Below are 57,671 nucleotides of genomic sequence, written 5' to 3'. Positions count from 1 at the left end.
GCCACGCTGGGGCCATCGACCTCTTATGGTGCCACACTTGATGAGGTCAAAAGCCGTGGCCAACTGCGCTGCGGGGTCAGTGATGGGCTGGCCGGTTTTTCCTCCCCCAATGCCCAGGGGCAGTGGCAGGGTATTGATGTGGACTTCTGCCGAGCCGTGGCCGCCGCCGTGTTCGGCGACCCTGACAAGGTCAGCTTTGCATCGCTGACGGCCAAGGAGCGCTTTACTGCCCTGCAGTCCGGCGAGGTCGATCTGCTGTCGCGCAACACCACCTGGACGGCCTCGCGCGACAATTCAATGGGCCTGACCTTTGCCGGTGTCACGTTTTATGACGGCCAGGGCATGATGGTGCGCAAGGATCTGGGCATCTCGAGTGCCAAGGAGCTTGATGGGGCCTCGGTCTGTGTCTCCGCCGGCACCACCACAGAGCTCAACCTGGCCGACTACTTCCGTGCCAATGACATGACCTACAAGGCGGTCAGTTTCGATGAGGCCGATCAGACTGCGGCCGGTTTCGACAGCGGACGCTGTGACGTATTGACCTCGGATTCCTCCCAACTGGCCGCCCTGAGGCTACAGCTTTCTGATCCGGACAGCGCCGTGATTCTGCCCGAGCGCATTTCCAAGGAGCCGTTGGGCCCGGTGGTGCGCCAGGGCGATGAGCAGTGGATGAAAGTGGTGCGCTGGACCCTTTATGCCATGCTCAATGCCGAGGAGTCCGGTATCAACAGCGGCAACATCGACGAGATGCGCGACAGCCCCAAAACCCCTGACGATGCACGTCTGCTGGGCAAGGACGGCAATTTTGGCGAGCAACTGGGGCTGTCCGGGGACTGGGCCTACAACATCATCAAGAGGGTCGGCAACTACAGCGAAATCTTTGAGCGCAATGTTGGCATGGATTCGCCACTGACCCTGGAGCGGGGCGAAAACGCGCTATGGACCGATGGCGGGCTTCAATACGGCATGCCGGTGCGATAGAGCATTAGTCACGCGCGCCAATCGGCGCGTGCTGCTCTTTGACGCGGGGCCGGTTACAGAGCCGGCCATCATGCCTTCGGAGAATACTGTTCATGTTGCGTCCCTCCATTTCCATTCCCCGTCGCGCTCGCGGGCCGCTGTGGCGCGACCCGACGGCGCGGGCCCTGTTTTTTCAGGGACTTTTGCTGGCAGCGGTACTGGGCATTATCGGTTTTCTGGTCCACAACACCATGGCGAATCTGGACGCCCGGGGCATTCGCACCGGGTTTGATTTTCTTGACCGTCGGGCCGGATTTTCGATCGCTCAGACCCTGATCGACTACTCCAGCAACGCCAGCACCTACGGGCGTACCTTTCTGGTCGGGCTTGCCAATACGCTGCTGGTGTCTGCACTTGGTATTGTCGCCGCCACCCTCATCGGCTTTCTGGTCGGTCTGGCGCGGCTCTCCCCCAACTGGTTGCTGGCACGGCTGGCCGGGGCCTATGTCGAGATCTTTCGCAATATTCCCTTGCTGTTGCAGATTCTGTTTTGGTACTTCGCCGTACTGCGCGCGCTTCCTTCGCCGCGCCAGAGTATCTCGCTGTTTGACAGCTTTTTTCTCAATGTTCGCGGGCTGATCATGCCGGCGCCGGAGGCGCAGGTCGGTTTCATGGCGACACCGCTGGCGCTGGCGGCCGCGATGGTGGGTGTGATGGCCCTGGTGATCATCGCGCGTCGGCGTCAGGCGGCAACAGGGGCACAGTGGCCGGTGCTGCCGTTGAGCCTTGCGATGCTGATTGGTCTGCCGCTGCTGGTGTTCTGGGTTTCCGGTGCCCCGCTTGAGTGGTCGGTGCCCGAACTTTCAGGCTTCAATTTTCGCGGCGGCATGCAGGTGCTGCCGGAGCTGGTGGCGCTGTGGGTGGCGCTGTCGATCTATACCGCGGCCTTTATCGCCGAGATCGTGCGCTCGGGCATTCAGTCGGTACCGCATGGCCAGACCGAGGCGGCGCGCTCGCTGTCGCTGCCCGGAGGCCTGACCCTGCGCCGCATCGTCATTCCCCAGGCCATGCGGGTGATGGTGCCGCAGGTGACCAGTCAGTATCTCAACCTGATCAAGAACTCGTCGCTGGCCACGGCCATCGGCTATCCCGACCTGGTCGCGGTCTTCGCCGGCACCACGCTCAATCAGACCGGTCAGGCCATTGAGGTCATGACCATGACGATGCTGGTGTATTTGAGCATCTCGCTGGTCGTGTCGGCACTGATGAATCTCTACAACGCGCGCATGTCGCTCAAGGAGCGTTGAGATGTCTACCACGGCTTATGATACCGACGAGACGCTCATTGCCTCACGCCCGCCACCCACGCCACAGGGTGGGGTAGTGCACTGGCTGCGCACGCGGCTTTTCTCGGGGCCAGTCAACAGCGTGGTCTCGATCGTGACGCTGCTGGTCGTCGTGCGGCTGGTCTGGCCGGTCATTGACTGGGCACTGATCCAGGCTGACTGGGTGGGCAGCTCGCGTGCCGACTGCACCAGTGACGGCGCCTGCTGGGTCTTCATTTCCACGCGCTGGAGTCAGATTGTCTATGGCTTTTATCCGTCAGCCGAGCGCTGGCGGGTGGACATCGTGCTGGGGCTTTTCTTCGCCCTGATTGCCTGGCTTGTCATACCGCGTCTACCGGGCAAGAAAACGGCGGCGCTGATGGCCCTGATTGGTCTGCCGATCATCGCCTGGGTGCTGCTGCTGGGTGGCATGTTCGGATTGCCTCACGTGCCGACCCGGGCCTGGGGTGGGCTGATGCTGACGCTGACCATCGCGGCGGTGGGCATTGTGGGCTCGCTGCCGCTGGGGGTTGTGCTGGCACTGGGGCGGCGCTCGAAGATGCCGTTTGTGCGCGCCATCTGCGTCATCTTCATCGAGTTCTGGCGCGGGGTGCCCTTGATTACGGTGCTGTTCATGTCGTCGGTGATGCTGCCGCTGTTCGTGCCGGCCAATGTGGAGTTCGACAAGCTGTTGCGGGCGCTGATCGGCATCATGCTGTTCTGGAGCGCCTACATGGCGGAAGTGGTGCGCAGCGGACTGCAGGCCATCGATAAGGGGCAGGGGGAGGCAGGCGCGGCACTGGGGCTGGGCTACTGGCTGCGCATGCGCCTGATCATTCTGCCCCAGGCGCTCAAACTGGTGATCCCGGGCATCGTCAATACGTTCATTGCGCTGTTCAAGGATACCTCGCTGGTACTGATCATCGGCCTGTTTGATGTGCTTTCGATCATTCAGGCGGGGCTGACCGACAGCGACTGGCTGGGCTTTGCCATCGAGGGCTATGTCTTCGCGGCGCTGGTGTTCTGGGTCTTCTGCTTTGGCATGTCACGCTATAGCCAGATCATCGAACGGCGTCTGGATACCGGCCATCAGCACTAATATCCGTACCAACAACAATGACTATCAGCACGGCCCATGAGCGCCGTGTACCGGAGTGTTCATCATGATTGATACCCAGCACAGGCCGGCCGCCACGGAGGAAGCCACCCCCATGGTGACGATATCGCGCCTGAACAAATGGTACGGGGACTTTCACGTCCTGCGTGATATCGATCTGAGCGTGGCCCGCGGCGAGCGCATCGTCATCTGCGGCCCGTCGGGGTCGGGCAAGTCGACCCTGATTCGCTGCATCAACCATCTGGAGGCGCACCAGCAGGGCGAGATCGTGGTCAGTGGCATTCCCATGACCAACGACGTCAAACGTATCGAGCAGATCCGGCGCAATGTCGGCATGGTCTTTCAGCACTTCAATCTCTTTCCGCACCTCACGGTGCTGGAAAACTGCTGTCTCTCGCCCATCTGGGTGCAGAAAAAGCCGCGTCGCGAGGCCGAAAAAAGCGCGATGGAGTATCTGGAACGGGTGCGCATCGCCAACCAGGCGCACAAGTATCCGGGACAGCTCTCCGGTGGGCAGCAGCAGCGTGTGGCGATTGCGCGGGCGCTGTGCATGCACCCGGAGGTGATGCTCTTTGACGAGCCGACCTCGGCACTGGACCCGGAGATGATCAAGGAGGTGCTCGACGTCATGATCGAGCTGGCCCATGAGGGCATGACCATGCTGTGTGTAACCCATGAAATGGGCTTTGCCCGAACGGTGGCGGATCGAGTGATCTTCATGGATGAGGGACAGATTGTGGAATCTGCCCCGCCCGAGACCTTCTTCAACGAGCCGCGCTCGTCGCGTACCCGCGAATTTCTCGGCCAGATTCTGGGGCACTAGCTCCGACTGTCATGGGATTGTCGCTTGTCTGACCGGTCGAGCCCTGTGCCCGGTCGGTTTTTTAATTCCTTTAACCAGCGCGTCTTCAATCTTCTCAAGCCCCGGCCTCCAGGCGTCGTTAATCAGGAACGTTTTCCTGATTCATCATGCAACAAGGGGCCTTTTCCATGCGGCGCCTGGCAACAGCGGCGCCAGACTTTTTCCGAAGCAGTCATATCAGGGCCCTGTCACGGTAACACCGTGTCAGGGCTTTCTCGTTGGCCCGGGTGTGTGGGTCGCCATTGATACGATACCCGTAGTAGTCGCCGGCGGGATTCAAGCCGAAAGCCACTGGCGCCGTTATGACCTGACAGATGTTCTGTCTACATCAACGACAAGAGACGCCCCCCGTGCTGACTTCCATTCGTACCCGAATCCTGGTGTTCTGTCTGGCGATCGTGCTGATGGCACTGACGCTGACCGGCATTGCCACTTACTACGTCACCAGCCAATACAACACCCAGTCCATTACCCACTCCCAGGCCGCCGTGGCTGAAGGCTATACCATGGCCATCAGTGAATGGAGCCATGCCAAAAAGGGCGTGGTGGAAGCGACCGGTCGTCAGGCGCTGACCGAGGATGCCCTGTCGCGGTTTATTCTGGCCGCTGATGCCGGTGACATGATCACGGTCTACGCCGGCTTCAATGACGATCGCTATATTACCAGCGACGTGGCCTGGGAGATCCCGCCGACCTACAGGCCGACCCAGCGCCCCTGGTATCAGCAGGCCGTTGCGGCCGGACACACCATTGCCACGCTGCCCTACCTGGATGCCTCTTCCGGCAAGCTGGTGGTTTCCTTTGCCTCGCCCATCGTACGTGACGGCCAGACGGTTGGCGTGATCAGCTCGGATGTGGCCATGGACAGCGTCATCGAGACCGTCAACGCCGTTGATCCCACGCCGCGCAGCCATGCTTTCATGGTCAACGATGAAGGCGTCATGATTGCGCATGCCGACAAGTCATTGATCCTGAAGCCGGCCACCGAGCTGGATGCCAGCCTGACACCCGCGGCACTGTCTCAGATGACCGGTAGTAACACGCTACGTGATGTCACCCTGCGTGGGCAGAAGGTGATGTTGTCGGCGGTGCCGATCGAAGGCACCAACTGGACGCTGGTCATGGCGCTGGATCGTGGCGAGGCCATGGCCGGCATGGTGAGTCTGGTCAAGACCACGGTGGTGGCCCTGATCGTGGTGGGTATTCTTGCCGCCCTTGTGATCTGGGCACTGCTGACGCCGATTTTCCGCCGCATGCATGAAGTGCGCGATGCGATGCAGGATGTCAGCGCAGGCGAGGGCGATTTGAGCCAGCGGCTGCCGCTGTCGGCCCGCAATGATGAGGTCAACCAGATTGCAGCATCGTTTAACCGGTTCGTTGAGCGCATCGATCATGTCATGAGCGATGTGCGCGACAGCAGCGAGAACGTGCGCATGGCGTCTTCCGAGATCTCGACCGGCAGCATGGACCTGTCACGACGTACCGAGACGACGGCGGCAAGCCTTGAGCAGTCGGCCGCTGCCATGGAGCAGCTGACCAGTACGGTGGCCAACTCTACCGAATCCTCGCGCCACGCCGCCCAGCTGACCGCACAGGCCACAAAGGCGGCCGAAGAGGGCGGGCAGGTGATGACCGAGGTGGTCGGCACCATGAGCGATATCAGCGCCTCATCCAGCGAGATTGCCAATATCATTGGGGTGATTGATTCGATTGCCTTCCAGACCAACCTGCTGGCGCTCAACGCCTCTGTAGAAGCGGCGCGTGCCGGCGAGCAGGGTCGAGGGTTTGCGGTCGTGGCCGCCGAGGTCCGAACCCTGGCCAACCGCAGCACCCAGGCGGCCCGTGACATCAAGCAGCTCATTGATGCCTCGGTGACCAAAACCGTCAACGGCCAGGCGCTGGTGCAAAGGGCCGGCGAACGCATGGAGGATATCGTCAGCCAGATCAAGCGGGTCAACGGCCTGATCAGCGAGGTCACTACCGCTGCCAATGAACAGAATACCGGGATCTCCCAGGTCAATCAGGCGGTGACCCAGCTGGATCAGATGACCCAGGAGAACGCGGCCCTGGTAGAAGAGTCCGCGGCCGCCTCGGATTCGCTCTCCCAGGAAGCGCAGCGTCTGTCGCAGATCATCGGCGTGTTCCGACTCAGCGAGCGTACGCCCGCCTGAGGCCCTCACATGAAACGGCCCTGCGGGGCCGTTTTTTGTCCGTTGAAGTACGTCTGTTGATCAGTGCGTCTTTTGATTAGTGCGTCTGTTGATCAAGTCCAGCGCTGGCGTCGCCGTTATTGCCCTTAACTTCCTGCGTGGCGCCGGCCCGCGTTTGCAACCCATGGTAACGCCTCATGATGCATTTCAAGTCCATTCGTACCTTTGTGACCATTACGGCAGGCGCCTGTCTGCTGGCGGTGGTTGTCGTGCTGGTGCTGTATTCGCTGGTCGCCATGACCCGAGCCCAGCAGCAGACGGCCAGTCGCACCGAAGCGCAGCTCAACGAGTCGATTGAAGCGCGCCTGCAGGCGATGGGCCGAGCGCAGGCCAGCGAGATCAGCGTCCGCCTTGAACAGGCGTTGCAGACCGCCGAAGAACTGGCGCAGACCAACGCCATGATGGCCCAGGGCAGTGACGGCGTGGCGGGGCTCTCCATTGATCGCCGTGACATGTCTCGCATCGTGCGCCAGCGCGTGATCGACAATCCCGAACTGCTTGATGCCTTCATCGGCTGGGAGCCCAACGCCTTCGATAACGACGCCGATCATCAGGGCCAGACTGCGCTGGGCTACGGCGAGAATGGCCGCTTCATGCCCTGGTGGTATCGCACAGAGACCGGCAGCGTTGAGGTGCTGGGGCTTGGAGACACCATGGAGAGCACGAAGGCCCAGGCCAACGGCGTCCGTGAGGGCGAATACTACCTGTGTACGCGTGAAACGAAGCGTGCCTGCGTGATCGACCCGGCCCCCTATGACTACAACGGCAACACCATTCTGGTGACCTCATTCAATGCGCCCATCCTGGTCAATGGCACCTTCCGCGGCAGTGCCGGGGTGGATCTGTCACTGGCCTTCATTCAGGGCATGCTCGTTGAGGCCAATCAAGGCCTCTATAACGGCGCGGGCAGCATCGCGCTGGTCTCGACCAACGGCACTATCGTGGGCTATTCAGGTGACGCGCAAAGCCCCGGCAAGCCGGCGGGTCAGATGTTCGATGACACCACGGCCCGCCAATTGATCGACGGGGTGGATAGCGCCGTCATGACCACCAGCGGGGATGACCTGAGTTTGCAATTGCCCGTCACCATCGGTGATCAGACCCGTTGGCAGCTGCTGCTGCGCGTGCCCAAAAGCGCCGTCTATGCTGATTTCACTGCCCTGCAGGCAGAGATTGCTGATCAGCAGCGGGAGGCATTGATGGCCATGACGCTGGTGGGCATTTTGATCAGCGCACTGGGACTGGCCGCGATCTGGATGGTCGGTCGCCGCATTGCCCGCCCGCTTAAAACCCTGGCCGAGCGCATGCGCCAGATTGCCAACGGTGATGGTGACCTGACCCAGCGACTGCCGGTCATGGGGCGCGACGAGCCGGCGCAATTGGCCGAAGCCTTCAACAGCTTTGTTGATCGCATGGAAACGGTGTTGATCGACATCCGCGACTCGAGCCATTCGGTACAGCTCGCGGCGGCTGAAATCTCCTCGGGCAGCCATGATCTCTCCCGGCGCACCGAGAATACGGCGGCCAATCTGGAAGAATCGGCCGCCGCCATGGAGCAGCTGACCAGTACCGTGGAACATTCGGCCTCCTCCACGAAAGAGGCCAACGGTCTGGCCCATGAGGCGGCGACCATGGCCCGCGGTGGCGGTGAGCAGATGCAGGGCGTGGTGGCCACCATGTCGCGTATTCGCGAGACGTCCGGAAAGATCGAATCGATCGTGGATGTCATCGACGGCATTGCCTTCCAGACCAACCTGCTGGCGTTGAATGCCTCGGTCGAGGCGGCACGTGCCGGCGAGCAGGGGCGCGGTTTCGCGGTGGTGGCACAGGAGGTCAGAAACCTGGCCAACCGCAGTGCCCAGGCCGCCACCGATATCAAAGCGCTTATCACCACCTCAAGTCGCGAAACGACCAGCGGTGCGGAGCTTGTCAGCGTCGCCAGTCAGGCGATGGGCGAGATCGTGGAACGGGTCGGACGGGTCAGCACGGTCATCGAGGAGCTCAGCCGCGCCACCAACGAGCAGTCTACCGGCATCGGCCAGGTCAATCAGGCGATTACCCAGCTGGATGACATGACCCAGCAAAACGCCGCGCTGGTGGAACAGTCGGCAGCCGCCGCTGAATCGCTCAGTCACCAGGCGCAGCGACTGGCCGCCACGGTGGGGGCGTTCCGGCTGAGTCATTAAGTCTCGAGTGTCATTTGGTCAAGAGGCCACACTTCGGTGCGGCCTTTTTGGTTGAGGGCGAGGCATTGGCCTTGAGGAAGGCGCGTGCGTGCAGTGACGCCTGCGGGCGCAATGTCTAGAATAGGCCCACTTACCCATTGCAAATGCGACCCATTGTCAGGGAGTCTCCACCGTGTCCAGCAAGTTTGCTACCACCGAAGTTCTGAGCGTTCATCACTGGAACGATTCGCTGTTCAGCTTTCGCACCACTCGCGAGGACAGCCTGCGCTTTAAAAACGGCCAGTTCGTGATGATCGGGCTCGAGGTCGATGGCAAGCCGCTGACGCGTGCCTACTCGATCGCCAGCCCCAACTGGGAAGAGCATCTGGAGTTTTTCTCGATCAAGGTGCAGGACGGCCCGCTGACCTCAAGGCTTCAGCATCTCAAGGTTGGCGACTCGCTGCTGGTCAGCCGCAAGCCAACCGGCACACTGGTGCTGGATGACCTGAAGGAAGGGCGCCACCTCTACATGCTCTCCACCGGCACGGGCCTTGCGCCGTTTTTGAGTCTGATTCAGGACCCGGAAGCCTACGAGCGCTTTGACAAGGTCATTTTGATTCACGGCGTGCGCACTGTCAGTGAACTGGCCTATCAGGAGTTTATTACCCGGGACCTGCCCAACCACGAGCTGCTCGGCGAAGAGATCAGCGAGAAACTGATCTACTACCCGACCGTGACGCGTGAGGATTTCCATACCATGGGGCGTCTGACCGATCACATCCGCTCCGGCAGGCTGGCCGCCGATATCGGTCTGCCGCAGATGACCCCCGAACATGACCGCGCCATGATCTGTGGCAGCCCGGCCATGCTTGAGGAGAGCAGTCAGGTGCTCAACGAGCTGGGCTTTACCATCTCGCCGCGCATGGGCGAGCCGGGCGACTATGTGATCGAACGCGCTTTTGTCGAGAAGTAGGGCCGAGATCGAGAAAGCGTACCGGGATTGATAAGTCGTGTCGGTTCATGACACCAGAAGGCGCCGGGCTCACGTCCGGCGCTTTTTTGTGTTCTGAAAACCGGCAGGACGAGTCTTTCGGTGAATTCGATAAAAACGAATGGAAAGCGGCAATTATTGCGCTTCACCTTCAATTAAATGGGCGTGTAAAGTGGCGTTATTCCATCATCCTGCATCATCTTCAAGGATAAAGGCATGTCGAAAGCACTGATTCTCAAATCCAGCATTCTTGGTGAACATTCCCAGTCCAGCCAGCTGGCGGACTATCTGGGCGATCGTTTTGAAAGCCGCCACGGTGCCGGCAGCGTCACCGTTCGTGACCTGGCCGACACGCCGGTTGAAGTACTCGATGCCGAGCTGATGGCGGCCCTGCGCGGCAGCGTGGCCGAACCGACGCCGGCTCAGCAGGAAGCCCTGGCCCTGTCGGACACGCTGGTCGAAGAACTGAAAAGCCACGACACCATCGTGGTCACGGCGCCGATGTATAACTTCAACATCTCGACCCAGCTCAAGACCTGGTGTGATTTCGTGGCACGTGCCGGCGTCACTTTTCGCTATACCGAACAGGGCCCCGAAGGCTTCATTACCGGCAAGCGTGTTGTTGTGTTGACCACGCGTGGCGGTCTGCATCGCGATACCGATCACGACCTGGTCACGCCCTATCTGCGTACCTTCTTGGGCTTTCTGGGCATGACCGATATCGAGTTCGTCTATGCCGAGGGTCTGGGGATGGGCGAAGAGGCGGTCAGCACCGCCCAGTCTTCTGCCCGTGCCGAGATTGACGCGCTGTCGCTGTAGAAAGCGACACTGCAACAGAAAAACCCGCCAATCGGCGGGTTTTTTGTGTCCGTAGCGGTGCGAACCGCTGGTTCAGACAGCGTCCTGACCGGTTTCGCCGGTACGGATACGGATGACCTGCTCAAGCGGGGCCACGAAAATCTTGCCGTCACCGATCTTGCCGGTGTTGGCCACCGAGGTGATGGCCTCGATGATCTGATCGACCATGGCATCATCCACGGCCACCTCGATCTTGACCTTGGGCAGGAAGTCGACCACGTATTCGGCGCCACGGTACAGCTCGGTATGGCCTTTCTGACGACCGAATCCCTTGACCTCCGTCACGGTAATCCCCTGAACGCCAACTTCGGAGAGTGACTCGCGTACGTCATCGAGCTTGAAGGGTTTGATGATGGCAGATACCAGTTTCATCTTTCGTGTCCTCACCTGATCGTCATGGAATGGGTAGGGCCGCTGCCCTGTGGTTCAAGCATACAGTGCCGCTTACCGGTTGAAAAAACATGATTGCCATTGAATTTCAGGCGCTGTGTCATGCCGGCATGAATGCTGTGGTAATACATCATGGTCTGGTGCATGAAAAGGGCACCCTGGCCGGGTGCCCGAAACAGTGCGGATCGGACAGGCGAACGCCTAGCGCTTGCCGCCAGTGAATTCAGGATAGGCTTCCAGTCCGCATTCAGCGACATCCACGCCTTCATACTCCTCTTCTGCGCTGACGCGTACCCCCATGACGGCCTTGATCACCAGCCAAACGACAAGGCTTGCTCCGAAGGTCCAGATGAAGATGGATGCCATGCCCAGAAGCTGGGCGCCAAAACCGGCCTCGTTGTCGGTGAGCGGTACGGCCAGAAGGCCCCAGATGCCGACGACACCGTGTACTGAAATGGCGCCGACCGGATCATCGATGCGCAGCTTGTCCAGCGCCACGATGGCAAACACGACCAGCAGACCGCCGACGGCACCAATCAGGGTCGCGGCCAGGATGCCGGGGGCAGAAGGACCGGCCGTAATGGCCACAAGACCTGCCAGCGCGCCGTTAAGCCCCATGGTGAGATCGGCCTTGCGAAACCACAGTCGGGCCAGAATCAGGGCGGCGATCACGCCACCGCAGGCAGCGGCATTGGTGTTGGCAAAGACCTGAGCCACGGCGTTGGCACTGCCGATATCGGAGAGCTTGAGCTCCGAGCCGCCGTTAAAGCCCAGCCAGCCCAGCCACAGGATAAAGGTGCCCAGCGTGGCCATTGGCATGTTGGCACCGGGGATGGCATTGATGGCGCCATTCTTGCCGTACTTGCCCTGACGCGGGCCCAGTACCAGCACGCCGGCCAGTGCCGCGGCCGCGCCGCACAGGTGCACGATGCCGGAACCGGCATAATCACTGAAGCCTGCTTCGTTGAGGAACCCGCCGCCCCAGGACCAGTAGGCCTGAACCGGATAGATCAGACCGGTCATGAATACCGCGAACAACAGAAAGGACCAGAGCTTCATGCGCTCGGCCACGGCGCCGGAAACGATTGACATGGCCGTGGCCACGAACACGACCTGAAAGAAGAAATCCGAGCGGGCGGCGTAATAGGTGTCGCCACCACTTGAAAGCACGTCATTCACGCTGTGCTCAGCGCCGATCAGAAAGCCGAAGTCGGGCAGGAAGCTGCCGCCATTGCCCAGATAGACAATGTGATAGCCGACCAGCATGTACATGGTGCAGGCAATGGCAAACAGCGCCATGTTCTTGGTCAGGATCTCGGCGGTGTTCTTGGCCCGCACGAGGCCGGCCTCCAGCATCGAGAAGCCGGCGGCCATCCATAGCACCAGCGCACCGCAGATCAAAAAATAGAAGGTATCAAGTGCGTACTGCACTTCTACAAGTTCGTTCATGTGATTATATCCTTGCAGCCGGAGTCTGGACGGCGTCAGTGCCACGTTCGCCGGTACGAATGCAGATGACATCGGTTGATGTTACGAAAGGCTTCTCATCCATGATTCGGTGGCCGTTTCCCCGAGCGCTGTGATCGCTCAGAGTGATACGCACGTCACAAGGCACGAAGGACTGGATCATGGTCGTGATGAGTGTCATGTGTTGTCTTCCTTGATCAGGCTGACCGACGCCCTGCCATTACATAGCACGCAATGTGCCATTGTGATGGGAGTGCTTTAAAAATAGATATTTATTGAAAATCCAGCGTTTCGGTAAAATCATGTAAGCACCACAATTGCGCATGAACGGCCCCTGGGTGCACTAAAATGGCGTGGTGAATGCTCGGCAATGCGCGCTTTTGGTGCGTTGCGGTTTTTAGGCGTTCCGGCGTCATGTTGCGTATCCTGTAGGCAGGTACTGTCGGCAGGCATCCCCGGATACGATGCGGCCGACCCTCTCTTTAAGAGAACGCAGACAATCAGAGGAAGGGCAGACATGGCAAAGCACGATATTTTTGGACGACTGGCGCAGCAGGTCGGCGAGCGTCTGCAGGACGTCTCTCGCGGGCCCGAGGAAATCCAGCGCACGGTACAAAGCGCCATGCGCAGCGCCTTTGACCGCATGGAGCTGGTTTCGCGCGAGGATTTCGATGTCATGATGGAGGTGCTCCAGCGCACTCGTTCACGCGTGGAAGCGCTGGAAAAGCAGGTGACCCGTCTGGAAGCCGCCCTTGATGAGCGTGACGGCAAACCGGCTGCCGACGTCACGCCTTCCGAGATGAGTGCCGCCGCCCCCGGTGGTGCCAGCACGACGGCCGAGGCCGAACGCCTCGCCGGTGAACATGATGCCCCCGCCGCGTCGGTTGGCACCGGCAGCGACGTATCGCAGGACAGCGCCTCGGCCGCTGCCGGCAAAACCGGCTCTACAGCCTCCAAATCTGCCGGCAAGACCACCCGGGGCAGCGGCAAGCGCGCTTCCGGCTCTGATGATCAAAGCGGGCAGGGCACTGCAGACTGAATCTGTTCGGTCATCCCCGTCCTTTCAGCACCGCCTGCCTGGCGGTGCTGTCGTTTCAACCGCTGCCGAACGTCGATCCGATGGGGCGTATGGCCACGAAGACTCGACGCTTCGCCTGCAAATGAAGTAAAACCCTCCCTTTGCGATACACCTTAAGGTCCGTCAAAGCTTGTCGGGCATTGTCATGGTGCGTGCCAGCGGTTGCGATGGTTGCCCCGAGGCTGCCCGGCCAGCAGGGCGCGTACGCATCAGGAGTGGTTTACATGTCTCATGCTCACGGGCAGGCGCTGCCCGAACTGACCCTGCGCGGCATCGTGCTGGGGGCACTGATTACCGTGGTTTTTACCGCCTCCAACGTCTATCTCGGTCTCAAGGTCGGGCTGACCTTTGCCTCCTCGATTCCGGCGGCGGTGATCTCCATGGCAGTACTGCGCTACTGCCGCAACGCCAATATTCTCGAAAACAACATGGTGCAGACCCAGGCCTCGGCCGCCGGGACGCTCTCGGCGATCATCTTCGTGCTGCCCGGGCTTTTGATGATCGGCTTCTGGGCGGGCTTTCCGTTCTGGCAGGCATTTTCGATCTGCGCCATCGGCGGCATCCTGGGCGTGCTCTATACCATTCCGCTGCGTCGGGTCATGGTGGTGCAGAGCTCACTGCCCTATCCCGAAGGGGTGGCCGCTGCCGAAATTCTCAAGGTGGGTGAGAGCTCGACCGAGAGCGACGGCGCCAAACGCCAGAGCACCGGCGCCGGAGATATTGCCCTTGGGGGCGTGGTGGCGGCACTCTTTACGCTGCTGGCCAGCGGCTTTCGCCTGCTCGCCGACAGCATCAGTCTGTGGTTCAGCGCCGGCCGCGCCGCCTTTCAGCTCTCCACCGGCTTTTCGCTGGCGCTGGTCGGGGCGGGCTATCTGGTCGGGATCGTCGGCGGCATGGCGCTGCTGATTGGTCTGATAATCGCCTGGGGTGTGGCGGTGCCCTGGCTGACGCTGACTCATGCTCAGGGTCCCGGGCAGTCGCTAAGTGAACTGGGCATGTCACTGTGGTCCAGCGACGTGCGCTTCATGGGCGCCGGTACGATCGCGATTGCCGCGCTCTGGACGCTGGGCACGCTGTCGACATCGCTGGTTCAGGGCATGCGCCACGCGCTGGCCGGCGCTGCCAGACCGGGCAACAGTGTCATCGAGCGTACCGACCGTGACCTGCCGGGGGCATGGATTCTGGGGCTTGCCGGCGTACTGCTGATCGCGCTGCTGGCCGTTTTTGCCGTCTTCATTCAGTCCAATGCGCCGGAGCTTTCATCGCTGGCCTTCTGGTCGCTGGTAATCGGCTGCGTGCTCTTTGCCTTTGTTTTTGGCTTTCTGATCGCCGCGGCCTGCGGCTACATGGCGGGGCTGGTCGGCTCTTCCAGCAGCCCCATTTCGGGGATCGGCATCATCGCGGTCATTCTGGTCTCGCTTTTGATTCTCGCGCTTTCCGGCATCAGCACTGACATTGCCGGTGCCGCCGGCGGGCAGCTGGCGGTGGGGCTGGCACTGTTTACCACTTCGGTGATTCTGGCCATCGCTGCGATCTCCAACGATAACCTGCAGGATCTCAAGACCGGCTACCTGGTGGGCGCCACGCCCTGGCGTCAGCAGCTGGTGCTGATCATTGGCTGTGTGGTGGGCGCGCTGATCATCCCGCCGGTGCTGACGCTTTTATACAACGCCTATGGCTTTACCGGGGCACTGCCGCGCGAGGGCATGGACCCCACTCAGGCGCTGGCCGCACCGCAGGCCACGCTGATGTCGCAGATTGCCAGCGGCATCTTCAATCGCGACCTCAACACGCACATGCTGCTGATCGGCGTGGCGCTGGGCGCGGTGCTCATCGGCATCGATGAGCTGCTGCGCCGCCGCGGTGGCGTGGCACGTCTGCCGGTGCTGGCAGTGGGGCTGGGCATCTACCTGCCACCGAGTGTGAACATGCCGCTGGTGATCGGCGCGCTGCTCTCCTGGTGTGTGGCCCGTCGCCTGAGACATGTCGATGTCTCGACGCGCGAACGCTCGCAACAGCGCGGCGTACTGCTCGCCTCGGGGCTGATCGTGGGTGAAAGTCTGATGGGTGTCCTGATGGCCGGCGTGATCGGCTTGACCGGCAGTGACGCACCGCTGGCGCTGGTCGGCAGCGATTTTGCCACGACCGCCCAGTGGCTGGGCCTTGGGGTCTTTGTCGCCGTGTGTCTGGCCTTTTATCAGCGGGTGACGACAGCGCGCGCATAAAGGCTGCGCTGTTGATGACCGCGCCCCGCCATCGAGCGGGGCGCGGCCGTTTTGAGCGTTGTGTCAGACGCCGCGGCTTATCGCAGCCTTATCAATTCAGGACAGGGGCCTGAGACTTCCGGATCATGCCTGGTTCGTTCGTCCGCTATCCTTTGTGAACCCTGTTTGATCAAACGTCCCTGATCCAGCGTATTCGACCCAAAATGTCATCGATTAAAAGAGTTCTGAACCATGTTCCATCTGGTTGCTGCCCTGCCCTGGGGCATTGTCGTGCTTCGTTATTTATTGCCGCTGACGGCACCGCTCTGGATCAAGCTTGCTCTGGCGCTGGTGCTGCTGGTCGTGGCCGAACAGCATTTGATCAGCCGCTGGCTCACCGGGTCGATCTTTTCCCCTGAAACGCCACGCCCCTTGTCGATGGTATTGAACGCCCTGTTTGGCGCGCTGATTCTGCTGGCGGTCTTCCAGCTGCTGATGGATCTGGTCATGTTCATCACCATGCTGTTTAAACAGCAGCGCCTGTCTGCACCGGACATGGTGCGCTACGCCCTTGCCGGGCTGGCGCTGGGTCTGGGCATGCTGGGCGTGCAGCAGGCCACTCGTGTCCCGCCGGTCAAGGACATCGAGGTGACCATCCAGGGACTTGCCCCGCCGTTTGAGGGCTATCAAATCGTGCAGCTCACTGATCTCCACATCAGCGGGCTTTTTCCAGAGGCTTGGAGCCGAGCGGTGGTCGAGCGCACCAATGCGCTGAATGCCGATGCCATCCTGATCACGGGGGATCTGATGGATGGCACGCTGCAGAACCGCCGTGACGACGTTGCCCCGCTGGCCGGGCTTCGTGCGCCTGATGGCGTGTTCGTCATCCCCGGCAACCACGAATACTATTTTGGCTACGAGCCGTGGATGCAGCACTACGTCTCACTGAACATGCAAAGACTTTCCAACTCGCACGCGCTCATCGAGCGTGACGGCGCGCGCCTGGCCATCGCCGGCGTCACGGACCCGGCCGGCCCGAGCCGCGGCCTGCCGGGCCCGAACGTGGCGGCAGCCGTTGAGGGCATTCCCGCCGAGGTGCCGATCATTCTGCTCGATCATCAGCCCAAAAATGCCCGGGACGCGGCGCGTGAAGGCGTGGCCCTGCAGCTCTCGGGACACACCCATGGCGGCATGATTGTAGGGATGGACCGGATCGTGGCACGTGCCAACAACGGGTTCGTATCGGGACGCTATAACGTGGAAGGCATGACGCTCTACGTCAGCAATGGCACGGCACTATGGATGGGCTTTGCCCTGCGTCTGGGCAAGCCTTCGGAGCTGACCCGCATCACCCTGCGCCGTGAGTGAGGGCTCGCTCTGCCTCGTCAGGGGCGGTGGCGGGCACGCCTGAGTGATCGGTACGGGTCAGCCACTGGTAATAGGGCCGCATCGGTTTCACAATGATGTCCTGATGTAGCGCCGACACCCGCATGACAGGCCCGCGTGCCTCGTCACTCGATGTTTCCATCGCGGTTTGATGGGGTGATGTTCGACCCATGACATGCGGATGCCGACCTGCCGATAGAATACTGATGGTTCAGGCCCGCGAGGCCGCCACTGGCGGCGTCGATGCGGCGACGTTGCGGAGACCTTGATGACGACCTATTGCCAGACCCTTGAAAGACAGCCCGCCGATACCGCCGAGCGTCAACAGTTCATCACCCGGCTGGAGACGATCGTGGGGCGGGACTTCGTGCTCAGCGACGAGGTCAGCACCCGGCGCTATCGCACCGGCTTTCGATTTGGCACCGGCCGGGCGCTGGCGGTGGTGCGCCCTAGCACGATTGTCGAGCAGTGGCAGGTACTGAAAGCCTGCATGGAAAGTGATCGCATCGTGATCACCCAGGCGGCCAACACCGGTCTGACCGGGGGCTCCACGCCGGACGGCGACGACTACGACCGCGAGATCGTGATTGTCAGCACGCTGCGGATGAACATCATCCAGCCCATCGATGACGGCCGTCAGGTGATCTGCCTGCCCGGCGCCACGCTGGATCAGCTCGAAAAGACGCTGGCACCCATGGGGCGCGAGCCACACTCTGTGATCGGCTCCTCATGTATCGGTGCCTCGGTGTTTGGCGGCGTGTGCAACAACTCCGGCGGCTCGCTGATCAAGCGGGGACCTGCCTATACCGAAATGGCGCTCTATGCGCGCATGAGCGAGGCGGGCGAGCTCGAACTGGTCAACCATCTGGGCGTGCGGCTCGGCGACGATCCGGACACCATCCTTGAGCGTCTGCAGCGTGGCGATTACCGCGAATCCGACATCGACAAAAGCGATGCCGCGGCGTCTGATCCGGACTATCACCAACACGTTCGTGACATCGAGGCCGATACCCCGGCGCGTTTCAATGCCGACCCGCGTCGGCTGCACGAGGCCGCCGGTTCGGCCGGTCGGCTGATGGTGTTTGCCCTGCGGCTGGACACCTTCGAGCAGGAGAAACATCCGAAGGTGTTCTACATCGGTACCAACACGCCCGCAGAGCTGACCGAACTGCGCCGGCAGATATTGTCTGATTTCGAGACGCTGCCGATTGCCGGGGAGTACATGCATCGCGACGCCTATGACATCGCCAAACAGTATGGCAAGGACACCTTCCTCACCATTCAGCACCTGGGCACCCATCGGCTCCCGGCGCTGTGGGATCGCAAAAACCGCATTGATGACGTCTGCAATCGGCTGCGCTTTCTGCCCACCTATGTGACCGATCGCGTATTACAAACGCTCGGCCGGTTTTTCCCCGATCATTTGCCGGCACGCATGAACGACTATCGTGATCGCTTCGAACATCACCTGCTGCTCAAGGTCGGTGAGGAGAACGTGGCGCGTACCCGCGCTTTGCTCGACAAGCACTTCGCCACGCGAGAGGGCGAGTATTTCGAGTGCAGTGATGACGAGGGCAAAAAGGCCTTTCTACATCGCTTCGCCGCGGCCGGCGCCGCCGGTCGCTATCGCATCATTCATGGGGAGGAGGTCGAGGACATCGTGGCCCTTGATGTGGCGTTAAAGCGCAACGAGCGTGACTGGCTGGAGGTCCTGCCCGATGACGTCAATGACCTGATGATTCACAAGCTCTACTACGGCCACTTCTTCTGCCACGTGATGCACCAGGACTACATCGTCAAAAAGGGCACTGACTGTCTGGCGCTCGAGCACCGCATGTGGGAACTGCTGGATGCGCGCGGCGCCGAATACCCGGCTGAGCACAACGTGGGCCATCTCTACAAGGCCAAACCGGCCCTGCGCGCGTTCTATCAAAAACTCGACCCCTGCAACTGCTTCAATCCCGGCATCGGCCAGACCAGCAAGAAGCGTCACTGGGGAAAACATGACAAGGAGAGCGCCTCATCGCACTGATGGCCGTTTCGGTTAAAGTCTCGGCAGGGAGCAGCCGATGCTAAAGGGATATCTAATGCACGTCGCGGGAGGCGGCGTGCCGATTCCCTTCTGGAGCCCTGCATGCTTGCGATCATTCCCACCCGGGCCAGCGTTGGCCTGGCCGCGCCTGAAGTCGTGGTCGAGGTGCATCTCTCCAACGGGCTGCCGGGCCTGGCCATCGTGGGCCTGCCCGAGGCGGCCGTGAAGGAAAGCCGCGAACGGGTGCGCAGTGCGCTCATCAATGCCGGCTTTGAGTTCCCCGCCAAACGTATCACCCTCAACCTGGCCCCGGCCGATCTGCCCAAGGAGGGCGGGCGCTTTGACCTGCCGATTGCGCTGGGCATTCTGGTTGCCTCCGGGCAGATCCCGCAGGAAGCGGTCGGCAACCTTGAGTGCGTGGGGGAGCTGGCACTCGATGGTCAGTTGCGCGCTGTGACCGGCGTTCTGCCGGCGGCACTGGCGGTGGCTGATGTCGGGCGTCAACTGTTATTGCCAACGGCCAATGCCGATGAGGCCGCACTGGCCGGCGATCTGGACGTGCTGCCGGTGTCCAGCCTGCTGGAAGTGGTGGCGCATTTGACTGGCGAGCGGCGCATCGCCCCCCACCAGCTGACCGAGCCGCCCGCAGCTACTGTCGCCGCGGCAGATCTGTGTGACGTCCGCGGCCAGCATCAGGCACGTCGCGCGCTGGAAGTCGCCGCCGCCGGTGGGCATAACCTTTTATTTGCCGGCCCGCCAGGCACCGGCAAGACCATGCTGGCGAGCCGGCTTGCCAGCATTCTGCCGCCGTTGACCGAAAGCGAGAGTCTGGAGGTGGCAGCCATTCGCTCGGTGTGCGGGCTCGATATTCTGGAGCGCTGGGGCCAGCGCCCGTTTCGCGCCCCGCATCATGGCGCCAGCCCCGCCGCGCTGGTAGGCGGCGGTTCAAGGCCCCGCCCGGGGGAGATTTCACTGGCCCATCAGGGCGTGCTCTTTCTGGATGAGCTGCCGGAGTTTGATCGCAAGGTACTGGAGGCCATGCGTGAACCGCTGGAATCAGGAAAAGTGCATATCGCCCGTGCCAGCCATCAGCGCGAGTATCCGGCCCGGTTTCAGCTGGTGGCGGCGATGAATCCGTGTCCCTGTGGTCATCTGGGCGACCCGCGCCAGCAGTGTAGCTGTACCCCCAATCAGATTCAGCGTTATCAGGCGCGCCTCTCCGGCCCGCTTTTGGATCGCATTGATCTACAGATCGAAGTGCCGGCGCTGCCCGCCGAACAGCTCACTGCCAAAACGCAGGGCGAGAACTCCGAGACCGTGCGTGCACGCGTGATGGCCGCGCGAAGGATTCAATACGCCCGCGACGGACTCAACGCCCATCTTTCCACCAGTGAGCTGGAAGCCGCCTGCGCGCTGGGCGATGACGAACGCGCCTGGCTCTCCGGCGTACTGGCACGGCTCAATCTCTCGGCGCGGGCCTATCACCGCGTGCTCAAGGTCGCGCGCACCATTGCGGACTTGAACGGTGAAGCGAAGGTCGAGAAGGGCGCCCTGATGGAGGCCATTGGCTATCGCCAGCTTGATCGGATGATGGGGCGGAGCGTGTAGGGTGAACATGATACGGCCTGATGCCCGGTGGTATCAGGCGTTGATGGCGCGCTCCATGCGGGCAAAGACCGGCGCACACTGGCCGTGCCAGTAGCTGTCGAAATCGAAGCGGCCCTGCTCATGTTGATACCAGCGATAGGCATCCGCCTTCAGGTTTTCTGCCTGGCGTCCCTTCATGTTGGCCCCTTTCTGCTGAAAGGCCGATTGCAGGATATCGAACGCTGCGGGTTCAAAACCCTTCTCGGCGCCGGTGACCGCGCAGGTATAGATCGCGACTGCCTGGCTGCCAGGGGTGTTGAATTCGTCGCTGATGTAGCCCTGTGCCATGACGTTGAGCGAAATGCTCAGCAGGATAGTGCCTGCCAATACGGCTTTCATGTTCAAGCGCGTACCTCCGGTGTCGATGGGAATAACGATAATTCGTGGTATTGGCGCTGAGCGGCCCGGGCGATAACGGTCGTCGCCCGTGGTCACGATGACAGCGTCCTGTACCGGCGTTCCTATAGCGTTATCGACCGCCAGGTGCCCCTGCTTTAGAAGAGGAGGGCTCTCGAACAGGTTCCTGCCATGGTCACTCTTATCCTCGTTGCAATCCTCGTTGCATGAGTGGGCGGTAAAAAGATAACGGGATGTCGTTAAGCTAAATTTAGGTTTTCTGTATGATGGCTCCGGGATTGACCCTGACCGTGGATGAGGCACTAAAAGAATGACGAGGAAGAGTGATGGCGAGTGATCCCGATGATATGAAACGGCGCGATTTCATGCGCCGTTCACTGCTGACGATACCGGCTGTCAGCCTGGGCAGCAGCCTGGCGTTCGATGCGTATGCCGACAACGGCGCGCCGGCGCTGAGTGACTATCAGCCGATGTTTTTTGAAGCCCAGGAGTGGCAGTTCATTCTGGCAGCGACTGACCGCCTGATTCCGCGCGATGAGCACGGTCCGGGGGCGCTTGAGGCGCACGTACCGGTGTTTATCGACAAGGAGCTGGCCGGTGGCTATGGCCGCGCCGAGGACTGGTACATGCAGGGGCCCTTTCATGTCGATGCGCCGGCGGCACTGGGCTATCAGCTGCCACATACCCCGGCCGACATCTATCGGCTGGGCATTGCGGCTACCCGGCGCTACTGCCAGCAGCGCTTTAACCGCGATTTCGTCACGCTCTCCCATGAGGATCAGGAAAGTGTGCTGAGCGCGCTTGAGCAGGGCCGTCCCGATTTTGCCCGGCTCGGCGTCGACGACCTGCCCAGCGCCACCTTCTTCTCGTTTTTACTGCAAAACACCAAAGAGGGTTTTCTGGCCGATCCGATCTACGGCGGTAACCGTCACATGGTGGGCTGGAAGATGCTCGGCTTTACCGGTGCGCGTGCCAGTTTCCGCGAGTGGGTTGATCAGTATGATCGGGACTACCCGCTGGGCCCGGTAAGTCTCTCCGGCGAACGTGGTTGATCGTTTCGGCATCGAATGGGATCGATCCCACTTCTGTACCGCGGCAGCAGCAGCGCTTTTTGACAAGGCAGACAGGATACCTGACAGGCATGATCAGAATACTTTCCCGGATGAGCGCTCTGGCGCTTGTGCTGGGCGCCATGACGGCACAGGCCCAGGGGGCAGACGACCACGACCAGGCGCTGATCGAGCGCGGGGCCTATCTGGCGCGTGCCGGCGATTGCGTGGCGTGCCACACGGCGCCCGACGGTGATGACTTTGCCGGCGGACTGGCCATCGAAAGTCCCTTCGGGGCGATCTACTCGACCAATATCACACCGGACCCGGATGCCGGCATCGGCCGCTATAGTGAGGCCGAGTTCGCCGCTGCGCTGCGAAAGGGCAAGCGCGCCGATGGCGCCAATCTCTATCCGGCCATGCCGTACCCTTCCTATGCCCGGCTCACCGATGACGACCTTCATGCGTTGTATGTCTACTTCATGCAGGGCGTAGCACCCAACGATCACCAGCCGCAGCAGACGGATCTGAGTTTCCCCTTCAATCAACGCTGGGGCATCAGTGCCTGGAACTGGCTGTTTGCCGATCAGCAACCCTTTGAACCGAACGAACAGGACAGCGATCGGGTCAACCGCGGACGCTATCTGGTGGAAGGGCTGGGCCACTGCGGCAGCTGCCATACGCCGCGCGGTATCTTCCAGCAGGAGAAGGCGCTGGGGGATGACGATGGCGATGACTATCTGGCCGGGGCCAATCTCAATGGCTGGCTGGCGCCAGGATTGCGCGGCGGGGGCGAGGATCATCTGGGCGTGGCCGGCTGGCAGGCGCAGGACATTGTCGACTATCTCGCTACCGGGCGTAACGCCCACTCGGCAGTCACCGGCGAGATGACCAGCGTGATTGAAAACAGCACCTCGCACATGAGCCGCGAGGACCTGGCGGCGATGGCGGCCTATCTGAAAACGTTGCCGGTCAGTGACAGCACCGATATCGGCAGCGAGCGACGCATCAGCGAGCAGAAAACCGATCAGACCGAGCAGCAGCTGCGCGATGCCACCGCACTTGATGAGGGTGCGCGGCTTTATCTGGATAACTGCAATGCCTGTCACTTTGCGGATGGCAGGGGGGGCAGCGGCGTGTTCCCGGCGCTTGTGGGCAACTCGCAGGTCAATGCCGACAACCCCACCGGACTTTTGCATACCATGCTGGCCGGGGCGCAGCTGCCCTCGACGTCCGAGCGCCCGGAGGCGCTGATGATGCCAGGCTTTGGCTGGCGTCTGTCGGATAAGGAGATGGCTGATCTTGCAACCTTCGTGCGTCAGGGCTGGGGCAATCAGGGCAGTCCGGTGACGCCTGAAGACGTCAAAAAGGTACGCAATTCGATGGACGCGCGCGAAGGCTTCAGCGGCAACCCCGAAGCCACCGGGGCAAACCATCCCGATGATCGCGCCGGCGCTTCGGCGCAGTGACGGACGAACGTAAAGGAATCAAGCCATGAGTATTACCCGACCTGACGTCGACGTCGTCATCATCGGTCTTGGATGGACCGGCTCCATCATGGGAATGGAGCTGACCGATGCCGGTCTCAATGTACTGGCGCTGGAGCGCGGCGGTGAACGTACCAAGGAGGATTTTCTCTATCCGAAGCCTGCCGATGAGCTGAAGTACGGCGTGCGACTCAAGATGATGCAGCGCCCGAAGCAGAACACCGTCACCATTCGTCGCAATGCCGAGGAAACGGCGGTGCCGCAGCGCCACTGGACGACCTTCCATCCGGGTGACGGGGTGGGCGGGGCCGGCTCGCACTGGACCGGTGTGCTCTATCGGGCCACCCCCAATGAACTGGCGCTGAAAAGCTTCGCCGATCGCACCTTCGAGCCGGGCTTTCTGCCCGAGGACATGACGATCCAGGACTACGGTGTCACCTACGAGGAGCTGGAGCCCCACTACGACTTCTTCGAGAAGGTCGCCGGGCTTTCCGGTCAGGCCGGCAACGTGCAGGGCGAGATCGTCGAAGGGGGCAATCCCTTTGAAGGCCCGCGTCAGAACCCCTTCCCGTTGCCGCCCCTGCCGCGCACGCTGACCGATACGCTCTTCACCGAGGCGACCCAAAAGCTCGGCTGGCATCCCTATCCGTATCCATCGGCCAATGTCTCCGGCGCCTGGACCAACCCCTACGGGATGCAGCTCGGGCCGTGCAACTTCTGCGGCTTTTGCAGCAACTATGGCTGTCTGAACTACTCCAAGGCCTCGCCGCAGACGTGTGTACTGGATGCGCTCAAACAGCGTGAGAACTTCAGCTATCGCACGAACTGTGAGGTCACCCGCATCGTCAAGAGCGATGACGGTGAGACAGTGACCGGCGTGCGCTACCGCGATGGTGAAGGCAACGACGTCTATCAACCGGCGAAGATGGTGATTCTGGCCTCCTTTCCGCTCTCCAACGTGCGTCTTCTGCTGCTCTCGCAGATTGGCAGGCCGTATGACCCGGTGGCCAATACCGGTGTGGTGGGCCGCAACTTCTCCTACCAGATCACCGGCTCGATCGACATGTACTTCAAGCGCCACCAGTTCAATCCGTTCATTTCGGCAGGCGGAAGCGGGCAGGTGATCGATGACTTCAGCCCCGACACTTTCGATACCGCAAAACACGGTTTCATCGGTGGCTCCTATATCTATACCACCCAGGGGCCGGGCGGGGCGATCGGCGCGGTGAAGGTACCGCCGAGGACACCTTCCTGGGGCAGCGAGTGGAAGAAAAACGCCAGCGAGCATTACGGACATCACATGATGCTCGGCACCACCGGCACCAACATGTCCTATCGTGATGTATATCTGGATCTTGATCCGACCTACACCGACCCGCACGGCGATCCGCTGTTGCGCATGACCTATGACTGGAAGGACAACGATCTGCGCATGACCCAGTTCATGGCCGAGCGCATGCGTGAGATCGTCGCTGAGCTTAAACCGGACTACCACACCGAGAGCTTCAAGCAGGTAGGTGATCACTTTGACCCGTCGCACTATCAGTCCACCCACCTGACCGGCGGAGCGATCATGGGTACCGACCCGAACACCTCGGTACTCAATCGCTACCTGCAACACTGGGACGCCCATAATCTGTTCGTGATGGGTGCCAGCGCCTTTCCGCAGAACATGCAGCACAATCCCACCGGTACCGTGGCGGCCTTGACCTACTGGTCGGCGAAGCATATTCGCGAGCGCTATCTGGACAATCCCGGACCGCTGATGGCGAAGGAAGACCCGGCGAACGCATAAAGGTTCTGCATCCAATGGCGCATTGCGCCTTGATAGTCGTGCGCTAATATGAAAACGACCCTGCGGGGTCGTTTTTTTGTGCGCCCGAAGGCATCGACGGACTGGCGTTATCAGGGGACAGGGAGGCGGATATGCAGGCAAGGGCATTCAGATACACGCTGCAGCGTGCAGTAACGGGAGTGGCACTGCTTGCGATGCTGGCCGGCTGTGCCGGCAGTGGCGGGGCAGGTGGCGATCCCAAAACCGCCGCGCAATCGCCGGATCGCGCCTGGGGGCCGGTGATGGTAGCCATCGCCGAGGCTGATTTGTATGAAGACGAAAAGTCGGTAGTGGACCTGATTCCCCGGCGTGAACCGAGTTCGATCGTCGCGGACTATCAGGCGCGCACCACCGACGGGCCACTTTCACGGGATGCGCTCAAGGCCTTCGTGCGTGCTAACTTCGACGAGCCACCCGAAAATGAGGCGCGTCTGTCGGAGGAGGCCGGGACGCCGATCGATCAGCACATCAAAAACCTGTGGCCCTATCTGACCCGCGACCCGGCCGCTACCGATGAGGGGCAGTGGAGCAGCCTGGTGGTCCTGCCGCATCGCTACGTGGTACCGGGCGGGCGCTTCAACGAGATGTTCTACTGGGACAGCTTCTTTACCATGCTGGGGCTGGCGCACAGTGATCGGTATGATCTGGTCCGCGACATGGTGGACAATTTCGCCTGGTTGATTGATCAGTACGGTTTCATTCCCAACGGCACTCGCACCTATTTCCTGACCCGCAGTCAGCCGCCGTTCTTTGCCTCGATGGTCGGGCTGCTGGCCGAGCATGATGGTGATGAGGTCTATCAGCGTTATTTGCCCGAGCTTGAGCAGGAATACGACTACTGGATGCAGGGTGCCGAGACACTGTCCCCGGGACAGGCACAGGCGCATGTCGTGAAACTTGAAGACGGCACATTGCTTAATCGCTATCACGGCAGTGAAAACATGCCGCGTCCGGAGTCCTGGGCCAGTGAGGTCGCGCTGGCGCAGAAAGCGGCTGACCGACCTGCACCCGAGGTATACGCCAACCTGCGAGCCGCGGCCGAAAGCGGCTGGGATTTCAGCTCGCGCTGGATGCGGGATGGCAGCCAGCAGACCACCGTCGCCACCCGGGACGTTTTGCCGGTGGACCTCAATGCGCTGCTGTTCCATCTGGAAAAGACGCTGGCCCATGCCTGGCAGCTTGAAGGTAATCAGGCGCGCGCCAGACAGTTCGAGCAGCGGGCCGAGACGCGCCGCGAGGCGATCAATCGGGTCTTCTGGGACGCCGAACGGGGCCTTTATACCGACTACAACTGGCGTGATCAGCGCCTGAGCCAGGTGGTCTCCGCTGCCACGGTCTATCCGCTGACCTTCGGGGTGGCCGATCAGCGCCGCGCCGATGCCACGGCCGATGCCATCGAACGAGAACTTTTAAGGCCCGGCGGCCTGGTCACCACCAATCGCCATACCGGCGAGCAGTGGGATGCGCCCAACGGCTGGGCGCCGTTGCAGTGGCTGGCGGTGGAAGGGCTGTCCCGCTACGGCCAGACGCGCCTTGCCGGCACCATCGCCCGGCGCTGGATCGACACCAATCAGCGCGTCTATGACCAGACCGGCAAGCTGGTGGAAAAATACAACGTGGAAAATCCCGGCGTGGGCGGTGGCGGCGAGTATGAGGTGGTCGATGGCTTCGGCTGGACCAACGGCGTGCTGCTGGATCTGATGGCGCGCTACCCCGAGCAGGCCCTCACGCCCTGAGTCGCGCCTTGCGTTATCCACACCCTCCTGCACCCTTCAGCCCCCGGCGCCTGTGGACAGACAGGCGCCGGTTCAGGGCAGCATCGCCCCTGTCGGTAGGCTATCCTGCACGATCCGTTGACAGGGTACGGAGGCGTTGCGATGCAGCTGATTCATCTTCAGGGTACACGGATCCGGCAGTGGCTTGATGCGCTGGCGGCCCTGCGTATCCGGGTCTTTCGTGAATTCCCCTATCTCTATGAGGGCTCGCGCGACTACGAGCGCGACTATCTGGAAACCTACGCGCAAAGCGATGACAGCCTCTGCGTGCTGGTGCTTGATGGTGAGCAGGTCGTGGGCATGAGCACGGCGCTGCCGCTGGCCCACGAGGATGAGGCGTTCATGCGCCCCTTCATCGAACAGGGCTTTGATATTGATAGCGTCTGCTATTTTGGCGAGTCGATCCTTTTGCTCGATTACCGCGGCCAGGGACTGGGCGTGCGCTTTTTCGAGGCGCGCGAGGCGCATGCCAAAGCGCTTGGCGTGCGGTATACCGCCTTCTGCGCCGTGGAACGCCCCGGGGACCATCCGCTGCGCCCGATGGATTACCAGCCATTGGATGCCTTCTGGCAGCGGCGCGGCTATACGTTCCGCCCCGAGCTTTATGCCCGCTATGAGTGGCAGGATATCGACGCCTCATTACCGGATCACAAGACGCTGCGCTTCTGGCTCAAGACGCTGGATTAAGTCGGGGCACTGCCTGCCTGGCACCACTTTCCGATCTTTTTTGACAAGGACTGCCCATGCACCTGGCCCTGTGTCAGTACGCCATCGAGCTTTTTGAAGATGCTCGCGACTATCGAGATCATCTCGAGTCACTCATCGAGCAGGCCGCCCGCCGCGGTGCGGAGCTTCTGGTCATGCCGGAATACGCAAGTCTGGTCATGACGGGGCAGATGCCGCCTGACGTGCGCGGCGATCTGCACGCTTCCATTGAGGCATTGCAGCCGATGCTGCCGGCCTGGCTTGAGCAGTGCGAGGCGCTGGCGAAACGCTTTGGCATCTATCTGGTGCCGGGCAGTGCGCCGGTGCGTGATGACGACGGCGTCTATCGCAACCGCGCCTGGCTGTTTGGCCCCAGCGGTCTGATCGGCACCCAGGACAAGTTGATCATGACCCGCTTTGAGCGCGAGCACTGGGGCATTGAGGGCGGCAGCGGCCTGCAGGTGTTTGATACCACGCTGGGCAGGCTTGGCATCCTGATCTGTTATGACAACGAGTTCCCCATGGCGGCCCGGCTACTGGCCGAGCAGGGGATAGATCTGATCGTCTCGCCGAGCTGCACCGATACCGAGTCCGGCTATTACCGGGTGCGTACCGGCGCGCGGGCCCGGGCACTGGAAAACCAGATTGCCGTGGCCGTCTCGCCCACGGTGGGTGAGGCGGCCTGGTCGCAGGCGCTGGATTACAACTACGGCCGTGCCGGGCTCTACGTGCCGGCGGATATCGGCATGCCGGCCAGCGGCGTGGTGGCGCAAAGCGAGCACATCACGATTGATCGCAGCTCGTGGCTGCATGTGGAGCTCGATCTCTCCGCCATTGCCGCCCTGCGTGACGATGGCCAGGTGCTGCTGCGCCGCGACTGGCCGGAGCAGTTTGACCCTGCCCGCATGTATGTCATCGATACTGACAGCAGTACAGGCTGACCATGTCGGTTTGATCGACACTGAAGGACGTTTTCTGGCTCTGGCGCGAAAGAGCTGCCGTGACTAGCCTTTGTGCTCCGGCGGCGCCGCTGCCCTCAGGCATGGGAGTCCTGTTTGTTCGCTTTTCTGGAATCGCTGTCATTGATGACTGCGCTGGGTGTTTTTGCACTCTGTGCGCTGTTGATCGGCACCATTGGTACCTGGCTGACCGGCATTGTGGATCAGCTGGCAGATCGTACCGGTCTGGGCGAGGCGATCGCCGGCTCGGTCATGCTGGGGGCAGCAACATCGCTTTCCGGCATCATGGTGTCTGTGGCAGCGGCCGCCCGCGGCCAGCCGGAGCTGGCAATGAGCAATGCGCTGGGCGGCATTGCGGTCCAGACTGCTTTTCTGGCGCTGGCCGATATTACCTATCGCCGTGCCAACCTGGAGCATGCCGCCCCCTCGATCGGCAACCTGATGCAGGCAACGCTTTTGATCTGTCTGCTCTCGCTGCTGCTGGTCGGTGCCTGGACGCCTCCCTTCACCATTTTCGGCATTCATCCGGTCACCGTTTTGATGTTTGCAGGTTATGGCTACGGGCTTTTAAAGGTGCGCGATGCCCAGAATGACCCAATGTGGCAGCCCAAACGTACTCGTGAGACCTTTGAGGATACGCCCGATGAGGACACCGACAGGCGCAGCCTGATGATGCTCTGGGTTCAGTTTCTGGCGCTGGCGGCCCTGCTGGGCCTGACCGGCCTGGTGCTGGAGCGCGTGGCCTCGGTCATTGCCGAGCAGTCCGGGCTGTCAGCGACCGCAGTAGGGGCACTGCTGACGGCGGTTGCCACGTCGCTGCCGGAGCTTGTGACCTCGATTGCGGCCGTGCGCCGTGGTGCACTGACCCTGGCGGTGGGCGGTATTATCGGGGGAAATGCCTTTGATACGTTGTTTGCAGCCGCCTCGGATGTGGCCTATCGCGATGGCTCGATCTATCACGCCATATCCAATCCCGTCATGCTCTGGCTCGCCATTACTCTTTTGATGACCGCGATACTGCTGATGGGGTTGATTCGCCGTGAACGGCAGAACTGGGGCGGTATCGGTTTTGAAAGTGTGGCCGTTCTGGTGCTTTATGGCCTGGGGGCCGGGTTGACGCTGCTGGCCTGAGGTCGGCGCGCATGGGGCCATTAACAGACCATTGAAAACGATCAATGAGGCCAGGCTGAACGTCCTCGTCGAGGAAGATGCAGGGAGGTAGAGTGACAAGAGGATGTAAAAGACAGGAAACGCCTGCTGCTCTGGGAGAGTGTGATGCCCACACACTGCGCGCGCTGTTCGAGTCAGGGCAGGCCTCGCCGGTCGAGGCCACCCGAGCAGCACTTGAACGTATCGAGCAGTTCAACGATGACGTCAATGCCTATTGCCATGTGGATCATGAGGGTGCGCTCAGGGCGGCTTGTGACAGCGAGGCCCGCTGGCAGCGTGGCGAACCGCTTGGCCCCCTCGATGGTATTCCGACCTCAATGAAGGATCTTTCCGAGGTGGCGGGCATGCCGGTCCGCGATGGCTCGCTCACCACCGCTGACGGCACCTGCGATCACGATGGTCCGCCGGCCCAGTTTCTGCGTGAAGCTGGCGCGATTTTTCTGGGCAAGACCTGCACGCCCGAGTTTGGCTGGAAGGCCACCACCGACAGCCGCGTGACCGGTATTACCCGTAACCCCTGGAACACTGACCTGACCCCCGGGGGCTCCTCCGGCGGTGCGGCGGTGGCGGCTGCGCTCAATATGGGCGTGCTGCACCAGGGCGGTGACAGCGGCGGCTCGATTCGCATTCCGGCCGCCTTTACCGGCGTGTTCGGCTTCAAGTCGACGTTTGGGTGGGTGCCGCAGTGGCCGCCGAGCACCATGGCCTCGTTGTCCCATATTGGCCCGATTACCCGCACGGTCGATGATGCCATCGCCATGCTCAACGTGATCGGGCGCTTTCACGGGCATGATTATTTTTCGGTGCCGGGCCAGCCGGCGGACTGGGGCGAGCAGTGTGATGACACGGGGCGTCTGGACGGCTTGAAAGTGGCCTTTTGTCCGGCGCTGGGCACGTCGGCCCGCGATGATGAAATCTCCCACTGTGTGGGCCACGCCGCCCATCGTATGGAGGAACTCGGTGCGCAGGTCGATCGCATCGAGCCGGAAGTGGAAAGTTCGCTGGAGACCTATCGCATTCTCTGGGCCTCGGCATCGGCCACGCAGATCGCGGACATGACGCCGCAGCAAAAGGCGCTGCTCGACCCTGGGCTTCTGGAAATCGCCGAGTGGGGACGTGCCTTCTCGGCCGTGGATCTGCTGCGCGCCCAGACGATGCGGATCCGGCTCAACCGTCACATGGACCACTTTTTCGGCAGCTACGACCTGATGCTCACGCCCAGCGTGCCCATCGCGGCCTTTGAGGCCGGCCATGAAGTGCCGCCGGGCAGTGGCATGCGCGACTGGATGGAGTGGACCCCCTTTACCTATCCGTTCAACCTGACCCAGCAGCCGGCGGCCTCCGTGCCCTGCGGCTTTACGAATGCCGGGCTACCGATTGGCCTTCAGATCGTCGGCGCCCGCTTTGAGGACGCCCGGGTACTGCGCGCCTGCCGGGCGTATATGAACGCCTTTCCGGCACGTTTTCCCGAGAAGCTCAACGAAAGCCGGCCGTGAGCGAGACGACGTGCATTAATGGGTATCTGCCTGATTAATCTCTCGCACGATCATCGGCATGAAACGTGACGCGGGTCACGGCGTTATAGAGACAGCCGTGATCGTTCCACACGACCCGTTCCGGCTGCTCATGGCCGCGATCATCGCGCGCGCGTACCTGCAGAACGTGGCGGCCGGCGTCGAGGTGACAGGTCAGTGACCAGCAGACCCAGGCGCCGGCAATGTTGGGCATGTGCAGGGTGGCACGCTGCCACACGCCGTCGTCGAGACGACACTCAACCCGCGTGATCTGCCCCTCGCCAGACAGGGCGCGCCCGCGCAGAATCGTGTCTCCGGCGTCGAGTCGGGCGTCGTCTTCAAGGTCTATCAGACTCATGACCGGCATGGTGGTGATGGGCACGCCGTCGGCTTCGCCTTCGACCGGATAGTCCGGGCCGGCCAGGGTGTAGTCTTTGGTGTTCCAATACGTGTTGAGTGCGTCACGCGACACCTCAAGGCGGCCCAGCCATTTGACGCTGGCTGCCCCCAGCCATCCCGAGACCACCAGCCGCGCCGGAAAGCCGTGATCGATCGGCAGCGGCTCGCCGTTCATGGCCAGCGCAATGATGGTGTCATCGGCGAGCGCCTTGTCGATCGGCAGGGGACGGGCAAAGCGGCCGCTGTCGAGTCCTTCCGGCAGGACATGAAAGGCACCTTCTTCAAGGCCTGCCAGTGCCAGCACGTCGCGCAGACGCACGCCGCTCCATTCCGCCACCCCGACAGCGCCCTGGCCCCACTGGGCGCCTTCGGCGGCCGTACCAAAATCCCGGGCAAAAAAGGCGCGCGCATTGCCGGCGCATTCGATGGCGCGAATGACACTGACGCGCGGGAGTCGTTCGAGATCGGCGAGGCTCAGGGACTGCTCGCGTGACAGGGCATCCCCCGTTAGTGTCAGCCGCCAGTTGGTGGCCTCAAGCTCGGGAATATCGAAATGGCTGCGTACAAAGAACTGACGGTTGGGCGTGAGATAGCCCGGCAGTCGGGACAGACGTGTCTCGACGTTGGTGGCGCCCCCTTCTTCGGGGTGGCGGAAGTATTCGCCAGGCAGTGGCTTAAAAATGCCGGGGTGATGACTCATGACAGGGCGCTCCAGACAGACCGGTGATGGCAACTCTCTAGAGCGTAGCGGCTTTTAGCGACAGGTCAGGCCGGCCAGGGGCATCAGTGGCCGGAATAGGCCGGTATTTCATCTGCCATGGCCGGGTGAGCCTGCGCCCAGACAATGGCGGGTACGTCCGCATTCTTTTTTGAGGCGCGCACACGCTTTTCCAGCGCCGGACCATCGATATTAACGACAGGGGCGGTCACCAGCCTGCGACGGGACAGGCTCTTGCTCAGTCGATAGCGCAGGGACAGGGCCAGCAGGGTATCGGTGGCCTCGTTGTCACCTTCTGCGCCGGCAATACGGCGCTGCATGGCGCGTGCCTGGGCATAGCGTTTGGCAAGGTCTGCTTCATCACGACCGTAGAGTTCACGCAGCATCTTGCCGATCTGGAGCGCCGTTGAAACGGCCGGCTGGGTGACCCGGGTCTCCATTTTGGCGCAGTCAATGGCGCGCAAGGGCGCTTTTGCATCCCGCGTCGACACCATCAGGTTGCCATTATTAATGTCCAGATGGCAGATCCGGGCGTCATGCATGGCCTTGAGCAGAGCTTCCATGCGATATAGAAGCGAACGGCGCCCGTGCTCGTCGGCAGCCTGGAAGGCCTCCCCCAGATTGATCCAGCCTTCAAGCCAGGGCTGGATCAGCAGCTGACGTGTTGGCAGACCACCGCGCAAACGTTCGCCCAGACACAGGACGTCGTGACCCTGGTGGGTCCGGTCATTGAGTGCCAGCGTATTGTCGACTTCGGCACTACCGTGGTCGTAGCCGAAAAGCCGGTTCTGAACGCCAAAAAAGGCGCCAAAACACTTTCGCGCCGGCTTCAGGGCAATCTCTTTCGCAAAAAAATCGCCCTGGTTGGCCTGAATGCGAAAAATGCTGCGCCCCTTGCGTTCACGCAGAGTGGTCACGGTGTCAGTGTCCAGGCCACGCATATGTCGATCCATGCGTTCAGCGGCGTCATGGGCGACATCGTCATTGGCCAGCCACCACTGCCAGTCGGAACCGGAAAAGCGGATGGGGCCAGAAAAGTGGCGCTGGAGGACGTCGGGGCGCCCGAAATGGCGGCCTTTGGCGGTCATGGACATATTGAAGTGAGATGGATCCGGAACTGGGGTGTTGAAGACTCAATTCAGAGAACGTCAGGTTTCTGAATTGAGTAAAAGGCTGTTTTATTAACAGGCTAATGATGAGCTCCAGAAAGAATAGAAACAATGTTTCTTTATGTCCAGGTTGTTTTTAACTCTTTTTTAATAATCTGGGTGCAGACCTGCCGTCCCGCATGCGGCACGCACTCGGCGGAAGAAGGCAGTCAAGAGGAAACCAGCAGGGGCCATCCTCAAAGGATGCGGCTCGGGAAGCCGCATTGGCCTTACAGAGAGAAAGAGGGGAGAGAATCCATATCGTGATTCGACGTCTGAATCTGTTGCCAGTCGAGAAGCGGCATGTCCGCATTTTTATAGGTACGGCGCGCCCTGGCTTCCAGCTTTCTGCCTTCGATGTTGTTAAAGGGTGACATGACCAGTCGGCGCCGCGAAATCGTTTTACTCATTCTGTAGCGCAACGAGACGGCCAGCAGGGCATCGACCTCCTCACTGAGATGGTGCTTGCCAGTAACGCGGCGCTGCATATGACGTGCACGCGAGAGATGTTGAAGAAAGCGATCTGGTTCTCGCCCTTCCAGTTCACGCAGCAGTTTGCCGATGTGAAGTGCTGTCGCCAATTCCGGCTGGGCAACATCAATCACCATCTTGTCACAGTCGATGGCGTGCAGGGTTGATGTGGCATCATCAGGATCAACCATGATATTGCCACCGTGAAGGTCCATGTGAAAAAGGCGGGCCCGATGAAGTGCTGTCAGTACTTCCTCGACCCGTGACTGCAGCTGTTGGCGACGAGCGGGCGTAGTGGACTGCCACAGGGGCTTCAGACCGATGGCGCCATCAAGCCAGGGCTGTATCAGTAGTTGCTGACGTGGCAGGCCATGATCCAGACGTTCACCCAGACAGTATACGGGCAGACCATGACCGGTGCGTTCATGGAGCACCAGTGTGTTGTCTACTTCGGCGCTGCCGTGATCAAAACCCAGCAGCATATTTTGATGACCGGTCAGAGCGCCAATTCGCTTTCGCAATGCAAGAAGCGGTATGCATTTGGCAAAGCAGTCACCGTTTTCTGCGTGAATGCGATAAGTGCTTCGGCCCTTGAAGGTACGTAGCGTTTCAATACCTTTGCCGGTCTGGTCCTGGTTCAGGAAAACGTCCATACGCTGTGCAGCCGACAGCGCACATGCGTCGTCGGTCAGCCACCATTGCCATGGTGACTGACCAAAGGTGATCGGTCCCTGAAAGTGCCGTTGCAGTCGCCTTGGGCGCCAGCGGCGGCTGGCCGATGTCATTTCAGACATGATGAAAACCTGATTTTCCATTAGGCCATCAGACAGTGTTTGCAGACAGTTTTGGGCGCTGAGTTATAAAACACTGTTCGATATAAAGGCAGAAGAGTCCAGTAGAACGGATGACCGACTGAACCGAAGAGACAATATGAATAAATGTAAATGTAAGGAGCTGCGGTGCAGTTTGTCCAGTTTATTTTAACAAAGCCTTCACGAAGCTGTAATAAAGGCAGTGTTGGCAGCGCACTGTGAGCGGGCAGAAACAGCGCCAGAAAAAGGCACTGTTCGCAGGTGAGACAGCATATCGGATGTCAGCGGCCCATTAGCCGTTTCAATGCTGCGAGCCGGCCTTTCGCCAGTGCCGCTTCCGTGGCAGAAATGCGCAAAATGTCGCCCAGCGCCGGATGCGGCGGACGATGAATAATGACGCCGTCTGCCAGCAGTGCCTGTTGGGCTTCAAGAGCGCTCTCGGCACCGGGCATGCGAATGGCCACAAAGTTGGTGGCCGAGGGCAATACCTCGGCGCCCCATGCCTGAAGCTGGGCTGCCAGTTGCTCGCGTCGTTCGATCACGCTTCGGACGTGGCGTTCGACCTCGTCGATATGGGTCAGCACGACGGTCGCGGCGCTCTGGGCGACCGAGGAGACGGCATAGTGAATGCGCACCTTGTACATCACCTCGAGCATTTCGGGGGCGGCGATGGCGTAGCCGATGCGCAGGCCGGCCAGCCCATGTGCCTTGGAGAAAGTGCGAAGGCGCACCACGCCTCTCATGGGGGTGCTGTCGCTTTGGTCCGGGCGAAACTCATGGTAGGCCTCATCCAGCAGGAGATGGCACGTCGGCGGCAGATGGTCGACGAGATAGGCGATCTCGGCACTGGCAAGACAGTGGCCACTGGGGTTGTCCGGATTGGCCAGGTACACCAGCCCTGCATGATGCAGCCAGGCCGCCTGCAACAGGGCATCGACATCAGGGGCCAGCTGGCCGGGGGCCTGATGATAGTCCACCTCGACCAGTCGACAGCCATGACCCTCGGCAAAATATCGAAAGGTGGGATAGGTCCCGGCACTGGTGATCACGGTCGTGCCGGTATCGCACAGGGCACGCAGGGTCAGGGCGATCAGGCTGTCGGCGCCGGCATCGACCAGCAGGGTATCGTGCGAGGTGCCCAGCTGCTCGGCCAGCTGCTGGCGTAGATCATGCGCCTGTGCATCGCCGTAGGCGCGCGCCAGCTCGGCCACTGGCGCCCCCAGTGCCTCGGTCAGTGCCCGATGCGGCATGTCCAGACCTTCGTTGGAACCCAGCTGATGGGGGAGCGCATGACCCAGACGCCGCTCCAGCGCCTGACGTCCCGGGAAGGGGTTGTCCGGCCCTTCGCGATCAAGATGAGATGCACGCACGACAATACACTCCACGTTGTGAATGAATGGTGGTCAGGTCAATGAGAGGAGATCAGGGCGCCGGCGTCATGGCGGCTGCCGACAGGGGCAGGCCCAGCGCATCCAGGGCGCCGTCGATCTCCTTTTGCCACCAGATATCGTCACTGTCGCCGTGCCTGAGCGTCAATGTCAGCGTATAGGGGTAGAGCTTTCGATCCGACAGGGTAATGGCGCCCAGCGGTGCCTGCAGGCGAGAGGAGAGACGCCACTGATTGGCAGGAACGTCAGACTGTGCCGGTGCTTCGCTAACGGATAGCACCTGCGGTCCGTGCCGGGCGCTGAGCAGCCGACGCGTCAGGGCATCATTAAAGCGTGCACCGGCTTGCTCGCCGAAGTCGGCATCGACCTGGACGGGCGTCACGAGGATGACGCGGTTGCTCGCGTTATCCGGCCAGGGCGGCGCCTTGAGCACGTCGACCGCCGCCGTCTGCCCCAGATTTTCAAGTGGCGTACGGTGACGTGAGCCGTCGTTGTCCATTCCGGCGCATCCCGCCATCAGCAGGGTCAAAAGCGCCACGGAGATCCATCGCATCATGACGGCGGTCCGGGCATATCGGCAGTGGCAGTGCATGGGCCTTCGGTCTGTGTGATCAGAAAGTGATGCAGATCCCTGAAAAGGGTCTGGCGAATATTCGGTGATTCGTTGACCAGATGATGTCGGGCGTTTTGATGGTAGACGATTCGAGCCGCCGGCAGCAGCCGGCGCAGCACCTCAAGATTCCACCGCCAGTCCACGGTGGCGTCCTGTTGGCCCTGCAAAATCAATACCGGCAGATTGCAGGGCGGCAGCCTGCGGACATGGGCCATCCAGTCGCGCATGGCCGCGACCCAGATCAGCGGCAGGGTGTTGGCCTGCAGTGGATCCTTTTGATGTAAAAACGCCGTAAAGGCCAGATTGGTTGTATTGGGCCGGTAGTGGCGCGGAATACTGCGAATAAAGGGCGTGGCCAGGCGGTGCATCAGATGGGAGCGACGCCACTTGCAGGGCCGTACCAGCGGCGCCAGCAGCACCAGCGCCTGCCAGGGATGACGGCCGGGGCGCTCCAGTACATCCGTGGTGACAATGGCAGCACCGGTGCTCTGTCCGATCCCGATCAGCGGCTGTTGTATGAGGCCCCTGTCGCCGAGCTGTGCGAGCAATGCCCGCAGGCACTGGGTGTAGGTGGCAAAGTCATCGATGGCGGCGCGCTCGCCGCTGGACAATCCATGCCCGGGCAGGTCCCAGAGCACGACGCGAAATCCGTCGTCCAGCAGCAGGCGCAGTAGATGGCCGTAAAGGCCCAGATGATCGAAATAGCCATGTACGACCATGACCGTACCGCGATGTGTCGCCTGCCGTGGTGTCCAGACCTGGGTCCAGAGGCGAAACTCGCCGACCTGCACATGGCCTGACTCGATTCCGCCAGCCTGCGTGATCAGCGCATCCAGCCCGTAATGATGAAAATACTGCCCCATCACGCCAGCGGGCGGCAGGGGCAGGGGCGCCAGCGGGCCGGCCTCCAGCAGATCGGAAAAATCGGGTAGGGACATTGTCATGAACGCTCATGCTCACGCCACGCCGGTCGCGCAGCCCGGGATTATTATGAGGGCTCGGGGCGTCGACGCAAGGCCGTCACGCCCAGCATGACCCAGCCGGCCATCATCGCAAGGCCACCCAGCGGTGTGATCGGTCCCAGCAGGGCAGGGCCGCCCAGCGCCAGCAAATACAGTGAGCCGCTAAAAAGCACAACGCCTGCCCCCCACAGGATCAGTACAAGACGCTGGCCGGCCAGGGCCACGACCTCACGCCAGATCAGGATTATCATGAAGGCCAGCGTATGCCAGGCCTGATAGCGTACGCCGGTGTGCCAGGCGTTGAGGGCTCGGGTGTCCAGCTGGTCGGCCAGGCCATGGGTGCCCCAGGCGCCCAGCACCACCACGCCCAGTCCGGAGAGAGCCGCAACAACCCAGAGAAGGCGCGATGGCATGGGGACATACTCCTATTGAATCGGGCATTTGCTTCTGAATCCGTGTATGGTCGCACGCACGCGCCCGAGCCACCAGGTAGCGCGTGTGGGACGGTGGCTCTGATCAATAACACACCACAAGAGTAATGCCTCTGTGACAGTGAGGCATGGCGGGGATTTCCCATGGAATTTATCACTACCGTTGAAAATGCCATTTATGCCGTAATGAACCCGGTCAGTGGTTTTATCTGGTCATTCATACTGGTTTATCTGCTGCTGGGTGCCGGCATTGTCTTTACCATCGCCACCCGGTTCATGCAGTTTCGCCTGCTCGGGCACATGGCCCGCGTGACCTTTACCAGCCGGGGCAGCGGTGAGGGCGTCAGTGCCTTTCAGGCCTTCGCGACCTCGCTGGCCGCGCGCGTGGGTACCGGTAACCTGGCCGGTGTCGCACTGGCACTGTGGGTTGGCGGCCCCGGCGCCATCTTCTGGATGTGGATGACCGCCATCATTGGTCTGGCCACGGCCTTTATCGAATCCACCCTGGGGCAGGTCTACAAGATCGAGCACAAGGACGGCGTCTTCCGTGGGGGGCCGGCCTATTACATCGAGCGAGGCCTGGGCCAGCGCTGGATGGGCTGTCTGTTTGCCATCTTCCTGATCATCGCCTTTGGTCTGGCCTTTTGTGGCGCCCAGTCCAATACCATCGCCCAGGCCGTTGACGGCGCCTTTGCCGTGCCCACCTGGATTACCGGGGTCGTGCTGGTCGCTCTGACCGCACTGGTAATCTATGGCGGGATCAAATCGGTAGCGCGTGCCGCTGAAAAGATCGTGCCGATCATGGCGATCGCCTATCTGCTGGTCGCACTGTATGTGCTGTTTGCCAATATCAGTGAAGTGCCGGAAATGCTGGCGCTGATCGTCAAGAGTGCCTTCGGCTTTGGTCCGGCCATCGGTGGTGCGGCCGGCTACTCCATCAAGATTGCGATGGAAAACGGCATCAAACGCGGCCTGTTCTCCAACGAGGCCGGCATGGGCTCGGCACCCAACGCAGCGGCCACGGCCAACGTCAAGCATCCCGCGGCGCAGGGGCTGGTACAGTCCTTTGGTGTGGTCATCGACACCCTGATCATCTGCACCTGTACGGCCGTGGTGATTCTGCTTTCCGGTGTCTACGATACGCTGATGACGACCTCGCCGGGCCAATCCATCGAGGGGATTACCCTGACGCAGGAAGCGATGGTGGATCACCTGGGCAGCTTCGGTGAAATCTTCATCGCCATTGCGATCTTCTTTTTTGCCTTCACCTCGATTCTGGCCAATTTCGCCTACAGTGCCGTCAACGTCGAATATCTGTTTCCGCGCCACGGTGATCGGGCGGTGTCCATTATTCGCCTCATGATTCTGGCCATGGTCATGATCGGCTCGGTGGCCAACCTGACCTTTGTGTGGAATTTTGCCGATCTCGCCATGGGTCTGATGGCGACCACCAACCTGATCGCCATGCTTTTGCTGGCACCCGTGGCGCTGCGTGTGTTGAAGGACTACGAACGCCAGCGCAAAAACGGGGTCAAGGAGCCGGTTTTTGATCCCTCCGTGCTCAAGCATCCCGAGCAGTTGGCAAAAGGCGTCTGGACGTCTTCGGAAAACGCCGCGAAGCAGTAGGAGTGCCTCCAGCCTCGACGTTATAATGCGTCGCCCTGATGACAACGCAGGATGTGACATGCAGCTATACATCAACGGGGAGGCGCGGCGGGTCGACCGGATCGAAAGTGTTGCCGATCTGGTCGAGTCGCTGGGGCTGACCGGGCGGCGCATTGCCGTGGAAGTCAACGAAGCCATCGTGGCGCGCACTCGCCATGCGACAACGACGCTCAACGAGGGCGATCGTGTCGAGATTGTTCATGCCATCGGCGGTGGCTGAAACGTCCGCGCCGACAATGATTGCATCAGAACCCGTCCATCGGGTTCGAGGAGAACATCATGAGCACCGATTTCCGGTGGGATACCCCCTTGCAGATTGCCGGACGAAGCTTCGCTTCGCGTCTGCTGGTCGGTACCGGCAAGTATCGAGACCTTGAAGAAACAGGCGCGGCCGTTGAAGCCAGCGGCGTCGAAATCGTGACGGTTGCCGTGCGCCGTTCCAACATCGGGCAGAATCCGGATGAACCCAATCTGCTCGATGTCATTTCTCCCGAGCGTTATACCATCCTGCCCAACACGGCCGGCTGCTATAACGCGCGAGATGCGGTACGCACCTGCCAGCTCGCTCGCGAGCTGCTTGATGGTCACAACCTCGTCAAGCTGGAAGTGCTGGGCAACGATCACACGCTCTATCCCAACGTGATGGAGACCATCAGCGCGGCGCGTACGCTCGTCGAGGATGGCTTTGATGTCATGGTGTATACCAGTGACGATCCGATCGTGGCCGCCGAGCTTGAGTCGATCGGCTGTTGTGCGGTCATGCCGCTGGGCTCGCTGATCGGTTCCGGCCACGGCCTGCTCAATCCGCATGCCCTGTCACTGATCATCGACAACGCCCGCGTACCGGTGCTGGTTGATGCCGGTATCGGCACGCCTTCTGATGCGGCCATGGCCATGGAGCTCGGCTGCGACGGGGTACTGGTCAACTCGGCCATCGCCCACGCCCGTCAGCCGATTTTAATGGCCAGTGCCATGAAAAAGGCCGTCGAAGCCGGGCGTGAAGCCCGCCTGGCCGAGCGCATGGGTAGAAAGACCTATGCCGCCAGCCCTTCATCGCCCACGGAAGGCCTGATCACCGGCTGATCCGGGGCATGACCCGTTCCACCGTTTTTGACGATATTTGTGATGACAGAAGACACAACGCCGGACCCCGAGGCCGGCGAAGATACGCCGCATCGCGGCATCAAGAGTTATGTGGTTCGCAGCGGGCGAATGACTCTGGCCCAGCGTCGCGGTCTGGAAGAGGTTTTTCCGCGCCTGGGACTAACGCTTTCACAGGGTCGGCTGGATCTTGAGGCGCTGTTCGGGCGTCAGGCACCGTGTGTGGTCGAGATCGGCTTTGGCATGGGCGGCTCGCTGCTCCAGCAGGCCATGGCCAACCCGGATACCGACTTTATCGGTATCGAGGTCCATCCGCCGGGGGTGGGCAAGCTGCTTGATGATGTCGACAAGGCAGGATTGTGCAATGTACGGGTGTATCGCGAGGACGCGCTCAAGGTACTCGATGACTGCCTGCCGGCCGAATCGGTCAATACGCTGCAGCTCTTCTTCCCTGATCCCTGGCCCAAAAAACGCCATCACAAGCGTCGAATCCTGCAGCCGGCCTTCATTGAGCGGGTGCGTCGCGTGCTCGAGCCGCAAGGCCGCTTCCACATGGCGACCGACTGGCAGCCCTACGCTGAATACATGGTCGAGACCATGAACGAGGCGCCCGGGTTCGTGACGCTGGCACCTGAGGGAGATTACGTTCCGCGCCCGGACTTTCGTCCCCTGACCAAGTTTGAAACCCGCGGTGAGCGGCTGGGTCATGGCGTCTGGGATCTGATTTATCAGCGCAGTGACTGATCCAGCCGATATCACGGGCGGGGTCTGCAGGCTCGACGTCAAAAGGTCTTTATGACCGACATAAAAAAGCCGCCCAATCGGGCGGCTCAAGGACCGTGACTAGCTTGATGAGGAGATGAACCACTCGATACCTGACATATCGGGTTGTTCATGTGGCGACTGGCGATCACCACATATCAAAGATAACCATTCTCATTTAGATGGTCAAGGCAAATGAGAATATTTTTTAAATGAATGTCTGCTGTTATTTGCGGCCGGCTTCACGGCTGTTGCCGTATGTTGTCCAACGCTCGCTCGATCACCGGACGCCCCATGCCGATACCCGATTCCTCTGCTCGAATCCCCTCGCTTCGTTGGCTCAACACGCTGGTGGTGGTCACGTTGATGACGGTTACCGTGGCCATTGCCTATCTGGGTTACTACTACGTGGGGGCCGGCAATCGATCGCAGGTGACCTGGTTTGCCCCCGAACTTGACTGCCGGCCGCTGGATGAGCGCTGCTTTACGGCGCTGGGCCGATTCGGTGAGATGCAGACGCAGTGGGACTATCAGAAAGGGCAGCTGAGCGTGGAGATGGTGCTCACCGGGCTGAAGGCGGAAAAGGTGAAGATGCAGCTTGAGGAAACCGGCAGTCGCTGGCGTCAGGCAGCCATGACCCTGGATGCCGTGTCGGCTGGTCATTATCGCGGTACGTTCGATATTCCCCTGTGTGAAACCAATACCCACCGTGCACGGGGCAGTCTTGTAGTGACCACCCCCAGAGGGCTTTTGGGCAGCTGGTATGATCTGTCACTGCCGTGCCACTGATGCACAATGTCACGCGAACTAAAACATGAATTTTCCTATTAATTATCCACACGGCGTTGGGAATTTTTGCTTGACAGAAGGCAAAGCCGTCCAATGTGAATAATTTCACCCCGTTTGCTCATGTTTTTCTAAATAATGATAAGAAACAAAGTGTTATGAGTTTTATGTCATTTTTCTTTGCAGGAAGTGCCATAAGGCGGAGAGGGATGTGCGACATTTATGCACAGGCGCTGCGGCAGCCATTAAAGAGAACCTCACAACCTTATCCACAGGGTGTTCGGGCAGGATTTATCCACTGTCTGTAACATGTTGTCAGACAATAAAAAACCACCGGGCGATAAGGCCCGGTGGTTGCGGAAGTGCCCCGTATGGTCGGCCTGGTTGGCCTATTGGGCTCCGGCGTCTTCTGCCTGATCGGCACTGGTGTCATCGCTGTCTGCGCTGGTGGCGTCATCGCCCACGCCAAGCAGTTCTACCTTGAAGATCAGGGTCTGGTTCGGTCCAATCGGGCCGGTACCCGCTTCGCCGTAGGCCAGATCGGACGGTACGTAGATTTCCCACTTGTCGCCCGGGTGCATCATCTTCAGCGCTTCCTGCCAGCCGGGAATAACCTGATCGACCTGGAAGGTGACCGGCTCGCCACGCTCATAGGAGCTGTCAAAGACGTTGCCGTCAATGGTGCGACCTTCGTAATTGACGCGGACCTGGTCTTCATCGCCGGGCTGTGTGGCGCTGTCGTCACCTTCTTCCATCACGCGATACTGCAGGCCGGAGTCAGTGGTCTCGACCCCGTCCTTGCCGGCATTTTCTTCCAGGAACTGCTTGCCGGCCTGGTCGTTTTTATCGGCTTCCTGCTGCATCTGCTTTTGCTGCTCGGCCACCATCTGCTGCTGATACTGCTGCAGGGCATTGCCGATCTGCTGATCGCTGAGACGGATGTCGTTGCCGTCGTAGACGTCCTTGATGCCACTGGTGAAGTTATCAACATCCAGATCCTTCATGTCTTCATGAAGGTTGCGCGCCAGCGTCACACCAACGGCATAGGCCAGCCGTGCCTGATCGGACTTGAAGTCATCCTGTTGCTGGGTGCTGTCGCCGGTGTCGTTTTGCTGGGTCTGTTCCTGTTCCTGCTGTGCGGCTTGATCATCAGCATTTTTGTCCTTGCCGTCGTCAGCATCGGAACAGCCGGTCAGTATGATCAGCGTGCTCAGAGTGACCGCGCTCAACAGTTTATTCATGAAATCTCCTTGTACATATGGTCATCAAGGGATGTTGGACAACACCTGATGAAAAAAATCACGCCAATCCCTGAAGGAATGTCGGGTGTCTTTCAACCGACCGTTTTTAACGGACTATCAGCACGATGGGGGCGCCATATTCTCACTTTCAAGCCGTAGATGGGAAATCAGCCGCTGATGATGGATCTCGAGCTCGCCGATCAGGGGATGCAAAAGCGCCTCAAAAGAGAAATGTTCAGGGCGGGGGATGGATGCTGAAATGCCCAGTGCTTCGAGCCGGCGCAGCGTTTCATGTTCGCCTTGCAGTTCAGCCTTTTTAATATGCGTGCGCATCTGTTCAAGTTCGGGCCGGTCTGCAACCTGCGCCTTGAGGTCGCGTCTTAGCTGGCGCAGCGGCTGCGTGTAGTGTTGCTGCCACTGGCGTACTGGCGCCAGCGCCGAGGCAGGATCTGCAACCGGTGTCCGATCATGTGTCAGCAGCCAGAATCCCCAGAGCAGTTCGCAGACATCAAGGCCGGCCTCATCCTGAAGCTCGAGCAGGGCGTCGCTGACGCCGGGACGCTCATAAAACGCCAGCGCCCAGGGCCAAAGCGCCGGGAGATTTCGGTTAGAATGGGCACCCATTGACTTGTTCATTCGACCACTTATCGGCAACCGGCCGGACAGGATACTGCATGATCGCATTTCGCCAGCTCGAGCTCCAACGCGGCGGGGTCCCGCTGATCGAGTCCGCAGACTTCATGCTTTCGATGGGGCACCACGCCGGTATTGCGGGCGCCAACGGCACGGGCAAATCGAGCCTTTTCCAGTTGATTCTGGGGCAGCTGACGCCCGAGCGTGGCGAGATAGCGCTCAATGGCGGGGTGCGCATTGCCCACATGAGCCAGGAGATCGTGACGCTCTCGCGCAGCCTGACCGATTTCGTGCTTGACGGCGACCACGCCCTGCGCGAAACACAGGCAGCGCTGGAAGCCGCCCGCGAGGCCGGCGAGCACCACCGTGAGGCCGAGCTGCACGGCGCCATCGAGTCGCTGGATGGCTATACGGCCAGGGCCCGGGCCGAGCAGCTGCTGGTCGGCCTCGGCTTTGCCCAGCGCGATCTCGAGCGGCCGCTGTCGGATTTCTCTGGCGGCTGGCGCATGCGCGCCAATCTGGCGCAGACGCTGTTCAAGCCCTCGGATCTGATGCTGCTTGATGAGCCGACCAACCACCTGGATCTGGACGCGCTTTTGTGGCTTGAGCAGTGGCTGGTGCGCTATCCCGGCACGCTTTTATTGATCTCGCACGACCGCGATTTTCTCGATGCGGTGTGCGACCACATCGTGCATTTTGATCAGCGTCATGTGCAGCTTTATCGCGGCAACTTCACGACCTTTGAACGTACCCGCGCCGAGCGACTGGCCCAGCGCGAGGCCGAGCGCGAGAAACAGCAGGCCCGTCGCGCCGAAATCGAGGACTTCGTGCGCCGCTTTCGTGCCAAGGCGACCAAGGCCAAACAGGCCCAGAGCCGGCTCAAGATGCTCGAGCGCATGGAAGACATTGCGCCGCTGCGTGCCGAGTCACCGTTTCGCTTTCGTCTGCCCTGTTCTGACAAGGTGTCGCATCCGCTGTTGTCGATCGATCACGCCGCCATTGGCTATGGCGAAGCCCCGATCGTGGAAAACGTACGCCTGTCGCTGGCGCCCGGTAGTCGCATTGGTCTGCTGGGGCCGAACGGTGCGGGTAAATCAACGCTGATCAAGGCGCTGACCGGAGAGCTGGCACTGCTCAGGGGAGAGCGTACCGAGGGTGAGCATCTCGCGATCGGCTATTTCGCCCAGCATCAGCTCGACGCGCTGGATCTCAATGCCAGTGCCTTCACGCATGTTCAGCGCCTGTCGCCGCAGGCTTCCGAGCAGGTCATTCGCGATTTTCTGGGTGGTTTTGGTTTCCGTGGGGATGACGCCTTCGAGGTGATCACCCGCTTCTCGGGCGGCGAAAAGGCGCGTCTGGCGCTGGCATTGATTGCCTGGCAAAAGCCCAATCTGCTGCTGCTCGATGAGCCGACCAACCACCTGGACCTGGACATGCGCGATGCGCTGACCGAGGCGCTGGCCGCCTTTGACGGCGCCGTGCTGATCGTCTCGCACGATCGCCATCTGCTGCGGGCCAGTGTTGATGAGTTCTGGTGCGTGGCCGATGGCCGGGTCGCCGCCTTTGACGGCACGCTGGAGGACTACCGGCTGTGGCTGAAAAATCGCCTCACCGAAGCCGCCCGTGCGCCTGCCCTTGATCACGACGACACCGGCGCACCGAAAGAAGATCGCAAGGCTGCTCGGCGTGCAGCCGCGGAACTTCGCGAACAGCTCAAGCCTCTGAAGAAACAGCGTGACGCCGCCGAGAAGTCGATGGAAAAGGCGCAGGCAGCGCTTGAGGCGATCGAGGCACAGCTCTCGGATCCCGCTGTTTATGAAGCCGATCAGAAGGCGCGCCTGACCGAGCTGCTGCGTGAGCAGGGCGAGTGGAAGTCACGCCTTGAAAGCGATGAGCAGGCCTGGATGGAGGCCGAAGAGGCACTGGAAGAGATGCAGGCGCAGCTCACCGCTTCCTGAGGCGTGGGTTGGCAGATGCTGGCAGCGGTCTACACTGGGAGGGTTTCCATCGTAATCGGCTGACATCAGGGAGGAAAGATGCCCTACGATAATCGTGATGATATTCCGGACAGCGCGCGCAAGGTGCTGCCGCCGCATGCCCGCACCATCTACAAGGAAGCCTTCAACAGCGCCTGGGACGAGTATGACAAGCCCTCCGATCGCCGCGGGAATTCATCCCGCGAAGAGACGGCCCACGCGGTGGCCTGGAAGGCGGTCGAGTCGAAATATCAAAAGGGTGATGACGGCAAGTGGCATCCAAAGCACTGAAGGATGCCGTCTGATCAAACTGCGGGCCGTCACATGCGTGTGGCGGCCCGTTTTGCGTCCGGCTGCCCTGTATTGTGCTATTCGGCGTAGATCATCCTGCGCGTCATGCCGCCATCGACGGGAAAATGCTGACCGGTAATGAAGCCGGCCTCCGGGCCTGCCAGAAAGGCGACCAGAGCGGCGATGTCATCAGGATGGCCCACGCGGCCGACCGGATGCTGGTGGCGGTCGGTGTCACTGTGGGAAGGCGTCTCGCGATGGGCGGCCTTTTGATGCTCGCCGGTCTCGATCCAGCCGGGACAGATGGCATTGACGCGAATGTCCGGGCCAAGGCTTGTCGCCATCGCATGGGTCAGCGCCAGCAGGCCGCCCTTGCTGGCCGCATAACCTTCGCTTTCGGGCTCGGACTGCAGGGCCCGGGTCGAGGCCATGTGAATGATGGCCCCCTGCGTCGGGCGCAGCAGCGGGATCGCGGCACGCGAACAGAGAAAGGCGCCGGTGAGATGATTGTCCAGCCAGTGATGCCAGCGCTCGAGCGACAGCGACTCCAGCGGCCCGCAGTACGGGTCGGCCGGGCCTGCGTTATTGACCAGCAGATCCAGCCGGCCCCGCCAGTTTGCCGTGCGCTCAAAGGCTTCGTTGACGGCCGTTTCGTCGCTGACACTGGCGGTGATGGCCAGAAGGCTTGCCGGGACATGACGCTCGCGCATTTCCTGGACGGCTTCCTCATCGATATCGATGATCGCGACACACCAGCCGCGAGCGATGAGATAGTCGGTAATGCCGCGGCCGATGCCCTGCGCGCCGCCGGTGATCAGCGCTACGCGCGCCTCGGGTGAAGTGGAGATACTCATGGGTTCTGCCTGCTTGAGGGTTCGAAAGTGATCTGCTTTCCAGCCTTCAGCTTTCCAGCATGAACGTGACGGGACCATCGTTGATCAGCGAGACCTGCATGTCGGCGCCAAAGCGGCCGGTCTCGACGTTGGCGTGATCCCTGCGGGCGAGCTCGACCAGGTGATCGAACAGTCGCTCACCGTCGGCCGGAGACGCACCGTTGGAAAACCCGGGGCGCAGTCCCTTGCGGGTATCGGCCACCAGAGTGAACTGGGAGACCAGCAGCAGACCGCCTTCGACCGTTGAAAGCCCCAGATTCATGCGGCCCTGATCATTGCTGAAAATGCGATAGTTGAGCATCTTGTGCAAAAGCTTCTCGGCGCGCTCCGGGGTGTCATCGCGCTCGATACCGATCAGGGCCAGCAGCCCCTGATCGATGGTGCCAATGCGTTTGCCTTCCACCTGAACACTTGCCTGGCTGACCCGCTGAATCAGGGCTCGCATGGTCTCTCCATTGTCAATATCGTCGTTGGGGCCCGCGCCGCATTCGGCTACCAGGTGCGACAGAGCATCAGGTCGCCGCGGGTCTCGGTCAGCAGTCGCTCCAGCAGGCTGTCGGTAGAGCGTCCGATGCCGACGCGAATATGGCTGCCCAGTGCCAGCAGGTCGGGCGGCTGCTGGCGCAGTCGATCCAGCAGGACCTGAGAGGGGTCGCCCTGCTGCAGAACCAGCTCCAGATCGGGCCTGGCGTGCAGGTCGCTCATCAATCGCTCGGTTTCAAGTTCGAGCTGCTGGCGCAGGCGCTGACGCTCAAGATCGCGCCAGTGCTGGTAATTGGTGCCTTTGCAAAGCTCCATCGCCACCGGCATATCCCAGGCGTGCAACAGCGTCAGGCGCACGTTGGGAAAGCGCATCAGCACTTCCTTGAGGGTATGACGCGAGGCGAGTGAAAAGTCCACCGGCACCAGAATGTCCTGCCAGTCCGGCTCGCCGTCATGCGGGATACTGACCACCGGACAGGGTGCCCGGCGCATGACACGTGACAGGGTGGTGCCGCCAATCAGGTCCGGCTGGCCCTGCTTGCGATGGGTGCCCATGACAATCATCGAGGCGCTACGCTCGTAGGCCTCGCGGATGATTTCGGCATAGGGCACGCCGCTGACGATGTGAATCTCGGTAGCCGCCGGACGCTTTAATTCATGATGTTCACACAGCGTGTTCAGTGTCCGGTCGATCTCCTCCTCGATGGCATGGAACAGTGCCGGGAGGGTGTGCTCGGGCAGATAGGGGTCCACGACATGCAAAATGTCCAGGCGCGACTGACTGCGCTGAGACAGATGTAGCGCCCGCACAAGGGCTGCCTCACATTCATGGGAGAGATCAGTGGCCAGCAGCAGCGTCGTATTCATGGCTGAATCCTTGCCCGTTGATTAAGGGGGCACTTGCAGGTGTCGGTAATGGCAGGAGCACCGCTGAAATGATAGTGGTTGCCTGTCCCCACAGCTACCACCAGGCGTGAAAGTGATGGGCCGGCCCCTGGCCCTTGCCGACTTCCAGCCGCTCGGCAGCCTCCAGAGCCCGGGTCATGTAGGCCTTGGCCTGTCTGATGGCCTCGATCGGTGTGTCATGGCGCGGCAGCAGCGCCGCGATAGCGGACGCCAGTGTACATCCCGAGCCATGCAGTGAGCGGGTCCTGATGCGCTCTGCCTCCAGCCAGTGCGTTCCGTCAGGTGTCAGCACCAGGTCATTGCTGACACTGCCGACCAGATAACCGCCCTTGAGCACCACGATATCGCTGCCCAGCGCGCCAAGTCCTGGCAGCATCGCTTCCATGCCGTCATGGTTGGCGGGGATGTCAGTATTCAGCAGTACGGCCGCTTCCGGCAGATTGGGTGTAATGACGTCGGCCACCGGAATCAGCACGTCGCGCACGGCGTGAAAGCCGTCACGGTCCACCAGCATGTCGCCGCTTTTGGCCACCATCACCGGATCCAGCACAACATGCGCTGGTCGATAGCGCTCAATGAACTCCCGAATCAGCTGCGCCGTGGCAAGGTCGCTGACCATGCCGATCTTGACGCAATCGATGCCGATATCCTCGAACACGGCGTCAAGCTGGGCGCGAATCAGGGTCTGCGGCAGTGCCATGACCTCGCGAACGCCACAGGTGTTCTGGGCCAGTACCGCCGTCAGGACACTGGTGGTGTAGGCGCCCAGGGCGCTGGCTGTTTTGATATCAGCGGACTGCCCGGCACCACCACTGGGATCGGTACCGGCAATGGAGAGAAAACGGGTCGGGCGCATAAGGTGTCCAGAAGTTGTCAACGGCGTAGAGAAGGGCGTGAAACGGTTACAGCGTCCATGATATCGCGGTAGATAAAACTAAAGTCTAATATGGTATCGCAATATTTTGATTGGATACACGAAGGCTACAGGGGGAACATTCCAAAATCGACATCGAAAAAGCCGGTGACGGCATTGGCGAAATCCCGCATCGGCTTCTAATGTAACGATGGTGATCTCGAGGCTGACTTGACCTTCTGCAGTCGAGAATTTCCTGTCATTCGGGCAACCTGCTCCGGATGGTTGAATAACGAAAGCGCCAGACGATGCAATGTCGCTGGAGCAGACCAAGATGAGTGAGCGTCCATGGATCTGGCAGCGCAACTGGCTCAAAACTGGTCAGTCGGTGTTTTCATTGTCGCCGTACTGGCCCTGTGTACCTTTATGGTGACAGCTTCCGCCCTGCTCGGTGGTCGAGCATGGGGGCACAGGAAGGAAACGCCCTACGAGTCCGGTATCGTGCCGACCGGTAGTGCCCACCAGCGTTTCTCGGTCAAGTTCTACATGGTGGCCATGCTTTTTGTCATCTTTGATGTGGAAGCCCTTTATCTCTTTGGCTGGGCCATCTCCGTGCGTGAGACAGGCTGGACCGGGCTGGTGGGCGCCAGCGTATTTATCTTCATTTTGCTGGCCGGCCTGATCTATGACAGCCGTGTTGGCGCACTGGACTGGGTACCCAGACGCCGTGTGCAGCCGGATCGGATTCATCAGCCTGCCCAGCGTGATCATACCGACGACTGAGTAGTGGCAGGCATGCGCCTGCCGGCCGCCTGACACGGCTTCAGTACCGATCAATGACGTTTTCCGGGAGGACTCTGGATGTCCTACAAGCTTACGCGCATCGACCCTGATGCTCCCCAGAGCAGTCAGTATCCGGTCGGGGAGCGACGTATTGTTGATGACCCCATGGATGATCAGGTGCATCGCAATGTTTTCATGGGCAAGCTCGAAAACATCATGCACAACGTCGTCAACTGGGGGCGCAAGAACTCCCTGTGGCCCTATAACTTCGGCCTTTCCTGTTGCTACGTCGAAATGACCACGGCCTTTACCGCGCCGCATGACATTGCCCGCTTTGGTTCCGAGGTGCTGCGTGCCTCGCCCCGCCAGGCGGACGTGATGGTGATTTCGGGGACCTGCTTCATCAAGATGGCACCCATCATCCAGGAGCTTTACGACCAGATGCTGGAGCCCAAATGGGTCATCTCGATGGGATCGTGTGCCAATTCCGGCGGCATGTATGACATCTATTCGGTGGTACAGGGCGTCGACAAGTTTCTGCCCATCGACGTTTATATCCCGGGTTGCCCGCCACGGCCTGAAGCCTTCCTTCAGGGACTGCAGCTGTTGCAGGACTCCATCCAGCAGGAGCGTCGCCCGTTGACCTGGGTGGTGGGAGATCAGGGCGTCTACAAGGCGGAAATGCCCTCCCAGCGTGAAAAGCGACGCGATGAGCGTATCGCGGTCACCGAACTGCGTTCACCTGATGAAGTGTAACTACCGGCACATGGGTCACCGCAGGGCGAGCGGGTCCGGTTCACTGGCGATGGAAAATAACGGATGACGACCGAGATTTCACAGGCAGACGCTACAACCTTCGCCATTGTTGATGAGCTGAAGGCCCGCTTTGGCGAGGCGAACCTGGTGGTGCAGCCCACGCTGACCGGCATGCCGGTGGTATGGGTGGCGCGTGAGCAGCTCATCGAGGTCATGCGCTTCGTACAGCAGGTCAACAAGCCGTTTGTCATGCTCTATGACCTGCATGGCGTGGATGAGCGGCTGCGGATGCATCGACGCGGCCTGCCACCGGCGGATTTCACGGTCTTCTATCAGCTGATGTCGCTTGAGCGTAACAGCGAGCTGATGATCAAGGTGGCGCTGCATGAAGATGATCTGCGCGTCCCGACCCTGTGTCATGTCTATCTCAATGCCAACTGGTATGAGCGTGAAGTCTTTGACATGTTCGGCATCGAGTTCACGGGTCATCCCCACCTGACACGCATGCTGATGCCGCCGACCTGGAACGGGCATCCGCTGCGCAAGGATTACCCGGCCCGCGCGACCGAATTTGACCCCTATACGCTGACGATGGAGGGCCAGGACCGCGAGCAGGAAGCGCTGCGCTTCGATCCCGAAGCCTGGGGCATGAAGCGTCACAGCGGTGATACCGACTACATGTTCCTGAACCTGGGACCCAACCACCCCTCGGTGCACGGCGTGTTTCGCATTGCGCTGCAGCTGGACGGCGAAGAGGTGGTCGACTGTGTCCCGGACATCGGCTATCACCATCGTGGCGCCGAAAAGATGGCCGAGCGCCAGTCCTGGCACAGTTATATTCCCTACACTGACCGGATCGACTATACCGGCGGGGTCATGAACAACCTGCCCTATATCCTGGCCGTTGAGAAACTTGCCGGGATTACCGTCACGCCCCGGGCCGAAACCATCCGTGTGATGATGGCAGAGATGTTTCGCATCAACTCTCATCTGCTGTTTCTGGGCACCTTTCTGCAGGATCTGGGCGCCATGTCGCCGGTCTTTTATACCTTCAGCGACCGGCAGCGGGCCTATCATGTGATCGAGGCGATCACCGGGTTTCGCATGCACCCGGCGTGGTTTCGTATCGGCGGCGTGGCGCATGACCTGCCGCGCGGCTGGGACCGGCTGGTGCGCGAGTTTCTGGACTGGATGCCGCCACGGCTGGATGAATACGAACGCGCCATGATGGACAACTCGATCGTGCGCGAGCGTACGGTCGGCATTGCCACGCATACCACCGCCGAGGCACTGACCTGGGGCGTGACCGGCCCCAACCTGCGTGCCACCGGCCTCAAATACGATCTGAGAAAGGCCAGGCCCTACTCGGGTTATGAGCGTTTTGATTTCGACATTCCGGTGGGCACCAACGGCGACGTCTTCGATCGCGGCATGTTGCGCATCGAAGAAATGCGCCAGAGCCTTCGCATCATCGAGCAGTGTCTGAAAAACATGCCCGAGGGCGACTACAAGGCCGATCACCCGCTGACCACACCGCCGCCGCGCGACAAGATGCTTCAGCATATCGAAACGCTGATCACGCACTTTCTGCAGGTTTCCTGGGGGCCGGTACTCAAGGCCAACGAGTCGTTCCAGATGATCGAGGCGACCAAGGGGCTCAACAGTTATTACCTGACCAGCGATGGCAATACCATGAGCTATCGCACCCGAATTCGTACGCCCAGCTTTGCCCATCTTCAGCACATTCCGGCCGTTATCAACGGCGGGTTCGTGCCGGATCTGATCGCGCATCTGGGCAGCATCGACTTTGTAATGGCCGACGTGGATCGATAACCATGACCATGGATACTCCCGCAACCGGCAATACCCGCGCCAGCAAGGCCAGTCAGGGCAACCTGATTGCCAGTGTCGGGCGCACCGACGACTTCGAGCTCACTGATGAAGAGCGCTCTGAAATCGAGCATGAGATGGGGCACTACGAAAACCCGCGTGCCGCCTCCATCGGCGCGCTCAAGATCGTACAAAAGCGTCGTGGCTGGATCTCGGACGGCGCCGTGATCGCCATCAGCGACGTGCTGGGCATCCCCTCCAGTGACATCGAGGGGGTGGCGACCTTTTATAGCCTGATCTTTCGTCAGCCGGTCGGGCGCCACGTTATCCTGGTCTGTGACAGCAGCTCCTGCTTTCTGACCGGTCATGACGAACTTCGTGATGCCATCTCCAGCGAGCTGGGGATCAATCTGGGCCAGACCACCGGTGATGATCGGTTCACGATGCTGCCGGTGTGCTGTCTGGGGGCCTGCGACCGCGGGCCGGCGCTGATGATCAATGAGGACCTTCATGGACCGGTTGAGCCCGGCGACGTGTCGGCACTTCTGGAGCGCTATTCATGACCAGTCATCTCTTTTCCACCAGCACCAACGGCGAGACCCATCCGCTGACCTGGCGTCTGCGCGAGGATCGCGGCTATGTGGATCTGGCCGAATTTCAGCAAAAGGACGGCTACGAGGCCGTGCGCATCACGCTGCGGGACCTGTCGCCGGATGACCTGATCGAGAACATGAAGACCGCCAATCTGCGCGGTCGTGGCGGCGGTGGTTTCTCTGCCGGGGTCAAATGGAGCCTGACGGCGCGCGGCGATGACCATCCGCGGGGCTATATCGTCTGTAACGCCGACGAGATGGAGCCGGGCACCTTCAAGGACCGCATGCTGATGGAGGAGATCCCCCATCTGTTGATCGAGGGGATGATCCTGGCCGGCTACGCCAACAACGCGCGCATGGGCTACATCTTCCTGCGCGGCGAATACGTGCTGGCGGCCGAACGGATCGAGCGGGCGCTGAGCGAGGCTCGCGAGGCCGGCATCCTGGGGTCGAAGGTGTGCGGCAGCGACTTTGACTTCGATATCTTTTTGCACACCGGGGCCGGGCGCTACATCTGCGGGGAAGAGACCGCGCTGATCAATTCGCTGGAAGGTCGCCGTGCCAACCCGCGCTCCAAACCGCCCTTTCCGGGACAGAGCGGGGCGTGGGGCAAGCCCACCGTGGTCAACAACGTCGAGACGCTGTGTAACGTGCCGGCCATCGCCCTGCATGGAGGCGAGTGGTATCAGGCGCTGTCCGGCGGTCGCAGCGACGATGGCGGCACCAAGATCTTCGGCGTGTCCGGTCGGGTGAAACGACCCGGACTGGTGGAGCTGCCGATGGGCGTGACCGGCGCCGAGCTTCTCGATATGGCCGGCGGCATGCGTGACGGACTCGAGCTCAAGACCTGGCTGCCGGGCGGCGGCAGTACCGGCTTTCTGCTGCCGGAGCATCTCGAGCTGCCGCTGGAGTTCGGTGCCATCGGCAAGGCCGGCAGCCGTCTGGGTACCGGGCTGATGACCGTGGTGGCGCATAATCAGAGCGTGGTATCGCTGACCCGCAATCTCGAGGAGTTTTTCGCCCGCGAGTCCTGCGGCTGGTGCACGCCGTGTCGTGATGGGCTGCCCTGGAGCGTGAAACTGCTGCGCGCCATCGAGCGTGGTGAAGGCGAAGACGGCGATATCGACATGCTGATCTCGCTGGCCCATGACATCGGCCCCGGCAAGACATTCTGTGCTCATGCACCGGGTGCGGCGATGCCGCTGGAAACCGCTATCAAGCACTTCAGACACGAATTCGAAGCCGGCATCCGCCACCCGGCGCGCGAGGCACACGCCGAGCCGATACCGGTGGGTTCGGTATAGCCGTCGGATGCGGCACAACGTGTGAGATAACGATCAAGGTGCCCGGTGACCGCCGGGCCGTGACAGGCAAAAGGCAGGGTTCATGGCAACCATTCATGTAGACGGAAAGGACTACGAGGTCGACGGCAGTGATAATCTGCTGCACGCCTGCCTGTCGCTGGGCCTCGATATTCCCTATTTCTGCTGGCACCCGGCGCTGGGCAGCGTGGGCGCCTGCCGCCAATGCGCGGTCAAGCAGTACAAGGACGCCGACGACGAACGCGGTATGCTGGTCATGTCCTGCATGGCGCCGATCAAGGATGACTCGTACATCTCGATCGATGACGAGGAAGCAAAGGCCTTTCGCGCCAGCGTCGTCGAGTGGCTGATGACCAACCACCCCCATGACTGCCCGGTATGTGAAGAGGGTGGGCACTGTCATCTGCAGGACATGACGGTCATGACCGGCCACGACCGTCGTCGCTATCGCTTCAAGAAGCGCACGCACAAGAATCAGTATCTCGGCCCCTTCATCGGCCACGAGATGAACCGCTGCATTACCTGCTATCGCTGCGTGCGCTTTTACAAGGACTATGCCGGCGGCGAGGATCTGGGCGCGTTCGGTGCCCACGAGAACATCTATTTCGGCCGCACGGTCGACGGTACGCTGGAAAATGAATTCTCCGGCAACCTGACCGAGGTCTGTCCGACCGGCGTATTCACCGACCGTACCCACTCCGAGCACTACACGCGCAAGTGGGACATGCAGTTTGCCCCCAGCATCTGCCATCAGTGTTCCAGCGGCTGCAACACCAGCCCGGGCGAGCGCTATGGTGAGGTACGTCGGATCGAGAATCGCTACAACGGCGATGTGAACCACTATTTCCTGTGTGACCGCGGCCGCTTCGGCTATGGCTACGTCAACAGAGCCGATCGCCCGCAGCAGCCGACCCTGCGCGTCGATGACCGCGAACCGGAGCTCTTGACCGTCGATGGCGCGCTGGACCGGACAGCCGAGCGGCTCAAGGGCAGCTCCCGGGTCATCGGCATCGGCTCGCCGCGGGCCAGTCTGGAAAGCAACCATCTGCTGCGTGAAATGGTGGGCGCTGACAACTTCTCGACTGGTATCGCCCGCCGCGAGCTTGAGTGCCTCGAGTTGATCCAGACGCTCCAGCGCGAAGGGCACTGGTACATTCCGTCCATGCGCGAGATCGAGGACCACGACGCCGTCATCGTACTGGGCGAGGATCTGATCCAGAGTGCCGCACGCGTGGCGCTGGCCGTGCGTCAGGCAGCCAATGCTCTCGGGGAGGAGCTGGCCGAGGCCAACGGCATTCCGGCCTGGAATGCCAATGCGGTAAATACCCTGCGTCAGGAGCGTACCCGCCCGGTCTTCATTGCCTCCCTGACCGAGACGCGACTGGATGACATCGCTCGCGATACCTGGCACGGCGCGCCGGAAGAGATCGCCCGGCTGGGCCTGGAGCTGGCTCATGCGCTGGATGCTTCGGCACCGGCGGTTGAAGGGCTGGATGACACGGCGCTGGCCCTGGTCGAGTCCATGGCTGAGGCACTCAAGGGGGCCGAGCGGCCGCTGATCATTTCCGGTACCAGCCTTGGCAGTACCGCTGTCCTCAAGGCCGCGGCCAATCTGGCCCACGCGCTGAGCGCGGCCGGCAGAACGCCGTCCGTATCGCTGATCAGTGGTGAGGCCAACAGTACCGGCCTGACCATGCTGGGCGGTCACTCGCTTGAATGGGCGCTGGAAACCATGCAGGGCGGTGATGCGCGCGCAGATGCCGCCGTCATCCTGGAAAATGACCTTTATCAGCGACTGGCCAGCAGCACGGTCGATCAGGCATTGACTTCGCTTGAAACGCTGGTCGTGATTGATCATCAGCGCACGCCCACGCTTGAGCGTGCTCATCTGGCACTGCCGGCGGCGACCTTTGCCGAGGGTGATGGCACGCTGGTCAGCCATGAAGGGCGCGCCCAGCGCTTTTTCCAGGTCTATGACCCGAGCTACTACCGGCCCAACGACCTCACCCATGAAAGCTGGCGCTGGCTGCACGCGCTGCACACCACCATGGAAGGGCGCGGCGTCGACTGGACCCAGATTGACGATGTCACCGCCGACTGCGCGCGCGTGCATCCGGAGCTGGCCGGTATACGTGATGCCGCGCCCAGTGCCTCGTTTCGTATTCGCGGCCAGAAGCTGGCGCGCTCGCCGCACCGTTCGAGCGGACGCACGGCCATGCGCGCCAACCTGAGCGTGCACGAACCGCGTGCGCCGCAGGATGCCGACTCCGCCTTTGCCTTCTCGATGGAAGGCTACAGTGGCTATAGCGAGCC

Annotated in this window: 50 protein-coding genes and 1 pseudogene (2 of these 51 running past the window's edge); 34 read left to right on the top strand and 17 right to left on the bottom strand. The window is 61.1% G+C overall.

Features of this window, described 5'->3' with window-relative positions; translation table 11 throughout:
- From Q0931_RS12775 to Q0931_RS12740, 8 genes are all read left to right on the top strand, one after another.
- Positions 1–981, top strand: partial view of an amino acid ABC transporter substrate-binding protein gene (locus Q0931_RS12775; RefSeq protein WP_299261013.1) — the 3' portion only. The gene continues 54 nt to the left of window position 1, outside the view; only the last 981 of its 1,035 coding nucleotides appear in the window; its start codon lies beyond the left edge, outside the window; it ends in the stop codon at positions 979–981.
- A 92-nt stretch (positions 982–1,073) separates the two neighbouring features.
- Positions 1,074–2,267, top strand: a complete 1,194-nt coding sequence (locus Q0931_RS12770) for an amino acid ABC transporter permease (protein WP_299260845.1) — start codon at positions 1,074–1,076, stop codon at positions 2,265–2,267.
- A 1-nt stretch (position 2,268) separates the two neighbouring features.
- The gene (locus Q0931_RS12765; protein WP_299260844.1) at positions 2,269–3,384 is read left to right on the top strand and encodes an amino acid ABC transporter permease; all 1,116 of its coding nucleotides are present in this window, start codon (positions 2,269–2,271) and stop codon (positions 3,382–3,384) included.
- A gap of 112 nt (positions 3,385–3,496) precedes the next feature.
- Complete coding sequence (locus Q0931_RS12760) at positions 3,497–4,225, top strand: amino acid ABC transporter ATP-binding protein (RefSeq protein WP_299261011.1); 729 nt, start codon at positions 3,497–3,499, stop codon at positions 4,223–4,225.
- A 389-nt stretch (positions 4,226–4,614) separates the two neighbouring features.
- Positions 4,615–6,435 (top strand): methyl-accepting chemotaxis protein, encoded by a 1,821-nt coding sequence (locus Q0931_RS12755; RefSeq protein ID WP_299260842.1) that lies wholly within the window; start codon positions 4,615–4,617, stop codon positions 6,433–6,435.
- Positions 6,436–6,611: 176 nt separating this feature from the next.
- The gene (locus Q0931_RS12750) at positions 6,612–8,660 is read left to right on the top strand and encodes a methyl-accepting chemotaxis protein (RefSeq protein WP_366941616.1); all 2,049 of its coding nucleotides are present in this window, start codon (positions 6,612–6,614) and stop codon (positions 8,658–8,660) included.
- A 172-nt stretch (positions 8,661–8,832) separates the two neighbouring features.
- The gene (locus Q0931_RS12745; protein ID WP_299260840.1) at positions 8,833–9,612 is read left to right on the top strand and encodes a ferredoxin--NADP reductase; all 780 of its coding nucleotides are present in this window, start codon (positions 8,833–8,835) and stop codon (positions 9,610–9,612) included.
- Positions 9,613–9,846: 234 nt separating this feature from the next.
- Complete coding sequence (locus Q0931_RS12740) at positions 9,847–10,449, top strand: FMN-dependent NADH-azoreductase (protein ID WP_299260838.1); 603 nt, start codon at positions 9,847–9,849, stop codon at positions 10,447–10,449.
- 72 nt (positions 10,450–10,521) lie between these two features.
- Here Q0931_RS12740 and glnK read toward each other — a convergent pair whose 3' ends face one another.
- From glnK to Q0931_RS12725, 3 genes are all read right to left on the bottom strand, one after another.
- Positions 10,522–10,860, bottom strand: a complete 339-nt coding sequence (gene glnK, locus Q0931_RS12735; RefSeq protein WP_086621444.1) for a P-II family nitrogen regulator — start codon at positions 10,858–10,860, stop codon at positions 10,522–10,524.
- A 219-nt stretch (positions 10,861–11,079) separates the two neighbouring features.
- On the bottom strand, positions 11,080–12,327 hold the full coding sequence (locus Q0931_RS12730) for an ammonium transporter (RefSeq protein ID WP_299260833.1): 1,248 nt from the start codon (positions 12,325–12,327) through the stop codon (positions 11,080–11,082).
- Positions 12,328–12,617: 290 nt separating this feature from the next.
- On the bottom strand, positions 12,618–12,761 hold the full coding sequence (locus Q0931_RS12725) for a hypothetical protein (RefSeq protein ID WP_299260831.1): 144 nt from the start codon (positions 12,759–12,761) through the stop codon (positions 12,618–12,620).
- A gap of 101 nt (positions 12,762–12,862) precedes the next feature.
- Here Q0931_RS12725 and Q0931_RS12720 point away from each other — a divergent pair.
- The 5 genes and pseudogenes from Q0931_RS12720 to Q0931_RS12700 form a co-directional block, all read left to right on the top strand.
- A pseudogene (locus Q0931_RS12720) lies at positions 12,863–13,102 on the top strand (accessory factor UbiK family protein); the annotation flags it as partial.
- Positions 13,103–13,647: 545 nt separating this feature from the next.
- On the top strand, positions 13,648–15,648 hold the full coding sequence (locus tag Q0931_RS12715; RefSeq protein WP_299260829.1) for an OPT family oligopeptide transporter: 2,001 nt from the start codon (positions 13,648–13,650) through the stop codon (positions 15,646–15,648).
- Positions 15,649–15,879: 231 nt separating this feature from the next.
- Entirely contained in the window at positions 15,880–16,995 is a 1,116-nt protein-coding gene (locus Q0931_RS12710; RefSeq protein ID WP_299260827.1) for a metallophosphoesterase, read from the top strand.
- Between the two features lie 286 nt (positions 16,996–17,281).
- Entirely contained in the window at positions 17,282–19,045 is a 1,764-nt protein-coding gene (gene dld, locus Q0931_RS12705) for a D-lactate dehydrogenase (RefSeq protein WP_299260825.1), read from the top strand.
- A gap of 102 nt (positions 19,046–19,147) precedes the next feature.
- A complete protein-coding gene (locus Q0931_RS12700) occupies positions 19,148–20,653 on the top strand; it encodes a YifB family Mg chelatase-like AAA ATPase (protein WP_299260823.1) in 1,506 nt (501 codons plus the stop codon).
- A 33-nt stretch (positions 20,654–20,686) separates the two neighbouring features.
- Here Q0931_RS12700 and Q0931_RS12695 read toward each other — a convergent pair whose 3' ends face one another.
- Positions 20,687–21,037 carry a hypothetical protein gene (locus Q0931_RS12695; RefSeq protein WP_299260821.1) on the bottom strand — a complete coding sequence of 117 codons (351 nt, stop codon included), beginning with the start codon at positions 21,035–21,037 and terminating at the stop codon, positions 20,687–20,689.
- Between the two features lie 377 nt (positions 21,038–21,414).
- Here Q0931_RS12695 and Q0931_RS12690 point away from each other — a divergent pair, with 377 nt between their 5' ends.
- From Q0931_RS12690 to Q0931_RS12655, 8 genes are all read left to right on the top strand, one after another.
- Positions 21,415–22,101, top strand: coding sequence for a gluconate 2-dehydrogenase subunit 3 family protein (locus Q0931_RS12690; protein WP_299260819.1), 687 nt, complete (start codon positions 21,415–21,417; stop codon positions 22,099–22,101).
- 89 nt (positions 22,102–22,190) lie between these two features.
- Positions 22,191–23,567: a cytochrome c gene (locus Q0931_RS12685; RefSeq protein ID WP_299260817.1), complete on the top strand. Its 1,377-nt coding sequence runs from the start codon at positions 22,191–22,193 to the stop codon at positions 23,565–23,567.
- A gap of 25 nt (positions 23,568–23,592) precedes the next feature.
- Positions 23,593–25,380 (top strand): GMC family oxidoreductase, encoded by a 1,788-nt coding sequence (locus Q0931_RS12680; protein WP_299260815.1) that lies wholly within the window; start codon positions 23,593–23,595, stop codon positions 25,378–25,380.
- Positions 25,381–25,511: 131 nt separating this feature from the next.
- Positions 25,512–27,155 (top strand): alpha,alpha-trehalase TreA, encoded by a 1,644-nt coding sequence (gene treA, locus Q0931_RS12675; protein ID WP_299260814.1) that lies wholly within the window; start codon positions 25,512–25,514, stop codon positions 27,153–27,155.
- A gap of 141 nt (positions 27,156–27,296) precedes the next feature.
- On the top strand, positions 27,297–27,881 hold the full coding sequence (locus Q0931_RS12670) for a GNAT family N-acetyltransferase (RefSeq protein WP_299260812.1): 585 nt from the start codon (positions 27,297–27,299) through the stop codon (positions 27,879–27,881).
- A 56-nt stretch (positions 27,882–27,937) separates the two neighbouring features.
- Positions 27,938–28,840 carry a carbon-nitrogen hydrolase family protein gene (locus Q0931_RS12665; RefSeq protein WP_299260810.1) on the top strand — a complete coding sequence of 301 codons (903 nt, stop codon included), beginning with the start codon at positions 27,938–27,940 and terminating at the stop codon, positions 28,838–28,840.
- A 114-nt stretch (positions 28,841–28,954) separates the two neighbouring features.
- On the top strand, positions 28,955–29,989 hold the full coding sequence (locus tag Q0931_RS12660; RefSeq protein ID WP_299260808.1) for a sodium:calcium antiporter: 1,035 nt from the start codon (positions 28,955–28,957) through the stop codon (positions 29,987–29,989).
- 92 nt (positions 29,990–30,081) lie between these two features.
- Positions 30,082–31,524: an amidase gene (locus Q0931_RS12655; RefSeq protein WP_299260806.1), complete on the top strand. Its 1,443-nt coding sequence runs from the start codon at positions 30,082–30,084 to the stop codon at positions 31,522–31,524.
- A gap of 34 nt (positions 31,525–31,558) precedes the next feature.
- Here the strand turns inward: Q0931_RS12655 and Q0931_RS12650 are convergent, their stop codons facing one another.
- The 7 genes from Q0931_RS12650 to Q0931_RS12620 all read right to left on the bottom strand — a co-directional run bounded on the left by Q0931_RS12650 (position 31,559) and on the right by Q0931_RS12620 (position 38,466).
- Positions 31,559–32,641, bottom strand: a complete 1,083-nt coding sequence (locus Q0931_RS12650; protein WP_299260805.1) for a sulfite oxidase — start codon at positions 32,639–32,641, stop codon at positions 31,559–31,561.
- 83 nt (positions 32,642–32,724) lie between these two features.
- Complete coding sequence (locus Q0931_RS12645; RefSeq protein ID WP_299260803.1) at positions 32,725–33,747, bottom strand: lipopolysaccharide kinase InaA family protein; 1,023 nt, start codon at positions 33,745–33,747, stop codon at positions 32,725–32,727.
- Between the two features lie 290 nt (positions 33,748–34,037).
- Positions 34,038–35,072, bottom strand: coding sequence for a lipopolysaccharide kinase InaA family protein (locus Q0931_RS12640; RefSeq protein WP_299260801.1), 1,035 nt, complete (start codon positions 35,070–35,072; stop codon positions 34,038–34,040).
- A 299-nt stretch (positions 35,073–35,371) separates the two neighbouring features.
- Entirely contained in the window at positions 35,372–36,466 is a 1,095-nt protein-coding gene (locus Q0931_RS12635; RefSeq protein WP_299261007.1) for an aminotransferase class I/II-fold pyridoxal phosphate-dependent enzyme, read from the bottom strand.
- A gap of 46 nt (positions 36,467–36,512) precedes the next feature.
- Positions 36,513–37,034 carry a hypothetical protein gene (locus Q0931_RS12630; RefSeq protein WP_299260799.1) on the bottom strand — a complete coding sequence of 174 codons (522 nt, stop codon included), beginning with the start codon at positions 37,032–37,034 and terminating at the stop codon, positions 36,513–36,515.
- On the bottom strand, positions 37,031–38,035 hold the full coding sequence (locus Q0931_RS12625) for an alpha/beta hydrolase (RefSeq protein ID WP_299260797.1): 1,005 nt from the start codon (positions 38,033–38,035) through the stop codon (positions 37,031–37,033). Before Q0931_RS12625 ends, Q0931_RS12630 begins: the two co-directional genes overlap by 4 nt.
- Before the next feature lie 44 nt (positions 38,036–38,079).
- Positions 38,080–38,466 carry a DUF423 domain-containing protein gene (locus Q0931_RS12620; protein ID WP_299260795.1) on the bottom strand — a complete coding sequence of 129 codons (387 nt, stop codon included), beginning with the start codon at positions 38,464–38,466 and terminating at the stop codon, positions 38,080–38,082.
- Between the two features lie 162 nt (positions 38,467–38,628).
- On the opposite strand from Q0931_RS12620, the gene Q0931_RS12615 reads away from it, so the two are divergent.
- From Q0931_RS12615 to Q0931_RS12595, 5 genes are all read left to right on the top strand, one after another.
- Positions 38,629–40,110, top strand: coding sequence for a sodium:alanine symporter family protein (locus Q0931_RS12615; RefSeq protein WP_299260792.1), 1,482 nt, complete (start codon positions 38,629–38,631; stop codon positions 40,108–40,110).
- A 58-nt stretch (positions 40,111–40,168) separates the two neighbouring features.
- Complete coding sequence (gene thiS, locus Q0931_RS12610) at positions 40,169–40,369, top strand: sulfur carrier protein ThiS (RefSeq protein ID WP_299260790.1); 201 nt, start codon at positions 40,169–40,171, stop codon at positions 40,367–40,369.
- A gap of 59 nt (positions 40,370–40,428) precedes the next feature.
- A complete protein-coding gene (locus tag Q0931_RS12605; RefSeq protein WP_299260788.1) occupies positions 40,429–41,232 on the top strand; it encodes a thiazole synthase in 804 nt (267 codons plus the stop codon).
- Between the two features lie 42 nt (positions 41,233–41,274).
- Positions 41,275–41,994 (top strand): tRNA (guanosine(46)-N7)-methyltransferase TrmB, encoded by a 720-nt coding sequence (gene trmB, locus Q0931_RS12600; RefSeq protein ID WP_299260786.1) that lies wholly within the window; start codon positions 41,275–41,277, stop codon positions 41,992–41,994.
- A gap of 312 nt (positions 41,995–42,306) precedes the next feature.
- Positions 42,307–42,801: a hypothetical protein gene (locus Q0931_RS12595; protein WP_299260784.1), complete on the top strand. Its 495-nt coding sequence runs from the start codon at positions 42,307–42,309 to the stop codon at positions 42,799–42,801.
- Between the two features lie 386 nt (positions 42,802–43,187).
- Here the strand turns inward: Q0931_RS12595 and Q0931_RS12590 are convergent, their stop codons facing one another.
- Together Q0931_RS12590 and Q0931_RS12585 are read right to left on the bottom strand one after the other, a co-directional pair.
- The gene (locus Q0931_RS12590; RefSeq protein WP_299260782.1) at positions 43,188–44,039 is read right to left on the bottom strand and encodes an FKBP-type peptidyl-prolyl cis-trans isomerase; all 852 of its coding nucleotides are present in this window, start codon (positions 44,037–44,039) and stop codon (positions 43,188–43,190) included.
- 117 nt (positions 44,040–44,156) lie between these two features.
- A complete protein-coding gene (locus tag Q0931_RS12585) occupies positions 44,157–44,663 on the bottom strand; it encodes a TIGR02444 family protein (RefSeq protein ID WP_299260780.1) in 507 nt (168 codons plus the stop codon).
- A gap of 50 nt (positions 44,664–44,713) precedes the next feature.
- Between Q0931_RS12585 and Q0931_RS12580 the strand changes: the two genes are divergently transcribed.
- Complete coding sequence (locus Q0931_RS12580; RefSeq protein ID WP_299260778.1) at positions 44,714–46,630, top strand: ATP-binding cassette domain-containing protein; 1,917 nt, start codon at positions 44,714–44,716, stop codon at positions 46,628–46,630.
- Between the two features lie 78 nt (positions 46,631–46,708).
- Positions 46,709–46,939: a ChaB family protein gene (locus Q0931_RS12575; RefSeq protein ID WP_299260776.1), complete on the top strand. Its 231-nt coding sequence runs from the start codon at positions 46,709–46,711 to the stop codon at positions 46,937–46,939.
- Between the two features lie 77 nt (positions 46,940–47,016).
- On the opposite strand, the gene Q0931_RS12570 is transcribed toward Q0931_RS12575, so the two are convergent.
- The 4 genes from Q0931_RS12570 to thiD form a co-directional block, all read right to left on the bottom strand.
- Positions 47,017–47,793, bottom strand: coding sequence for an SDR family oxidoreductase (locus Q0931_RS12570; protein WP_299260774.1), 777 nt, complete (start codon positions 47,791–47,793; stop codon positions 47,017–47,019).
- A 46-nt stretch (positions 47,794–47,839) separates the two neighbouring features.
- Entirely contained in the window at positions 47,840–48,277 is a 438-nt protein-coding gene (gene dtd / locus Q0931_RS12565; RefSeq protein WP_299260772.1) for a D-aminoacyl-tRNA deacylase, read from the bottom strand.
- Between the two features lie 47 nt (positions 48,278–48,324).
- The gene (locus Q0931_RS12560) at positions 48,325–49,182 is read right to left on the bottom strand and encodes a universal stress protein (protein WP_299260770.1); all 858 of its coding nucleotides are present in this window, start codon (positions 49,180–49,182) and stop codon (positions 48,325–48,327) included.
- 94 nt (positions 49,183–49,276) lie between these two features.
- Positions 49,277–50,077, bottom strand: a complete 801-nt coding sequence (gene thiD, locus Q0931_RS12555) for a bifunctional hydroxymethylpyrimidine kinase/phosphomethylpyrimidine kinase (protein ID WP_299260768.1) — start codon at positions 50,075–50,077, stop codon at positions 49,277–49,279.
- A gap of 345 nt (positions 50,078–50,422) precedes the next feature.
- Here thiD and Q0931_RS12550 point away from each other — a divergent pair, with 345 nt between their 5' ends.
- The 6 genes from Q0931_RS12550 to nuoG all read left to right on the top strand — a co-directional run.
- The gene (locus Q0931_RS12550) at positions 50,423–50,857 is read left to right on the top strand and encodes an NADH-quinone oxidoreductase subunit A (RefSeq protein WP_299260767.1); all 435 of its coding nucleotides are present in this window, start codon (positions 50,423–50,425) and stop codon (positions 50,855–50,857) included.
- A 78-nt stretch (positions 50,858–50,935) separates the two neighbouring features.
- Positions 50,936–51,613 (top strand): NADH-quinone oxidoreductase subunit B family protein, encoded by a 678-nt coding sequence (locus Q0931_RS12545; protein WP_086621476.1) that lies wholly within the window; start codon positions 50,936–50,938, stop codon positions 51,611–51,613.
- A 63-nt stretch (positions 51,614–51,676) separates the two neighbouring features.
- A complete protein-coding gene (nuoC, locus tag Q0931_RS12540; RefSeq protein ID WP_299260764.1) occupies positions 51,677–53,446 on the top strand; it encodes an NADH-quinone oxidoreductase subunit C/D in 1,770 nt (589 codons plus the stop codon).
- Between the two features lie 62 nt (positions 53,447–53,508).
- On the top strand, positions 53,509–54,006 hold the full coding sequence (nuoE, locus tag Q0931_RS12535; protein WP_299261005.1) for an NADH-quinone oxidoreductase subunit NuoE: 498 nt from the start codon (positions 53,509–53,511) through the stop codon (positions 54,004–54,006).
- A complete protein-coding gene (gene nuoF, locus Q0931_RS12530) occupies positions 54,003–55,340 on the top strand; it encodes an NADH-quinone oxidoreductase subunit NuoF (protein ID WP_299260762.1) in 1,338 nt (445 codons plus the stop codon). The genes nuoE and nuoF overlap by 4 nt, the downstream gene beginning before the upstream one ends.
- Positions 55,341–55,422: 82 nt before the next feature.
- Positions 55,423–57,671: the 5' portion of an NADH-quinone oxidoreductase subunit NuoG gene (nuoG, locus tag Q0931_RS12525; protein WP_299260760.1), read on the top strand. Its footprint extends 493 nt past the window's final position; the window shows 2,249 of its 2,742 coding nt (coding positions 1–2,249); it begins with the start codon at positions 55,423–55,425; its stop codon lies beyond the right edge, outside the window.

It is taken from the genome of uncultured Kushneria sp., from assembly GCF_947497025.1.
Taxonomy (GTDB): domain Bacteria; phylum Pseudomonadota; class Gammaproteobacteria; order Pseudomonadales; family Halomonadaceae; genus Kushneria.
The sequence above is the reverse complement of the archived record's forward strand: the minus strand, read 5'-3'. Positions and strand labels throughout refer to the sequence as shown.

What these genes read in the sequence shown, in the direction of transcription:
- Q0931_RS12770 (WP_299260845.1), top strand. Translation starts at nt 1,074, where the DNA reads ATGTTGCGTCCCTCCATTTCCATTCCCCGTCGCGCTCGCGGGCCGCTG.
- Q0931_RS12765 (WP_299260844.1), top strand. Translation starts at nt 2,269, where the DNA reads ATGTCTACCACGGCTTATGATACCGACGAGACGCTCATTGCCTCACGC.
- Q0931_RS12760 (WP_299261011.1), top strand. Translation starts at nt 3,497, where the DNA reads ATGGTGACGATATCGCGCCTGAACAAATGGTACGGGGACTTTCACGTC.
- Q0931_RS12750 (WP_366941616.1), top strand. Translation starts at nt 6,612, where the DNA reads ATGATGCATTTCAAGTCCATTCGTACCTTTGTGACCATTACGGCAGGC.
- Q0931_RS12740 (WP_299260838.1), top strand. Translation starts at nt 9,847, where the DNA reads ATGTCGAAAGCACTGATTCTCAAATCCAGCATTCTTGGTGAACATTCC.
- glnK (WP_086621444.1), bottom strand. Translation starts at nt 10,860, where the DNA reads ATGAAACTGGTATCTGCCATCATCAAACCCTTCAAGCTCGATGACGTA.
- Q0931_RS12730 (WP_299260833.1), bottom strand. Translation starts at nt 12,327, where the DNA reads ATGAACGAACTTGTAGAAGTGCAGTACGCACTTGATACCTTCTATTTT.
- Q0931_RS12725 (WP_299260831.1), bottom strand. Translation starts at nt 12,761, where the DNA reads ATGACGCCGGAACGCCTAAAAACCGCAACGCACCAAAAGCGCGCATTG.
- Q0931_RS12715 (WP_299260829.1), top strand. Translation starts at nt 13,648, where the DNA reads ATGTCTCATGCTCACGGGCAGGCGCTGCCCGAACTGACCCTGCGCGGC.
- Q0931_RS12710 (WP_299260827.1), top strand. Translation starts at nt 15,880, where the DNA reads ATGTTCCATCTGGTTGCTGCCCTGCCCTGGGGCATTGTCGTGCTTCGT.
- dld (WP_299260825.1), top strand. Translation starts at nt 17,282, where the DNA reads ATGACGACCTATTGCCAGACCCTTGAAAGACAGCCCGCCGATACCGCC.
- Q0931_RS12700 (WP_299260823.1), top strand. Translation starts at nt 19,148, where the DNA reads ATGCTTGCGATCATTCCCACCCGGGCCAGCGTTGGCCTGGCCGCGCCT.
- Q0931_RS12690 (WP_299260819.1), top strand. Translation starts at nt 21,415, where the DNA reads ATGCGCCGTTCACTGCTGACGATACCGGCTGTCAGCCTGGGCAGCAGC.
- Q0931_RS12685 (WP_299260817.1), top strand. Translation starts at nt 22,191, where the DNA reads ATGATCAGAATACTTTCCCGGATGAGCGCTCTGGCGCTTGTGCTGGGC.
- Q0931_RS12680 (WP_299260815.1), top strand. Translation starts at nt 23,593, where the DNA reads ATGAGTATTACCCGACCTGACGTCGACGTCGTCATCATCGGTCTTGGA.
- treA (WP_299260814.1), top strand. Translation starts at nt 25,512, where the DNA reads ATGCAGGCAAGGGCATTCAGATACACGCTGCAGCGTGCAGTAACGGGA.
- Q0931_RS12670 (WP_299260812.1), top strand. Translation starts at nt 27,297, where the DNA reads ATGCAGCTGATTCATCTTCAGGGTACACGGATCCGGCAGTGGCTTGAT.
- Q0931_RS12665 (WP_299260810.1), top strand. Translation starts at nt 27,938, where the DNA reads ATGCACCTGGCCCTGTGTCAGTACGCCATCGAGCTTTTTGAAGATGCT.
- Q0931_RS12650 (WP_299260805.1), bottom strand. Translation starts at nt 32,641, where the DNA reads ATGAGTCATCACCCCGGCATTTTTAAGCCACTGCCTGGCGAATACTTC.
- Q0931_RS12645 (WP_299260803.1), bottom strand. Translation starts at nt 33,747, where the DNA reads ATGACCGCCAAAGGCCGCCATTTCGGGCGCCCCGACGTCCTCCAGCGC.
- Q0931_RS12640 (WP_299260801.1), bottom strand. Translation starts at nt 35,072, where the DNA reads ATGTCTGAAATGACATCGGCCAGCCGCCGCTGGCGCCCAAGGCGACTG.
- Q0931_RS12630 (WP_299260799.1), bottom strand. Translation starts at nt 37,034, where the DNA reads ATGATGCGATGGATCTCCGTGGCGCTTTTGACCCTGCTGATGGCGGGA.
- Q0931_RS12625 (WP_299260797.1), bottom strand. Translation starts at nt 38,035, where the DNA reads ATGACAATGTCCCTACCCGATTTTTCCGATCTGCTGGAGGCCGGCCCG.
- Q0931_RS12620 (WP_299260795.1), bottom strand. Translation starts at nt 38,466, where the DNA reads ATGCCATCGCGCCTTCTCTGGGTTGTTGCGGCTCTCTCCGGACTGGGC.
- Q0931_RS12615 (WP_299260792.1), top strand. Translation starts at nt 38,629, where the DNA reads ATGGAATTTATCACTACCGTTGAAAATGCCATTTATGCCGTAATGAAC.
- thiS (WP_299260790.1), top strand. Translation starts at nt 40,169, where the DNA reads ATGCAGCTATACATCAACGGGGAGGCGCGGCGGGTCGACCGGATCGAA.
- Q0931_RS12605 (WP_299260788.1), top strand. Translation starts at nt 40,429, where the DNA reads ATGAGCACCGATTTCCGGTGGGATACCCCCTTGCAGATTGCCGGACGA.
- trmB (WP_299260786.1), top strand. Translation starts at nt 41,275, where the DNA reads ATGACAGAAGACACAACGCCGGACCCCGAGGCCGGCGAAGATACGCCG.
- Q0931_RS12595 (WP_299260784.1), top strand. Translation starts at nt 42,307, where the DNA reads ATGCCGATACCCGATTCCTCTGCTCGAATCCCCTCGCTTCGTTGGCTC.
- Q0931_RS12590 (WP_299260782.1), bottom strand. Translation starts at nt 44,039, where the DNA reads ATGAATAAACTGTTGAGCGCGGTCACTCTGAGCACGCTGATCATACTG.
- Q0931_RS12585 (WP_299260780.1), bottom strand. Translation starts at nt 44,663, where the DNA reads ATGGGTGCCCATTCTAACCGAAATCTCCCGGCGCTTTGGCCCTGGGCG.
- Q0931_RS12580 (WP_299260778.1), top strand. Translation starts at nt 44,714, where the DNA reads ATGATCGCATTTCGCCAGCTCGAGCTCCAACGCGGCGGGGTCCCGCTG.
- Q0931_RS12575 (WP_299260776.1), top strand. Translation starts at nt 46,709, where the DNA reads ATGCCCTACGATAATCGTGATGATATTCCGGACAGCGCGCGCAAGGTG.
- Q0931_RS12570 (WP_299260774.1), bottom strand. Translation starts at nt 47,793, where the DNA reads ATGAGTATCTCCACTTCACCCGAGGCGCGCGTAGCGCTGATCACCGGC.
- dtd (WP_299260772.1), bottom strand. Translation starts at nt 48,277, where the DNA reads ATGCGAGCCCTGATTCAGCGGGTCAGCCAGGCAAGTGTTCAGGTGGAA.
- Q0931_RS12560 (WP_299260770.1), bottom strand. Translation starts at nt 49,182, where the DNA reads ATGAATACGACGCTGCTGCTGGCCACTGATCTCTCCCATGAATGTGAG.
- thiD (WP_299260768.1), bottom strand. Translation starts at nt 50,077, where the DNA reads ATGCGCCCGACCCGTTTTCTCTCCATTGCCGGTACCGATCCCAGTGGT.
- Q0931_RS12550 (WP_299260767.1), top strand. Translation starts at nt 50,423, where the DNA reads ATGGATCTGGCAGCGCAACTGGCTCAAAACTGGTCAGTCGGTGTTTTC.
- Q0931_RS12545 (WP_086621476.1), top strand. Translation starts at nt 50,936, where the DNA reads ATGTCCTACAAGCTTACGCGCATCGACCCTGATGCTCCCCAGAGCAGT.
- nuoC (WP_299260764.1), top strand. Translation starts at nt 51,677, where the DNA reads ATGACGACCGAGATTTCACAGGCAGACGCTACAACCTTCGCCATTGTT.
- nuoF (WP_299260762.1), top strand. Translation starts at nt 54,003, where the DNA reads ATGACCAGTCATCTCTTTTCCACCAGCACCAACGGCGAGACCCATCCG.